The organism is Telluria mixta, from assembly GCF_029223865.1.
GTDB classification, from domain to species: Bacteria; Pseudomonadota; Gammaproteobacteria; order Burkholderiales; family Burkholderiaceae_D; genus Telluria; species Telluria mixta.
This window is the reverse complement of record NZ_CP119520.1, coordinates 6,627,142-6,684,812: the sequence shown is the minus strand read 5'-3', so window position 1 is coordinate 6,684,812 and position 57,671 is coordinate 6,627,142. Positions and strand designations below refer to the sequence as shown.

Sequence of the window (57,671 nt, the reverse complement as noted above, 5' to 3'; positions counted from 1 at the left end):
TCGAGTTCGCCGTGAACATGCCGGAGCAGGAACCGCAGGTGGGGCAGGCCGAACGCTCGACTTCCGCCACGTCGGCGTCGGAGATCTTGGCGTCGCCCGCCTGGATCATCGCGTCGACGAGGTCCAGCTTGATGATCTTCTTGTCGTTGTTGACGACCTTGACCACCTTGCCCGCTTCCATCGGGCCGCCCGACACGAACACGGTCGGGATGTTGATGCGCATGGCGGCCATCAGCATGCCCGGGGTGATCTTGTCGCAGTTCGAGATGCAGACCATCGCGTCGGCGCAGTGGGCATTGACCATGTACTCGACGGAGTCGGCGATCAGGTCGCGCGACGGCAGCGAATACAGCATGCCGCCGTGGCCCATCGCGATGCCGTCGTCGACGGCGATGGTATTGAATTCCTTGGCAACGCCGCCCGCCGCTTCGATTTCGCGCGCCACCAGCTGGCCCAGGTCCTTCAGGTGTACGTGGCCCGGCACGAACTGCGTGAACGAGTTGACGACGGCGATGATCGGTTTCTCGAAGTCGCCATCCTTCATGCCGGTCGCGCGCCACAGGGCGCGGGCGCCCGCCATGTTGCGGCCTTGGGTCGTGGTACGGGAACGGTAAGTGGGCATGGTGTCTCCTCGGGAAATCGCAAAACCCTTAGAGTGCCGTGGGTATGGCAAGTTGTCCAATATATGATTCGGTGGGCTGTGATTCGCATTTCATATCAGTTACACTAAGGCATGCTGATCCGAACCATCGTGAATGCCGGGCTGCGACGCGTCTTGAAGCCCTTGTGGAACGACATCCCGTCCGTCGGCCGTATGCGCGCGGCGTATCAACGCATCGACCGCCTGGGAACGCTCGGCAGGCGGCCCGTGCGCGTTCATGTCGCCGACGTCGGCGGCGTGGGCGTCGAATGGATCGGCCAGCCCGACGCGGCCCGCGACGGCGTCATCCTGTATCTCCACGGCGGCGGTTTCGCGGTGCGCGCCGCGGCGGCGGATCGCCGCTACTGTGCCGGCCTGGCGCGCCGTACCGGCCGCCCCGTCGTGTCGGTGCCGTACCGGCTCGCGCCCGAGTGTCCGTTTCCGGCCGGCCTGGACGACTGCTGCGCCGTCTACGCGGGCCTGCTGGCTGCCGGCATCCCGCCGCACAGGATCGTCGTGATCGGCCATTCCGCCGGCGCGAACCTGGCGCTCGTGCTGCTGATGCGGGCGCGCGACAACGGTTGGCCCCAGCCGGCGGGCTGCGTCCTGCTGTCGGCGCCGACCGACCTGACGGCCGGCAGTCCGTCCGCCATCGCCAACGCCGCGTGCGACAGCATGCAGGGACCGAACATCTGGCCATGGGTGAGGATGACTTACCTGGGCGCCGTCGCGCCGGATCATCCGGACGTGTCGCCGCTGTTCGGCGACTGGGCCGGTCTCGCACCGCTCCACTTCCACGTGTCCGACACCGAGATCATCCTCGACGACAGCAGGCGGGCGGTCGAGCGCGCGCGTCGGGCCGGCAACCGCGTGACGCTCTCCGTCTGGCACGACATGCCCCACAGCTTTTATTACATGAACGCGCTGCGCGAAGCGTGGCGCTGCCGCGCCGAGGTGGTCGCGTTCATCGGCGCGGCTTTGCGGGCATAAAAAAAGGCAGCCCGCAGGCTGCCTTTCCTTTAAGCGAGGTCGCTTACCACCACATGCCGTAGATGGTTGCCAGCACCACGCAGATGACGGCCGAGCCGAGGGCAAACGCGCCGTCGACCTTGAACAGCTTGGTGTCGACGATCAGCGCCTTGACCTTGCCGCGGGCGAACACGGTGCTGAGCAGGACCATGCCGGCGACGACCAGCCAGAACACGATGAACATGCGGTCCAGGAACGGGATCTCGTACACGCCGGAGCCATTGTCATGGGCGAAGCCGATCGGCGCGAGGAAGGACAGGTCCATCATCGTCGGCAGGAACTTCAGGATGATCGAGAACACGAGGCCGCCCACCGTCGCGAACATCGCGGCGCTGGACGTCGTCTTTTTCCAGAAGAAGCCCAGCAGGAACATGGCCAGGATGCCCGGCGAGACGAAGCCCGTGTATTCCTGGATGTACTGGAAGCCGCCCTTCTTGTCGATGCCCATCAGCGGGGCGATCACGACGGCCAGCAGCATCGACACGATGACGGTCATGCGGCCGATCCACACCATTTTCTTCTCGGTGACGTCCGGATGCAGGCGCTTCTGGTAGATGTCGAGGGTGAAGATCGTGGCGATCGAATTGGCCTTGCCGGCCAGCGACGCGACGACGGCGGCGGTCAGTGCCGCGAACGCGATGCCTTTCAGGCCCGACGGCAGCAGTGCCAGCAGGGTGGGGTAGGCGCGGTCCGGATTCAGCTCGCCGCCGACGCGCATCGCGTCGCCCAGCACGCCGGAACGGTCCAGCGCGAACGCGGCGATACCCGGCATGACGACGATGATCGGCATCAGCAGTTTCAGGAACGCGGCGAACAGCAGGCCTTTGCGGGCGGTCGGCAGGTCGGCGCCCAGCGCGCGCTGCGTGATGTACTGGTTGCAGCCCCAGTAGTTCAGGTTCACGATCCACATGCCGCCGATCAGGGTCGACAGGCCCGGCAGGTCCATGTAGTTCGGGTTGTCGCGGCCCAGCACCATTTCGAAGTGGTCGCGGGTCGAGGCGTACAGCGTGGAGAAGCCTTGCAGCGCGCCGTGGCCGTTGCCGAGTTTCGCGACCAGGTCCAGCGCCAGCCACGTGGTCACGAGGCCGCCGATGACGAGGCAGGTCACCTGGATGACGTCCGTGTAGCCGATGACCTTCATGCCGCCCAGGGTGATGATGGCGGCGAAGACGGCGAGGAACAGCATGCAGGGCAGCACGCCGATGCCGGTGACGCTGCCGATGGCCAGCGCGCCCAGGTACAGGATCGAGGTGAGATTCACGACGACGTACAGGCCGAGCCAGAACAGCGCCATCGTCGTGGCGACGGCCTTGCCGTAGCGCTGTTCGAGGAACTGCGGCATCGTGTAGATGTGGTTCTTCAGGTAGACCGGCATGAAGAACACGGCGACGATGACGAGCGTGGCGGCGGCCATCAGTTCGTACACGGCGATGGCCATGCCGATGCGGAAGCCCGACCCGCTCATGCCGATGAACTGCTCGGCGGAGATGTTGGATGCGATCAGCGACGCGCCGATGGCCCACCAGGTGAGGGAGCCTTCGGCCAGGAAGTAGTCGTGCGAGGCGGACGTGTTCGCGCTCTTCTTGCGGCGGTAGACCCACAGGCCGTAGCCGGCGACGACGACGAAGTAGAACAGGAAGACAATAGTGTCCAGGCGGGAGATCAGGTTCATGAGCGTTGTCTCGTATAACGGACGGTGCTCGAACGAGGCACCATCCGCTGGTTGTTATATCGTCCGCCGGAACCGGCGGCGCCGGCTCCGAACTTCCAATCTACAAGAGATTATCGGAAACGCTCAAGAAATGCTATTCCGAAAAGTGCTTTTTACACACTTTTATAACACAATTTGTTTGCGCAAACATTGCGCACGACGCCCGGAGGCGCCATGTCAGGGATAAAGATCAGCCGACGACCAGCGCCCGGCTGCCGGACGGACGGCGCGCCGCGTCTTCCAGCTTGAACACGCTGACCAGGTGGTCGAGCGCCTCGGCCTGTTCGTGCAGGCTCTGGGCCGCCGTCGCGGCCTCTTCGACGAGGCCGGCGTTCTGCTGGGTGACGGTATCCATCTGCGAGACGGCCTTGTTGACCTGCTCGATGCCGGCACGCTGTTCGCGGCCGGCGTGGCTGATCTCGACCATCAGCTCGTGCATCTGCTGCACGGTCTGCAGCACTTCGCGCATCGTGGCGCCGGCTTCCGAGACGAGACCCGCACCGGTTTCCACCTGCTGGACGGAGGCGCCGATCAGTTCCTTGATTTCCTTGGCGGCCGCGGCCGAACGCTGGGCCAGCGTACGCACTTCGCCCGCCACGACGGCGAAGCCGCGGCCCTGTTCGCCGGCGCGCGCCGCTTCCACGGCGGCGTTCAGCGCGAGGATGTTGGTCTGGAATGCGATGCCGTCGATGACGGCGATGATGTCGACGATCTTCTGCGACGATGCGTGGATCGAGCCCATCGTGTCGACGACGCGCGCGACGGCCGTGCTGCCCTGCTGGGCGACGCCGGCGGCCGTGTCGGCGAGGGCGTTGGCCTGGTTCGCGTGTTCGGCGTTGTTGCGTACGGTCGCCGTCAGTTCTTCCATCGAGGCGGCCGTCTGCTGCAGCGCGCTGGCCTGCTGCTCGGTGCGCGAGGACAGGTCCAGGTTGCCGGCGGCGATCTGCGTGGAGGCGCTGGAGATCGTGTCGGTGGCGGCGCGCACGTTGCCGACGATGTGGGCCAGGTTGCCCTGCATCGCCTTCATCGCGGCGAGCAGGCTGGATTGGTCGCCGGGGCGGGTCTGCACGTCCATCGACAGGTCGCCGGCCGCGATGTGCTTGACGATGTCGGTCGCGTAATCCGGCTCGCCGCCCAGGCGGCGCATCAGCCAGCGCGTGAGCAGCGTGGCGCCGGCGGCACCCACCAGCACGCAGCCGCAGACGAGCGTCATGATCAGCACGCGCGATGCCTCGTAGCGGTGCGAGCCCTCGAGGGCGGCGGCGCGGCCGCCTGCCGTGTAGTTGTCGACGGCCTTGTCGATGTTGGCGCGGATGGCGACGATCAGCTTGTTCGATTCGCCGCGGATCAGCGTCTTGGCCAGGACGTCATCGTTCTGGCGCGAGGCGGCGCGGATCTTGGCGTCTTCCGCCATGTAGCGTTGCCACATGTCGAGGAATTCCGCGTAGCTCTGCTTTTCTTCCGGCGATTCGAGCAGCTTGACGTAGTCGTCCTGCATCCGCTGCAGGTCTTCCAGGTCCTTTGCGATCACTTTGTCATACTTGTCCATCTCGGACGGGTCGCTGGAGATAATGTATTGCAGCTCGCGCGTACGGATGCGGGCGACCTGGGACTTGATGTCTTCGATGACGCGGATGCCCGGCATCCAGTGACTCGACAGGCGCAGCGAGGTTTCGTTGACTTTGGCCAGCTGGTGGATCGAGATGGCGCCGACCAGCACGGTGAGTGCGAGGACGGCGGCGAACGTAATGCCCAGCTTGCTCGCCAGGCGGAGGCGGTTGAACCAGTTCATCGGCACCTTTTCAAGGTAAAGTTTCCACAAACCAATGATGATAACCGACATTCAACGTTGATGTCATGCAATCTGGTTATACGTATATTCCACACTTCAATGACTTGTTGCAAATGCTTGCCGCCCAGCAGTGACGTTGCAATAAATTTCCGTGTGGAAAAATTCGCTACCGTGGGTTACAATGCCCGGTTACCGTCGTTCCGCTTCCACCCAATCCCGCCGTGTTGCCCCGAGATCCCAACACCCCCAGTCTGACCATCGACCGCCGCCGCGCCGAATTCGCGGACCGGACCAGCGAGGTGCGCTTCATCCGCCACTTCCTGCCCGAGCGGAACGCCCAGCTGAAGGCCAGCCTGCTGTTCGCGGCCGCGTTCTACGTCGCGTTCGGCGCCACCGACTTCGCCACCCTGGGCGATACGGCCATCGCGTGGATGCTCATGGGCCTGCGCGTCGCCGTGGCGTTCGTCGGCCTGGGCTGCTTCGCGGCCATCGTCCGCCGGCCGAAGTCCGTACGCGTGTCGATCCGCGCCGCGTGTACCTTGCTCGTCGCCGCGCTGGCCGTGTTCATGGTCGTGTGCTGGTTCCAGCCGCAGGTGCTGGCGTGGAATGCGATGTCGCAGGCGCTGATCCTGATGGCGGTCTACGTCAATTTCCCCAACCGTTTTATGTACGCGGTGGCGATCGGCGTCGGGTCCAGCATCGTGTTCGCCGCCATGCTGGCCGTCCAGGGCAACCTGCGGGCGGACGATCTGCTGACGCTCGTGCTGCTGCTCGTGATGGGCAATGCGCTCGGCTGCATCGCCGCGCGCCGCTTCCACGTCGCGCAACGCGAACAGTTCCGCGCCTCGATCCTGCTGCAGCAGCTGGCCGACCGCGATCCGCTGACGGGCTGCTACAACCGCCGCTTCCTGCAAAAGGGCCTGCTCAACGCGGAGCTGGAGCGCACGCGCCGCTACGGCACGCCGCTGTCGGTGGTCCTGTGCGACATCGATTACTTCAAGCGCATCAACGACACGTACGGCCATGCGGCCGGCGACCAGGTGCTCGCGGATTTCGCCGGCCTGCTGCTCACGCTCACGCGCGACACGGTCGACAGCGTGGTCCGCTACGGCGGCGAGGAATTCCTGCTCGTGCTGCCGCAGACGGACCTCGCGGGCGCGCAGGCGCTCGCGGAACGCATCCGCGCGGCCTTCGCCGACGCGCCCGGCGCGTCCATCAAGGCGACGGCCAGCTTCGGCATCGCGTCCGTGCCCGCGCAGACGGCGGCGCCGCCCGCATCGTCCGAGGCGCTGATCGGCGCCGCGGATGCGCAGCTGTATGCCGCCAAACGGGGCGGGCGCAACACCGTGTGCGCCACGATCGCCGGCCGCTGAATCAGCGGCCGCCGGCCGCGCGCAGACGGTACCAGGCCATCCCGATCAATTCATACGTCGCATACCACGAGCGGCGCATGCCTTCGGCGCTGGGGAACCACGTATGCACCGACAGCGGTTGCTGGCTGAAGAACATCGTCGGCGCGCTGACGACATCCAGTCCGGCGCGCTCGAACACGGCGCGGGCGCGCGGCATGTGCATGGCGTCGGTCACGAGCAGGATCCGATGGATGCCCTGCGCCCGCAGGATGGCGGCGCTGAACGCCGCGTTCTCGGCCGTATTGTTCGAGCGGCCCTCGAGCCATTGCACCGGCACGCCGAAATCCTCGCGCAGCGCGGCGGCCATGCACTCGGCTTCCGACGACGCGCGGTCCCCGGCGACGCCGCTGCTCACGTTGCCGCCGCTGGCGAGGATGGGCAATCCCGTTTTGCGCTGCAGGTGAGCCGCGTAGCGCAGACGCGCCAGGCCGGTGTAGTCCGGGATGTCGCGGTTCCCGTATTCGGGGGCATGCCGCAGGCGTCCTGCCGCCAGCACGACGATCGCCTGCGCGCCGGCGCGCTCGGGTTCCGTCAGCGGGGCGGTCATCCGCTCCAGCGGCGCGACGAGGAGCCGCGCGCCGCCTGTCGTCGACAGGAATGTCAGTAGGACGAACCCGGTGCCGGCGACCATGCGGCCGGCGCGCGGCCGGCGGCGCCACAGCAGCAGGCCGATGACGATGACGAGGAACAGGCTGGAGGGAGGCAGGATGAGGTCGCGCGGGATCTGGTTGACGACGTCGAGCAGCGGTGCAAAGGTCATGGATCGTGGGCGTAATGGTGGCGCCCGGAGTAGACCGCAGCCGGGCCGCCGCGTCAAGCGCCGCCGCTACGTTCACTTTTTGTCGCCGGGCAAGATGGTACTGAGCACCTGCTTCGCCACGCCGGCCAGCATCGAGCCTTCGCTCGGGTCGCCTTTTGCAATCGTGGTCATGAAATGTTTCGCCTGCTCCAGCGTGATATGGGAGGGCAGTGGCGGGACGTCCGGGTCCGTCTTGAATTCGAGCACGACGGGACGGTCGGCCGCCAGCGCCTCGCGCCACGCTTCGCCCACCTGGTCCGGATCGTTGCAGAAAATGCCTTTCAGGCCGATCAACTCCCCGAAGCGGTGGTAAGGAACGTCGGGGATCTGCTGCGTCGCCTCGAACTTTGGATTGCCTTCCATGACGCGCTGTTCCCACGTGACCTGGTTCAGGTCCTGGTTGTTGAAGACGCACACGATCCAGCGCGGGTCCTTCCACCGCTTCCAGTACTTGGCCACGGTGATCAGCTCGGCCATGTTATTCATCTGCATCGCGCCGTCGCCGACCAGGGCGATCACGGGGCGGTCCGGGTGCGCGAACTTGGCGGCGATCGCATACGGCACGGCGGCACCCATCGACGCAAGCCCGCCGGACAGCGAGTACATCTGGCCCCGCTGCACCTTGAGGTCGCGCGCATACCAGTTCGCGCAGGAGCCGGAATCGCTCGTGACGATGGCGTCGCGCGACAAGAGCGGCGACAGTTCGTGGCACACGCGCTGTGGATTGATGGGATTCGCGGACGCCAGCGCCCGTTCTTCCAGCGTCTTGTACGAGTCGCGCACTTCCTTCTCGATCTTCGCGCGCCAGTCGGTGTCGGTCTTTTCCTTCAGCAGCGGCAGCAGCAGGCGCAGGGTCTCGGCGCTGTCGCCGTGCAGGTTGACCTCGGCCGGAAAGCGTATGCTCAGCATCGTCGGGTCGATATCGATCTGCACCGCGCGCGCCTTGCCTTCCTTCGGCAGGAATTCCGCGTACGGGAAGCCCGTGCCGATCAGCAGCAAGGTGTCGCAATCGCTCATCAGCTCCCAGCTGGCCTTGGTGCCGAGGATGCCGATGGAGCCCGTCACCCACGGCAGGTGGTCGGGCAGGGCGGCCTTGCCCAGCAGGGCCTTCGCGCAGCCGGCCTTCAGGCGCTCGGCCACGGCGATGACTTCGTCGGTGGCGTTCAGCGCGCCCGCGCCGACGAGGATCGCCACCTTGCTGCCCGCGTTCAGCACATCGGCCGCGCGCTGCAGGTCCGCTTCGTACGGGACCACGCGCGGCTTCGTGTAGCCGATGCCGGAAAACACGGAGCCGTGCTTGCGCGGCGGGTCTTCGTAAGGCTTTTCCTGCAGGTCGTTCGGCAGCACGAGGACGCTGACGCCGTTGCGGCCCAGCGCCGTGCGCATGGCGCGGTCGAGCAGGTGGCGCACCTGCGACGGCTGGCTCGCCTCGTAGACATAGTCGGCCACGTCCTGGAACAGGCGGTCCAGGTTCAGCTCCTGCTGGTAATGCGCGCCGCGCGCCGTCGACGGCGCCTGGCCGCAGATCGCGAGCACCGGCACGTGGTCGCACCTGGCGTCGTACAGGCCCGTCACGAGGTGGGCCGCGCCGGGGCCGCCCGTCGACAGGCACACGCCCGGCTCGCCCGTGAACTTGGCGTGCGCGACGGCCATGAACGCGGCCATTTCCTCGTGCCGCACCTGGATGAACTGGATCTTGCCCTCCGCGCGGTCCAGCGCGCCCAGCACCCCGTTGATGCCGTCGCCGGGGTAGCCGAAGATGGTACGGACGCCCCATTCATACAGGCGTTCGACGAAGAAGTCGCCTACGGATTTGCTCATGTCGTGTCCTCGCTGGATGCAATGCGATGCACGGCAAGCTTAGCACCGGGCGTCGACGAGGCTCGTCACGTTATGTTCGTGAAAAAGTTCTTGAACAAATGCACGTTTCAATCGGCCGGCGGCTTGCTGCGCAAGGTCACGACCGCGCCCTTCAGCCCGGCGCCGTCGGCCCGCACGGTGATGGTGCCGCCCGCGCCGGAGCGGGTCCGCACGATGCCCAGCACGAGGCCGTTGAACGCGGCCCTGTCCTTGGCCTGGAACGATTCGAAGCTCGTCGCATCGCCGTTGTCGGTCGCGACGAGGTCCGCCGGCCCCTCGACGGTGAAGCGCACGCGGTCCTGCGCGCGAGGGGCGGGCTGGCCGTCCTGGTCGACGACGCGCACGGTGACGAACGCCAGGTCGCGTCCGTCGCTGGCGAGCGCGGTGCGGTCGGCCTGCGCGTGCAGCGCGGCCGGGGCGCCGGCCGTTTTCACGGTCTCCTTCGCCCATTCCTTCCCGTTCTTATACGCGACGACCGTGATCTCGCCCGGCTCGTACTTCACTTCATCCCAGCGCACGCGGTAGGTGAAGGGCGCCTTCTTCTGGCGGCCCTGCGACTTGCCGTTGACGAACAACTCGGCCTCGTCGCCCGACGTGAACACGTGCACGGGCGTGACCTGGCCGACGCGGTCCGGCCACGTCCAGTGCGGCAGCACGTGGACCATCGGCAGGTCCGGGCGCCAGCGCGACTGGTACAGGTAATAGCGGTCTTTCGGGAAGCCTGCCAGGTCGACGATGCCGGAGTACGCGCTGCGCGCGTCGTAATACGGCGTCGGCTCGCCCAGGTAGTCGAAGCCGGTCCAGACGAATTCGCCGGCCACGTACGGGTTGCGGTCGAGCGAGGCGAACACCTTGTCGGCGGATGCGCCGAAATCGACGGCGTACAGTTCGTAGCCGCTGACCTGCTTGCTGGCGGAGTCCCCACCCCGGCCGTCGCGCACGATCGAGCTGTTCGCCGGATGCACCGGGAACAGATAGACCCCGCGGCTGCTGAAGGCCGACGCGGATTCCGTGCTGAGGATCACCTTGTCCGGGAACCTGGCATGGAACAGCGGGTACTGCGGCGGCGTGCGGATCCGGTCGGTGCCTTCGAATTCCGGATCCTGGCGGATGCCTTCGCCCTGGTAGTTCAGGCCGATGACGTCGACCTCCGCCGGCAGCGGCATGTCCGACTTGGCGTAGTTCATGGCCGTCGTCGTCGGCCGGGTCGGGTCTTCCTCGCGGGCGATGCGGTGCAGCTCGCGCGCCACCGCGGCACCTGCCTTGTCGGTGTACTGCTCGCCCACCTCGTTTCCGATGCTCCAGATGATGATGGAAGGGTGGTTGCGGTCGCGCCGGATCATGGCGCGCAGGTCCTGCTCGTGCCAGTCGGGGAAGACCAGGTGGAAGTCCAGCGGCGTCTTCTTGCGCTCCCAGGAATCGAAGATCTCGTCCATCACGAGGAAGCCCATGCGGTCCGCGAGGTCCAGCAGCTGCGGGTCGGGCGGGTTGTGGCTCAGGCGCACGGCGTTCGCGCCCATCGCGCGCATGATCTCCAGCTGGCGCTCGGCCGCGCGGACGTTGAACGCGGCGCCCAGCGCACCCAGGTCGTGGTGGTTGTTTACGCCGCGCAGGGGGATGTGTTCGCCGTTGACGAGGAGTCCCCGGTCCGGGTCGAAGCGCACGGTGCGGATGCCGAACGGGGTCTCGGTGCGATCGACGATTCGGCCCGCCTGGCGCACGGTGGTCACAAGCGTGTAGCGGTGCGGCGTCTGCGTGGGCGGCGGACCCCACAGGCGCGGTTTGGCGATCGTCGTCGAGCCACCGACGGTGCCGCTCGCGTTTGCTGCGACCGTCGTCGGGGCCGACACCGTGGTCGCCACCGGCTTGCCGACGATCCGTCCGCGCGCGTCCAGCGCGTACACCTCGGTCGTCACCGTCGCGCTGGCCGGCGTGCCGCCTTCGTTGTCGACGGCGACCTGCCACGCGACGCGCGCGGATTCGGCGGATACCTCGGGCGTCGTCACCGTCACGCCCCACTGGCCCACGTGCACGGGCGCCGTCTTCGTCAGCCACACGTTGCGGTACAGGCCCGCGCCCGGATACCAGCGCGCGGATTCAGGCGGGTTGTCGAGCCGGATCGCGAGCTGGTTCGGGCCGCCCGGCTGCAGCCACGGCGTCAGGTCGATGCGGAAGGAGTTGTAGCCATAGGGCCAGCCGCCCGCAAGGTGGCCATTCACCCACACGCTCGCGTACGACATGGCGCCGTCGACGTCGAGGAAGATTTTCTTGCCGCGATCCGCGGCGGGAATGTCCAGCTTGCGCCGGTACCAGGCCGGGCCCCACGTCTTGAGGCGGCCCATGCCGCCGTACGGGCCCGTCGTCAGGAACGGACCTTCGATGGCCCAGTCGTGCGGCAGGGTAACGGGGCGCCAGGCGCTGTCGTCGAATGCCAGTCTGGCGAACGGTGCGTCGATGGCCGGCTCCGTCGCGGGACGCCGGTAGCGGCGCGCCGGATCGCGGATGAACGCATTGCCGCTCGGGAGGATCCAGGGTTTCAGCACGGGCGTGTCCGCGCGCGCGACCCTGGCCGCTTCCTCGGGCCTGGCGTCGGCCACCTTGCCGTCGGCGGACGCCGTCACTTCCGGCCGCACGTCGTACAGGTAGGGGGCAGAGCCGCCGTCCGGGTCGCCGGCGCGGAAGCGCCAGCCGTCGTCCAGCAGCAGGTGCTGGCGCGGCGCGAGGCGCTCGGCCGCCCGGGCCTGTACGGCGAGGGGTGAAAAGGCGGGAAGCAGGGTGGCGGCGAGCGCGACGGTAAGTGTGGATGCGAGCGTGGATGTGAGCCGGCGTGCGGCCTTGCGATGCGTGTCTTGCACAGTCTCCTCCTGGTAGGCAGCTGCGCATGTTGTTATAACATTTAAAATGGTAGCGCAACCATTGGCAGTGTATGCGTGAAGCCCCGGCTGGTCAAATGCAAATGATCAATTTTTTGATCGTTTCGCCGGCGGCGCCGCACTACCATGTGGGCCCATGCGCCGCCTCGTCCTTATCCTGGCCCTCACCGCCAGCCTCGTCCACGCCAAGCCGTTCGAGCTGGACGACGCCGTCATCGTCCACGCCGACCAGCCCACGATGCGGCTTGCGGCCGGCCTGCTGGCACGCGACGTCGAACGAGTGAGCGGCAGGGCGCCCGCGTCGGCAACGCGGCTGCAGGATTGCCCGCGCCGCTGCATTATCGTCGGCACGGCGGATTCGGCCCTCGTGAAGGCGGCGGCGCAGGCGCTGGGCGCGGACCTGAAGCCGCTGGCCGGCCAGTCCGAGCGCTACCTGCGCGTGGCCGGCGAGGCGGGCGGCCGCGCGCTGCTGCTCGTGGCGGGATCGGACCGGCGCGGCGCGGTGTACGGGGTCGTCGACATGTCGCGCGAACTGGGCGTGTCGGCCTGGGAATGGTGGGCCGACGTGGCACCGGCGCACGTGGACCGTCCGGCGGTGGATGGCGCGCCGCGGCTGTCGAACGCGCCGTCGGTGGCGTACCGCGGCATCTTCATCAACGACGAGGACTGGGGCCTGCAACCATGGGCCGCGAAGACGTTCGACCCGGCCGGCGACATCGGTCCGAAGACGTACGCGCGCGTGTTCGAGCTGCTGTGGCGCCTGAAGGCCAACCTCGTGTGGCCCGCGATGCACGAATCGACGCGGCCGTTCTACTCCATCCCCGGCAATGCGCGGACGGCGGACGATTACGCGATCATCGTCGGCACGTCGCACGCGGAGCCGATGATGCGCAATAACGTGGGCGAATGGAAAAGCGGTCCGTTCGACTGGTTCCGGAACCGCGACCGCCTCGTCGATTACTGGCGCACGCGCATCGAGGAGGTCAAGCACACGGAGACGATCACCTCGCTCGGCCTGCGCGGCGTGCACGATTCCGCGATGGAGGGCGCGGCCAGTCCCGAACAGGCGCGCGACACCTTGCAGGACGTGTTCCGCGTCCAGCGCGCCATGCTGGGCGAAGCGCAGGGCAAGCCGCCGGAACGCATCCCGCAAGCCTTCACGATGTACAAGGAGGTGCTGGATTACTGGAACCTCGGCCTCGCCGTGCCCGACGACGTGACGCTCGTGTGGCCGGACGATAACTACGGCTATCTCGCGCAGCTGGGCACGGACAAGGAAGGCCGCCGCGCGGGCGGGCAAGGCATCTATTACCACGTGTCGTATTGGGGCCGGCCGCACGATTACCTGTGGCTGGGCACGACGCATCCGTCCCTGATCCGCGACCAGCTGGAGCGCGCCTGGGCGACGGGCGCGCGCCGCCTGTGGGTGCTGAACGTGGGCGACATCAAGCCGGCCGAATACCTGACCCAGTACTTCCTCGACGCCGCGTTCGACGCGGACGTGCTGAAGCACGACCCCGCGCGCCACCTGGAAGCGTGGGCCGCCGCGCAGTTCGGACCCGGCAACGCCAGGGAAGCGGCCGCCATCCTGGGCGAGTACTACCGCCTCGCGTGGGAACGCCGTCCCGAATTCATGGGCTGGAGCCAGACGGAGCCCACGCGCCCCGTGCGCACGACCGCGTATGTGCGCACGGGCGGCGACGAAGCGGAGCGGCGCCTGGCCGACTACCGCGCGCTGACGGCTCGCGCGGAAAGCCTCGCCGCCCGTATCCCGGCGCCGCTGCGCGACGCGTACTTCGAACTGGTGCTGTACCCCGTGCGGTCGAGCGCGAACCTGAACACGCGTATATTAAAACTGGATCTCGCGGCGGAATACGCGCGCCAGCAGCGGCCGTCCAGCAACCTGTACGTGCGCCAGGCGCGGGCGGCGCACGCGGCGCTCGTCGCCGATGCGGCCGCGTACGAGGGCCTCGCGGGCGGCAAGTGGCGCGGCATCATGGACATCGTGCCGCGCCGCCTGCCCGTGTTCGCCGAACCGGCGTACCCGACGTGGAGCGCGTCGCGCCGGCGCGGCTGCGGCATCGTCTATCCCGATCCGTTCTCCGTGGATGGCGACCGGCTCGTGCTGCGCCGCGGCCGGCCGGCCACGCGCACCGTGACGCTGGTGAGCTACGGCGGGCAGGACGCGCGCTGGTCCGTGCGCGGCGGGGCACATGCCGTGCAGGCGAACGCCGATGGCGGTATGCTGGATGCCGCGAACGGCCACGAGCAGCGCATTACGCTGCGCTACGATGGCGGGGCGGATCCGGCCCTGTCGCTGCAATGCGGAGAAGACACGGTGAACGTCCGCTTCGGGGAAGGCGGCATCGTCGTGCTGCGTGCCGGCGCGGCCACGCCCACGCGCGACTGGACACCGCAGCCGGGGCTCGGCACGTCCGGCAGCGCGATGCGCGCGCGGCTCGACCTGCCGTCGCGCACCGTCGCCGACCTCGCCGATCTCGCCGCCAGCGCGCCGCTGGTGTATCGATTCGCGACGGCGGGCGATGGCGAGACGCAGCTTCGTCTCGTCGCCGTCCCCGAGCATCCGCTCACGGCAGCCAACCGCGTGCGCTTCGCCGTGAGCCTCGACGGCGGCGCGCCGGAAGTGGTTGACACGACGACGGCCGGGCGCAGCGAGCAATGGAAGGAAGACGTGCTGTCCAACATGGCGGTGCGCACGTGGCGCGTGGGGCGCCTGGCGCCGGGCATGCATACGTTGACGGTGCACGCGCTCGATCCGGGCATCGTGCTGGACCGGATCGACGTCGTGCCGGACGGCGCGCCCGACCACTACGGCATGCCGCCCGGCGATTGAATGATGCTTGGAATTTTAGGCAAGACTTTCGGAAAATCGCCTATGGAACCGTACCCGTCCAGCATCTAGAATCATCTTCCTGGAGGTCCTAAATTCTGGCACTCCGCACGCAGCAAGGAGGAACGATGTCGCAACCCACGCAACCCGTCTGGTTCATCGCCGACGCCACCACCGGCCTCGCGGCCGCGCTGGCGGAGGCCGTGCTGGCGTCCGGCCAGCATGCCGTCCTCGCGGCGCGCGCGCCGGCGCAGCTGCAGGCCCTCGTCGACCGCCATCCGGACCGCGCCCTGGCGCTCGCGCTGGACGTGACGGATGCCGCCAGCGTCGACATGGCGATCGTCGCCGCCGAGCGGCGTTTCGGGCGCATCGACGTGCTGGCGACGAGCGCAGCCCAACGGTATCCGGGCGCGATCGAGGAAGGCGAGGAGGGTGCCATGCGTGCCCTGTTCGAGGAAAACGTGTTCGGCCCGATCAACCTCGCCCGCCGCGTGCTGCCCGGCATGCGCGCGCGCCGCGCCGGCCATATCGTGATGCTGGCCCGTGCTTCCGTGCAGGCGCCCGCGTTCGAAGGCTTCAGCCATGCCGCGCGCTCCGCGCTGGAAGCGCTGGCGGAAGCGCTGTTCTATGAAGTGGAACCGCTCGGCATCGGCGTCACGCTCGTCGATCCGGGCAGCGGCGACGACGCGGAGTCTTCGGCGCCGCGCGCAGCCGGCATCGCGGACTATGACGGCATGGCGAGCCGGACCGCACTCGGCCGGGGCGCCGCCCAGGTCGACGCCGCGCGCGGCGCGCAGGCCATCATGCAGGCCGTCGCCGCCGGCCGCGGTCCGCTGCGCCTCGTGCTGGGGCGGGCCGCGCTGCAGCGCGCCTACGACCGCCTGCGCGTGCTGAAGGTGGGGTTCGATGCGTGGGCGGACCTGGCCGCGTCGGCCGATGTGCCCGCGCCCGTACGGCCGGCCCATCCGGTGCCGCCCGCCGGCGGTCGGCCGCGCCGCGCGGTGCGCTCACGCGCCTGACGTGACCGGCCGGCCCAGCAGGGCCGGCACGGCGGCGGCGTCCATCGGCCGCGCGAACAGGAAGCCCTGGTATTCGTCGCAGCCCAGCGCGCGCAGCAGCGCCAGCTGCTCCTCGGTTTCCACGCCTTCGGCCACGATGCGCATCGAGAGGCCGTGCCCCAGCGCGACGACAGAGCGGACGATGGCCGCGCTGTCGGCGTCGCGCCCCAGGTCGCGCACGAACGCCCGGTCGACTTTCAGGCGCTGCACCGGGAAGCGCTTCAGGTAGGCCAGGCTCGAATAGCCGGTGCCGAAATCGTCGATCGACAATTCCACGCCGAGGTCGCGGATGCCGCCCAGCAGGCGCTCGACGACGTCCACGCGGCTCATCGCGATACTTTCCGTGATCTCCAGTTCGAGCGCATGCGGCGCGAGGCCCGCGTCGGCCAGCGCGTCGGCGATCACCTTCAACAAGTCTTTCTGGTAGAACTGGCGGATCGACAGGTTGACGGCGATGCGGGTTGCGATGCCATGCTCGCGCGCCCAACGGCTCGCCTGTGCGCACGCGGTGCGCAGCACCCACGTCCCGATCGGAATGATGAGGCCCGTCTGCTCGGCGATGGGGATGAAGCGTGCGGGCGACACGGGGCCCAGCACCGGGCTGTTCCAGCGCAGCAGCACCTCGAACCCGGTGACCTGTCCCGTCGCGATGTCGACCTTCGGCTGGTAATGCGGCGTCAGCTCGCCGCGCGCCAGCGCATGCCGCAACTGCTCCTCGATGGTGAGCCGTTCGTCCAGCTGGATGTGCGTGGATTCGGAGTGGAAGTGCACCGGTTCGCCCGCCTCGCTGCGGGCGCGGTGCTTGGCGATGTCGGCGAGGCGCATCAATTCGTTGGCGGAGGCGGCGTCCTGCGGATACGTCGCGATGCCGATCACGGGCGCCAGGTGGAATTCGCGCCCGCCCACGCGCACGGGTTCCGACAGCAGCGCGTGCAGTTCGAGCGCGATGGCGTCCACGGGGCGGTGGCCCGGCCCCGCAGGCAACAGCACGGCGAATTCGTTGGCTTTGACGCGCGCCACGCAGAGGGCCGCGGGCGCCAGCGCGTCGAAGCGCGCGGCGACCTGGCGCACGGCGTCGTCGCCCGCTTCGATGCCGAGCAGGTCGGCCACTTCCTGCTGGCGCTCCAGCGCGATCAGCAGGAGGACAACCTGTTCGCCCTGCAGGGCGTCCGCCAGCACGCGGCGCAGGCGGTTCAGGTTCGGCAGGCCGGTCAGCGGGTCGTGGTCGGCCAGGTAGGCCAGGCGCAGCTCGACCTGCTTGCGTTCCGTGATGTCGGTGAGGCTGTTGACGATCTGGACGGCGTCGCCCTCGCTCCTGAGCTGCGCGGCGAGCTGGATGGCGGTGCGGGTGGCGCCACTGCCGTCGCGGATCTCCGCTTCGAGCGCATGGACGCCGTCACCCGCGCCGTCGGCCGTGCTGTCCGCATACAGCCGGGCGCGCGCGCCGGCGCCGGCCGGGTCGAGGACTTCCGCTTCGAGGTGCCCCGTCACGGCGTCTCCGGTCCGGCCCGTGAACTGCAGGAACGCGCGGTTGAACAGCACGATGCGCCGCTTCGCGTCGAGCACCCACAGCGGCGTGGCCAGCGAATCGAGGATGGCGTCCAGGTAGCGCGCACCGTCCGCGAGGCGGCGCTCGCTGGCCTGCAGGCGGGCGATCAGCGCGGCCTGGCGCGCCGCCTCGCGGCTCATGCGCCAGGCCAGCACGGCCAGCGTGACCGACAGCAGGACCCAGGCCAGCATGGCGATCCACAGCCAGCCGCGCCACACGGCCAGCGTGTCGGCCAGGTCGCGCCCTGCGACGATCAGCAGGGGATACCCGGCGACGGCGCTGTAGCCGTACAGGCGGCGCACGCCGTCGATGGGGCTCGTCGCCTCGAACGCGCCGACCGAGGCGCGCGGCAGGTGAGTCTGGAACAGCGGCGTGTGGATGAAGGAGTGGCCGATGGCCTTGGGAAGCGTCGGGCTGCGCACGAGCATCGTGCCGTCGCGCTGGTGCAACGTGACGGAGCCGCCGTGGCCCAGGTCGGCGGAATCGAAGATGCGCTGGAAGTAGGCGGCGTCAGCCTCGATGACGGCCGGACCGTCGGGCAGGACGCGGGCCAGTGTGATGGCGGCGGGGCCGCCGCCCGGCGGCAGGGCGATGCCGATCTTCGGCGCGCCGGAAGGCTGCGGGCGGCGCGGCGCGTCCGGCCCGAGCCGCCGCACGCGCGCCGGGATGGCCTCAGGCGCGCCGCCCGACAGGACGGCCGCCGTGTCCGTGCCGTCCTGCGGCGCGTGCTCCGCCGCGCGCGCGAGGGCCAGGTCCAGCGCGAGCGTGGCGTAATGGGTCTGGGCGGCGAAGGCTTCCGCCAGGTTGCGCAGATTCGTCTGTTCGCGTTCGATGGTGTCGTGGTAGCTCGACACCAGCAGGCCGGCGAGCGTCACCGTGATCGCGACGATCAGCATGGCCGCCGCCGCGAGCGGCCGCGTGTCGCGCGGGGTAGGGGTCGGAGTGGGCACGTTCGTCAATACATTGATGTCGAGCCTGAGTATAAACCGGCGGACGTCCGCCGGGGGCGCCGATCACCGCCCGGGCAGGCGGATTGCCACGCGCAGGCCGCGCGGCTGTGCATCCTGCAGGTCGACGGTGCCGCCGTGCTGCGCGACGATGTCGCGCACGATCGCCAGCCCGAGCCCGCAGCCTTCGCCCTGGTCCGTGGCGCGCACGAACCGTTCGAAGACGCGGGCACGGTCCGCCTCCGGGATGCCTGGACCGTTGTCGGTGACGGTCACCAGGACGTCGCCGCCGCTTGGGGCAACCCGGACCGTGATCTCGCCGCCGCGGCCCGTGTACTTGATGGCGTTGTCGATCACGTTGGCGAGCGCTTCGCGCAGCAGCAGCGCGTTGGCCTCGATCCGCAGCGGCGCGCCGGCGGCGGGCGGCGCGGCGTCGTCCATGCCGAGGTCGATCTGCGCCCGCAGCGCGCGCGGCACGTATTCGGCGACGATCTCCTGGACGAACGCGGGCACGTCCAGCGGTGCCTTGTCGGATGCCGCCGCGGCCTCGGGGTCCGCGCGCGCCAGCATCAGCAACTGGTTGATCAGGTGGGCGCCCCGCGTGGCGCTCTGGTCGACCAGTTTCAGCCGCGCGATCAGGGCCGGATCGTCGGTGGCCGCGATCGCCAGCGCCGTCTGGCTCTTCAATCCCGCCAGCGGCGTGCGCAACTGGTGGGCCGCGTCGGCGATGAAGCGCTTCTGCGCATTCACGTTCTGGCGCACGGACGCGAGCAGGGCGTTCAGCGCGCCGACGAGGGAGCGGACTTCCTGCGGCGCCGATTCGATCTGCAGCGGCGCCAGGTCGAGCGGCGAGCGGCCCTCGACCTCCTTGCGCAGGCGCAGCAGCGGCACCAGGCCGGCGCCGGTGCCGATCCAGACGATGAGCGTCAGCAGCGGAATCAGGGCGGACAACGGGAGGAGGGTGTCCATCAGGATCATCTTGAAGATGTCTTCGCGGTGCGCCATGTTGCGCGCCACCTGCACGAGCATCCACTGCTCCTTGCCTTCCGGCGCGGCGTAAGGGAGGTAGAGCGCCGCGATCCTGACCTTCATGGTCGCCCGGGGATCCCGCCGGCCGGCGGCCCCGGGGGAATGGAGCTCGCCGTCGTAGAAATAGGGGTCGTTCAGGCGCGGCTGCATGGACGGGGGCGGCATCGGGATGCTGTTGTTGCCGAGGATGAATTCGCCGGGCGGCGTGCTGACCATGTAGAACAGGCGGTCGTTGGGGTCCGTCTCGAGCACTTCCTGCGCCGCGCGGGGAAAATCGATCAGCAGACCGTTGCCGATGGGCTTGACGCGCCGCGCGAGCGCCCGGGTGGCCTGGGACAGGGTCGCATCCGCCGCCTGGTTGACGTAGCGGACCGCCAGGCGGTACGTGGCGAAACCGCCCGCGACCCACAGGACGAGCTGGGGCAGCAGCACCCAGATGACGAGCTGGCGGCGCAGGGAGAGTGTGCGTGTTCCCCGCTCAGGACGGTCGTCCATCGGTGCGCTCGACGGCCAGCAGGTAGCCGAGTCCACGAACGGTCCGGATCTCGAGGCCCGACCCTTCCAGCTTGCGGCGCAGCCGGTGGATGTGGACTTCCGCCGTGTTGCCCGCGCCGACTTCGGTGCCGTCGCCGGCCCAGGCGGTGGCGATCTGATCCTTGGTGACGACCTTGTCCGCATGGACCAGCAGCAGGTCGAGCAGCGTCGCTTCGCGCGGGCTGAGTTCGACCGGTTCGCCGTGGATGACGGCGCGCCGCGCGGCCCGGTCGAAATGCAGCCCGGACAGCGCGACGTCGCCGGGCGCGGCCGACGACGTTCGCGCGCGCCGCAGGATCGCCCGCAGGCGCGCTTCCAGTTCCGGGAACTCGAACGGTTTCGTCATGTAGTCGTCCGCACCGGCGTTCAGCCCCGCCACGCGGCTGTCGAGCCGGTCGAGGGCCGTGAGGACCAGCACCGGCACGTCGGGCCGCGTCGCGCGCAGGTTCTTCAGCACCGTGAGGCCGTCGACCATGGGCAGGCCGAGGTCGATGATGGCGATATCGAAGTTCTGCCGGGTGAGCAGGAATTCCGCCACCGGGCCATTGGGTGCATGCTCGACGGTGAAGCCCGCGGCATGCAGTTGCGCGGTCAATCCGTTTGCGAGGATGGGGTCGTCTTCGGCGAGTAAAAGTTGCATTCGTTAATATTAACGGATTTGTGACTGCGTTACCATCCGGCCACGTTCCCGCTCGCTTCCCTGTGCAGGCGAGTCGCGCTAAGATGCACGCCATGAAAGTCTTCGCCACGGCAATCGCACTCGTTACCGCCTGGTGCGCCTCTGCCGTACACGCGGGCGAACTCGAGGTGCTCCACTTCTGGGACGTGGGCGACGACGCACGGGCCGTCGACGTGCTGAAATCGACCGTGCGGCGCGAGGGCCATACCTGGAAGGACTTCGCCGTGTCGTCCGACGCGAACGGCGTGCCGCTCTTCCTGCTGCGCTCCCGTGTCCAGTCGGGCAATCCGCCGTCCGCGGCCCAGGTCAAGGCCCCCGTCATCCGGCAATGGGCACGCGAAGGCGCCCTCGCCAACCTGGATGCGACGGCCCGCGCCGGGCAATGGGACACCGTGCTGCCCCGCGTCGTCAGCGATGCCATGAAGTACAAGGGCAGCTATGTCGCCGTACCGGTCAACATCCACCGCATCAACTGGCTGTGGATTAACACGCGCATCCTGAAGCGCGCCAACGCGCAGGTGCCCGTCACGTGGGACGACTTCTTCGCCGCCGCCGACGCGATGAAGCGGGCAGGGTATATCGCCGTCACGCACGGCGGGCAGCCCTGGCAGGATTTTCTCCTGTTCGAAAACGTGGCGCTGGGCGTGGGCGGTCCCGACTTCTACCGCAAGGCGTTCGTGGCGCTGGATCCCGACACGCTGGCCAGCCCTCTCATGGAACAGGCGTTGCAGACGTTCCGGCGCATCAAGCCCTATACCGACGTGGCGGCGATGGGGCGCGACTGGAACGTGGCGGCGTCGCGGCTCGCGAACGGCGAGGCGGGCATGTTATTCATGGGCGACTGGGCCAAGCCCATGTTCCTGGCGGCGGCGCACGACAGCAGCCTGGAGTTTGCCTGCGTGCCCGCGCCCGGGACCGCGAAAGCGTATGCCTATACGGTCGACTCGTTCGCCCTGTTCAAGGTGAACAGCCCCGCCAGGATCAAGGCCCAGCAGGACTTCGCCGCCGACCTGCTGGCTCCTGGCGTGCAGGAGGAATTCAACCTCGTCAAAGGGTCGATTCCCGTGCGCCAGGGCGTCGATCTGGCCAAATTCGACCGCTGCGCGAAGCAGTCGGCCGCCGCCTTCGATGCCGCTACCCGCGGCGGCACACTCGTTCCCAGCATTGCCATGGCCTTGCCGCCCGCGGTCGAGGACGCCATGCGCGAAGCCGTCAGCGCGTACTGGCATGACGACCGCATCACCACGCGCGCGACGATGCAGCGCCTCCTCGCGGCCGCGCGCCGCCCGTAACTCCCCCCTGTTTTCTCCCCTGTCGTTCCTTGCACCGTTGCACGCCGGCCCGGTGTGTGAGTTTTCGCGTGTATCTGTACGTACACACTGGTGAACATTGTCACTATTTAATTTGACTAACAAAAACATTGCGGCGTAGACTTCATTAATGCGACATTAATTCAATAAGAATAGTCGTTAATAATGTTTCGCGCCGCGTCGACGGCGGATTACAAATTAAGGAGATGATGTGAACCAGTTCAGGAAAACGGCCATTGCCGTCGGCGTGTCCCAGGTCGTGCTGCTCGCCAGCGGCATGGCCTATGCACAAACCACTCCCGCCACCGACAATGGGGGGACCACGTCCGTCATCGTGGTCGGCCAGCGCGCCTCGTTGGAAAATGCCCAGAAGATCAAGCAGAACGCCGACGAGGTCGTCGACTCGATCGTCGCCGACGACATCGGCAAGCTGCCGGACCGTTCGGTCACCGAGGTGCTGCAGCGCGTGGTCGGCGTGACCATCGACCGCACCATGGCGAAGGGCGACCCGGAACACTATTCGGTGGAAGGTTCGGGCGTGATGGTCCGCGGCCTGAGCTACGTCCGTTCCGAGCTGAACGGCCGCGACTCGTTCTCGGCCAACGGCGGCCGCTCGCTGAATTTCGAAGACGTGCCGCCCGAGCTGATGGCCGGCATCGACGTCTACAAGAACCCGTCGGCGGAACAGATCGAAGGCGGCATCTCCGGCCTGATCAATCTGCGCACCGCGATGCCGTTCGACTTCAAGGGCCGCAAGATGTCGATCTCGGCCCAGGATACGTATTCCACGCTGAAGAAGGGCAAGCCCCAGCCGTCGTACTCGATGATGTTCTCCGACCGCTGGAAGACGCGGTTCGGCGAATTCGGCGCCCTGTTCGACCTGGCCACGTCACAGAGCGGCACCCGCACCGACGCGTTCCAGGTGTCACCGTACTACCCGCGTACCGACGTCGTGCCCGGCCAGACCGTCTGGGTGCCGAACGCCGCGAGCTTCCGTTCGCTCGAGTTCGACCGCAAGCGCGACGGCGCCTACGCCGCGTTCCAGTGGAAGCCGAACAGCGCCGTCCAGTCGTCGCTCACCTGGTTCAAGTCGCGCTACAAGATGAAGTGGGACGAGCAGGCGATCTTCGGCCAGTCCAGCCCGTACAACCTGCAGGTCGCGAACGGCAAGTTCGATCCGAAGGGCGCCATGATCAGCGGCGTGCTCACCGATCCGGCCGATGGCGGCGTCAACTTCAACGACGATACCCGTACCTCGACGCGCAAGTCGGCCACGACCGACATCTCGTGGAACCTGCGCTGGCGCCTGAACAGCCAGTGGAGCGTCACCACCGACCTGCAGAAGGTGCGCGCCACCACCGGCAGTTTCGACTCGACGGTCGCGACCGGCCTGCAGATTCCGCAGATGGGCATGGACATGAGCGCGACGCCGGCCCGCCTGATCTTCGACGACGCCACCAAGGCGTACATGGCGAATCCGAACAATTACTACTGGGGCTTCACGATGGAGCACCAGGATGCGAGCGTCGCCAACGAGAAGGCCTGGAAGACCGACGTCAAGTACGAGTTCGACCACCCCGTGCTGCGCGACCTGCGCATGGGCGTGCGCCTGACCGATCGCGACGCGACGACGATCAACTCCGTGCCGGGCTATAACTGGGCGGCGATCACGCAGCCGTGGCAGGTCGGCCCGGTCGGTTCGTGGCAGCCGTTGAGCTCCCTGGCTTACCTGGGCGATCCGCGCTTCTCCGCCGGCACGCACCTGAACACGTTCCCGAACTTCTTCAACGGCAAGGCGTCGGTGCCGGCCGTCGTATTCCCGAACACGTCGCTGGCCGACGGCTATCCGGGCACGTATGCGCAGCTGCACCAGTACTACAACGTGCTGTGCGCCGAGCGCAGCGGTAAAGCGCCGGACACCTGCGGCGCCTGGAAACCCGCGACGTTCGGCACCGACCCGTCGGGCACCAACGACCAGCAGGAGCGCAGCAAGGCCATCTATACGCAGCTGCGTTTCGGCTTCGACGACCTGAAGTATCCGATCGACGGCAACATCGGCGTGCGCTACGTGAAGACCAACATGGTCGCGCACGGCTACACGGTGTTCAGCTTCACGGCCCCGAACATCCCGGCCGGCGCCACGGTGACCGGCACGCCGATCCCGAACATCCCGAACTTCCAGCAGAAGCAGGACTTCGACAATTCGTACAGCAACGTGCTGCCGACGCTGAACCTGCGCCTGAAGGCGTCGGACAAGCTGCAGTTCCGCTTCGCCTACGGCAAGGCGATGTCGCGTCCGGACTTCTCGCAACTGCAGGCTTATACGAGCCTGTCGGAAGCGACCACGACGACCACCAACACCGCGACCAACGTCGTCAACGTCAGCAACGTCAGCCTCACCGGCACGGGCAGCGGCAATCCGATGCTGCGCCCGACGATGGCCAAGCAGGCCGACGTCACGGCCGAGTGGTACTTCGCACCGACGGGGTCGTTCACGGCCGCCGTGTTCCACAAGAAACTCAGCGACGTCATCATCAACCAGAGCTACAACTTCGCGCTGCCGGACGTGAACGGCACGATGCATGACTTCGTGACGACGGGGCCGGTGAACGGCGCGAACGGCACGGCCAAGGGCATCGAGCTGGCTTACCAGCAGTACTTCGACATGCTGCCGGGCTGGCTGGCGGGCTTCGGCGTGCAGGCGAACTACACGTACGTGAAGAGCAGCCAGGACCTGTACCACCCGGTGTACCAGGCGTACTGCTCGGGCGGTAGCGGTGCGGACAACCTGAACCTGAACCTGAACGGTTGCGACGTGGACGGCAAGACCTTCGGCAACCTGCCGCTCAACGGGCTGTCGAAGAACTCGTACAACCTGGCGCTGCTGTTCGACCGGGGCCCGATCTCGGCACGCGTGGCCTACAGCTGGCGTTCGAAGTCGCTGCAGGCGATCAACGCCAACGGCACGAACGGCGGCGACGGCACGGACACCAATCCGAACAGCCCGACGTTCGGCCAGCACAATGTGCAGTACGCGCTGCCGACGTGGTCCGACGCCTACGGCCAGGTGGATGCGTCGATCTTCTACAAGATCACCGAGAACCTGTCGTTCGGCCTCGAGGCGCAGAACCTGAACAACGCCATGTACAAGCAGTTGATGCAGCAGGGCGTCGGCTTCAAGGTCCGCGGCGCGTACGTGACGGGCCCGCGCTACACGGCGCAGATGCGTTACTCGTTCTGACGCGGACCAGGTTTCTCTCCTCTGCTGACTGCAGATGTTTAGGCGGCTTCGGCCGCCTTTTTTCTACGCCACCAACAACAAGATCTTGAGGTAAAGCAATTTCATTTCTCGTTACATCCCCTGTAACCGTGAGTTTTGTTGACAGTCGAAAAAAGCGGGCATTAAACTCCTTAAGGTTTGTTAATAAAAACGACTCGACACATTAATGTGTTCCGATCGGGGATGTCCAAGGGAGCAAGACAGTTGCAACCATAACAGCACCGGCACACGTATGCCGGGGCAGCCAGGCAGCGGAGCTACATCCCAAGCCAATCTATAGAGGAGATCTCATGTATCGGAAGCACAGCATCATCATCTCGGCGGCGCTCGCGGCACTCGTCGCCGGTTGCAGTGGCGGCGACCGCACCGCCGGCCCGTCGGCCACGGCGCAAGCCCCCGCCGTCGCGGCCACCGTCGGCTCGGCCACGTCCTACACGAGCGTGAAGTGGGGCGGCGGCGGCTACGTCACCGGCCTCATCTACCATCCGACCAGCTACAACGTCATGTACGCCCGCACCGACGTCGGCGGCGCCTACCGCTGGAACGGCGGCGGCTCGTGGACGCCCATCACCGACGGCATCGGGTTCGGCGGGGGCGACGGTGCCTTCCACGGCGTCGAAAGCATTGCCGTCGATCCGACCAACGACAACAAGGTGTACCTGGTCACGGGCATCGTTTCGCACGACTGGCAAGGCACCCCGATCAACGGCCGCATCTATGTCTCGGGCGACCGCGGTGCCAGCTGGACGCACTACGACCTGCCGTTCCCGGTGGGCGGCAACGAGAATGCCCGCGCCATCGGCGAACGCCTGAAGGCCGACCCCACCAACCCGTCGACGCTGTTCTACGCCTCGCGCACGGCCGGCCTGTGGAAGAGCACGAACTCGGGCCAGACCTGGACCCAGACCGGTTTATCGAGCAAGGTGCTGTCGGCCAGCGAGATCCAGGGGCTCGGTAGTTCTCCGGTGGGCGTCGAGCAGATCATGTTCGACAACTCGAACGTGGGCGGCGGGGCGACGACGTGGATCATGTACGCCGCCATCGCGCCGGACTACGTTCAGAAGGCGGGCCTGACCTCGACCATGTACAAGTCCGTCAACGGCGGCGCCTCGTGGACGCCGGTGTCGGTGCCGTCCAGCGTGTCCGGCTACTACGTCCCGCACATGGTGCGCACCAGCGACGGCAACTACTACGTGGTGTTCAACAAGAACGCCGGGCAGGGCGCCGGCGGTCCCGGTTACCTCTACCGGTTCGGCGGCGTGAACTTCAACGAGTCCTGGACCCAGCTCGCCACCACCACGCAGGGTGGCTACGGCGGCGTGTCCGTCTTCGGCACCGGCTCGACGGCGCGCATCGCGCTGGCCGTGACCGGTACCTGGAGCGCCGGCCAGCCGGTCGTCCAGCTGTCCGACGCCGGCGGCGCCCCCGGCAGCTGGCGCGAAATCGCGGACGGCATGCAGCATTGGGGCGGAGGCTTCCGGGGCTGGGTGGACGACATCGAAATCGATCCGACCAACAAGGATCACATCCTGCACATTCACGGCGGCGGTGTCTGGGAAACCTGGAACGCGTCGGCGGCCAGCCCGAGCTGGGACGCTCCGGTCAACAACCTCGAGGAAACCGCGACCCTGGCGCTCGTCACGCCGCCGGCGGGCGCGTCGTACAAGTTCGTCAACAGCGCGGGCGATATCGGCAACTGGGTCCAGACGGACCTCGCGGCGACGCCGACCAGGACGCCCAACAGCGCATGGGGCAATGGCGACGCCGCCGACGTGTTGTGGTCCGATCCGAACTACATCGTCGCTGCCGGCATCATCTCCGGCGGGTCGACGGTCGCCTACGGCTCATGGTCCGGCGACAGCGGCAATTCGTGGTCGAACTTCGCATCGCTCCCCGCCGGTGCCTCCACCAACTTCGCCGACACGGTGAGCATCGTGACGACGTCGCGCAACAACATCGTCTGGGCACCCGCCAACTCGATCCCGTCGTGGACCTCGAACAACGGTGCCAGCTGGACCCAGGTCAGCGGCCTGCCCACGCCCAACGGCGGCCTGAACAACGCCTATCGCCTGGTCGTCGACCGCCAGAGCCCGAACAAGGTCTACGCCTTCGATGGCGGCGGCGCGTGGTGGAACAGCACGACGGGCAAGGTCTACCAGTCGACCGATGGCGGCCATTCGTTTGCGCTGGTCCAGGGTTCGGTCGCGGCGAACTTCGCCCCGAATGATTTCGGGCTCACGACGATGGTGGGCAATCCCAACGCCTCGGGCGACCTCTGGGTGACCGACGGCAACGCCGTGTACCACTCGACCAACTCGGGTGCAAGCTGGACCAAGCTCTCCGGCTTCGCGACGGTCGCCGCCAGCGGCTCGACGGGGCCGCTGCCAGGCGCCGCCAGGATCGCGCTGGGCAAGGCGCAGGCAGGCGCGTCGTACTCGGCCGCGGTCTACGTCGTGGGCACGCGGGGCGGCGTGTGGGGCATCTGGCACTCCGACGATGGCGGCGCAACCTGGGCGCGCTTCAACGACGACGCCCACCAGTACGCCGGCATCGGCGTGATCGCGGCGGACTGGAGCACGTACGGACGCATCTACTTCAGCGGCAACGGACGTGGCGTGATCTATACCAACTGAGTCATGCGGACCTGACGTAGCCAATGACCGCCGCGCCGGCACATCACCGTGCCGGCGCGGCGGCGCTACGTCATTCCATCCTTTTCGAGGAGACACCATGCATCGGAAGCACAATATCGTCATCCCGGCGCTGCTTGCGGCCCTGCTCGCGTCGCTACTTGCGGGCTGCAGCGGCGGCGGCACGACCCCGGGCGCGTCGGGCACCGCGCCCGTCCTCGCCGCCACCACCGGCTCGGCCACCAGCTATGCGAGCGTGAAGTGGGGCGGCGGCGGCTACGTCACCGGCCTGGTCTACCATCCGACCACCGCGAACGTCGAATACGCACGCACGGACATCGGCGGCGCCTACCGCTGGAATGCCGCCACGTCGTCGTGGACGCCCATCACCGATGGCCAGGGCTTCGGTGGCGGCGAGAGCCGGTTCCACGGCGTCGAAAGCATCGCCCTCGATCCGAACAACGACCAGCTGGTCTACATGGTCACCGGCATGTACACCTTCGAAGGCAACGGCCGCATCTATGTGTCCAATGACCGCGGCACCACGTGGACGCATTACGACCTGCCGTTCCCGGTCGGGGGCAACAATCCCGCCCGCGCGATCGGCGAACGCCTGGCGGTCGACCCCAACAATCCGTCGACGCTGTTTTACGGCTCGCGCACGGCCGGCCTGTGGAAGAGCACGGACGCCGGCCGCACGTGGGCCCAGGTCACGTCGCTGGCGACCCTGCAGCTGACGAACGACCAGGTCAACACGATGGGCGGCTGGGTGACGGGCGTCGAATCGCTCATGTTCGATACGTCGACCAGGGGCACCGGCACGCCGACGCCGACGCTGTATGCCGCCATCGCCCAGGACTACGCCAGCGCGGCGGGCCTGACCTCGACCCTGTACAAGTCCGTGAACGGCGGTGCGTCGTGGACGCCGGTGGCGGTGCCGTCGGCCGTATCCGGCTACTACATCCCGCACGCGGTACGTGCAGCGGACGGCACGTTCTATGTCGCGTTCAGTGCGGGCGCCGGCCCGGGTGTCGCGGGTCCCGGCTATCTCTACAAGTTCAGCGGCGGTACGTGGACCCCGCTCGCCAGCAATGCCAACGCCGGCTACGGCGGCCTGTCCGTGTACGGCAGCGGCCCGACCGCCCGCATCGCGCTGGGCGTCTCGAACACCTGGGGCTCCGGCCAGATCGTCCAACTGTCGGTCGACGGCGGCAACACCTGGCGCGAGATCGAGCAGGGCATGCCGCATACGCCGGCGGGCAGCGGCGTCGGGGGCTGGGTGGACGACATCGAGATCGACCCGTCCAATCCCGACCACATCTCGCACGTCCATGGCGGCGGCGTCGTGGAAACCCGGAACGCGTCGGCGAACACGCCGGGCTGGAACGGCGCGGTCACCAATCTCGAGGAGACCGCCACCCAGGCGCTCGTCACGCCGCCGGCCGGCGCGTCGTACAAGTTCGTCAACAGCGCCGGCGACATCGGCACGTGGCTGCAGACGGATCTCGCGACGGCGCCGACCAGGGGGCCCTCCGCCACCTGGAGCAACGGCAACTACGCCGACGTGCTGTGGTCCGATCCGACGTTCCTCGTCGGCGCCGGCGTCCAGAACTCGTCCGGCACCGCCTTCGGCTTCTGGTCCGGCGACGGCGGCAACACGTGGTCGAACTTCGCGAAGCTGCCGACCGGCGCGTCCACCAACAAAGGCAGCACGGGCAGCATCGTGGCCACGTCGCGCAGCAACGTGGTCTGGGCGCCCGCCAACTCGGTGCCGTCTTATTCCACGAACAACGGCTCGCGCTGGACGTCGACCAACCTGCCGGCACTTGCCAGCCTCGGCTGGGATCGCGGCTACCGCCTGGTGGCCGACCGGAAGAATGCGAACAAGGTCTATGCCTACGATTCGGGCGGCGCATTCTGGGGCACGGCGGGCAAGGTCTATGTCTCGACGAACGGCGGCCATACGTTCACGCTGAGCCAGGGCTCGGTGTCGGCCAACCTGGCCCCCAACGCGTACTGGATCACGGCTATGGTGGCCAATCCGAACGCCGAGGGCGACCTCTGGCTGGCCGACGGCAACGCCGTGTACCACTCGCTGGATTCGGGTGGGACCTGGACGAAGCTGAACGGCTTCGCGTCGGTCGCGGCCAGCGGTTCGACGGCCCAGTTGCAGGGCGCCAGCGCGATCGCACTGGGCAAGGCGCAGGCCGGATCCCCGTACTCGGCCGCGATCTACGTCGTCGGCACGATGAATGGCGTGTGGGGCATCTGGCACTCGGACGATGGCGGTGCGACCTGGGCGCGCTACAACGATGACGCGCACCAGTACGGCGGCATCGGCGCGATCGCGGCCGACTGGAACACGTACGGGCGCATCTACTTCAGCGGCACCGGCCGTGGCCTGATCTATACTAACTGAGCAGTGTGGACCACCGCGGCGCCGGCCGCGGTGGTTTTTTTTGCATCGAGAACGACACATCATGAAGCAGACCTTCCTGTTACTCGCACTTGGCGCCGCCTTCGCGCCGGCCCAGGCGGCCGACCTCGGCCTCGCGCGCATCTTTTCCGACCACGCCGTGCTGCAGCGCGAGCAACCCATCGCCGTGTGGGGCACGGCCGGCGCGGGCAGCAAGGTGACCGTGACCCTGGGCAGCCGGACGGCGAGCGGCAGCGCGGATGCCCAGGGCAAGTGGAAGGTGCAACTGCCGGCGCAAGCGGCGGGCGGGCCGTACGGATTGACCGTGACGTCGAACGGCCAGACGGTCAGCCGCGCCGACATCCTCGTCGGCGACGTCTACCTGTGCTCGGGCCAGTCGAACATGGAATTCGCGCAGCGCGCGTCGACGAATGCGATCGGCGCCACGTATACCGCGCAGAACGACAACCTCCGCTACCTGAACGTCCCGCGCCACAGCGCGATGGCGCCGCAGGACGACCTCCTCGCGCCGGCCGCGTGGACGCGCGCGACGGCGGACAGCATCGGTGACGCGTCGGCCGTCTGCTACTACATGGCCCGTTCGCTGCAGGCGGACTACAAGGTGCCGGTCGGCTTCATCCAGGCCAGCTGGGGCGGCAGCACGGTCCAGGGCTGGATCGGCGCGGAGTCGCTGCGCACGTTCGGCGACTACAAGACCGGCATCGACCTCGTGGCGCAATACGGCAAGGACCCGGCCGCCGCGATGCGCGCCCAGGACGCGCGCACGGAAGCATGGTGGCGCGCGCACGACCCGGCCACGGCCGCGCAGCGGGCCTGGGTCGCACCCGGCTTCGACGACAGCGCCTGGCCCGCCGCCACGCCCGCCGCCTTCAAGGATTTCGACGGCGTGACGTGGTACCGCACGGCCGTCACGTTGACGGACGCGCAGGCGCGGGCGGCGAACGCGCTGCACCTTGGTCCCGTCGACACGTACGACACCACCTGGGTCAACGGCCAGCGCGTGGGCGGCGCCGGCCTGGCCTGGCTGGCGCGCGACTACGCGGTGCCGGCGGGCGTGTTCAAGCCGGGCCGCAACGTGATCGTCATGCGCGTACTGGGCGGCGCGGGACCGACGGGCGCACCGGCCAACCGCACCATCGGCCTGAGCGACGGCCAGGCGATCCCGCTGCCGGCCGCGTGGAAGGTCCGGCGCGGCAGCGCACTGAAGGGCCTCGCCGTCCCGCCGGCACCCTGGGACATGTTGACGAGCTACACGACGCTGTACAACGGCATGATCGCGCCGCTGGTCGGCTACAAATTCAGGCTGGCGGCGTGGTACCAGGGCGAAGCGAATGCCAACCAGGACGCGGGCAATCCGGGAGGACCGGAGGAATACCGCAGCCTGCTGCCGCTGCTGATGCGCGACTGGCGCCAGCGCTTCGGCCAGCCGGCACTGCCTTTCCTCGTCGTGCAACTGACCTCGTACGGATCGACGGCAACGGCGCCGGGCGATTCCAGCTGGGCGGAGCTGCGCGCCGCGCAGGCCGACACCGTCGCGCGCGATCCGCATGCGGGGCTGGCCGTCACACTCGACGTGGGCGACCGCTTCGACATCCACCCGACCCAGAAGACGGTCGTCGGCGAGCGCCTCGCGCGGGCGGCACGCGCCGTCGCATACGGCGAGAAGACGGCGCCCGGCAGCCCGACGGCCGTCGCGGCGGCGCGCAGCGGTGCCGACATCGTCGTGACGTTCAAGGATACGGGCGGCGGCCTGAAGACCTATTCGGCCGACCGCGCCATCGGCTTCGAAGTGTGCGCGGACAAGGCGTGCCGTTATGCCGACGCGCGCGTGGCGGGCGACACCGTGATCCTGCCCGGCGCGGCCACGGCCGGCGTCACGCGCGTGCGCTATGCGTGGGCCGATGCGCCGTTCGTGAACCTGTTCGGCGGCGATGGCCTGCCGGCCGCGCCGTTCGGGCTGGACGTTCGCTGATCCTTTGCGCTGATCACATCTGCCGGAACAGGTGCGCGAACAACGGGCTGACACGCAGGGTGTCGGTCCGGTCGCGCAGGTGCAGCGTCAGCTTGCCGGTTTCGTCGCGGCTGGCGCTCGTCACGTGCCGCATGTTGACGATGGCGCCGCGGCTGATCTGGCGGAACTGGTCGGCGTCGAGCTGCGGCAGCAGGTCTTTCAGACTCAGGCGGATCAGCGCATCGCCCGAGGGGCTGGCCACGTTGACGTATTTGTCGAGCGCCTGGAAATAGGCCACGTCCTGCACGGGAATCATGCGGATGATGTTGCCGACCGCGGCGCGGATCACGGTCAGGCGCTCGGCCGGCGCGGCGGCCGCGGGCAGCAGGGCGCGCATCTGCTCGACGAGGTGCGCGAGGCCGTCGTCGGCTGGTTTTTCCGTCGCGGGCGCCAGCCGCGCCTTGAGGCGCTCGACGGTGCGGGACAGGCGCGTGTCGTTCACCGGCTTCATCACGTAGTCGACGGCGGCCTGTTCGAATGCCTGCACGGCGTAGTCGTCGTACGCGGTCACGAACACGATCTGCGGGAACGGACGCGGACCTTCCCAGCGCTCCGCCAGTTCCTGCGCCGCTTCCAGGCCGGTCTGGCCCGGCATCTTGATGTCCAAAAACAGGATGTCCGGCTGCAGTTCCAGCGCCTGCTGGACGGCCGCGACGCCGTTCGGCGCGGTGCCGGCGATCTCGAGTTCGGGCCACAGGCGGCGCAGCGTGGCGGCGAGCGTGGCGGCGAGGATCGGTTCGTCCTCGGCGATCAGGGCGCGGATGGTCGTGTCTGTGGTGCTCATGCGGTCTCCAGGGGAAGCGTCAGGCGGGCCAGCACGCCGTGCGGCTGGGCGGGAATGAGGGTCAGGGCGGCGCGCTCGCCGTACAGCACCTGCAGGCGTTCGCGGGTCGTCGTCACGCCGACCCCGGTACCCTTGGCGGCCGTCTGCGTGTCGTCCAGGCCGAGGCCCGTGTCGCTGACGCAGATCTCGAGCAGGCCGGCGCGCGCGCTTGCCTCCACGGTCACGGTGCCGCCCTCGATCTTCGGTTCGAGGCCGTGGATGATGGCGTTTTCGACCAGGGGCTGCAGCAGCATGGCGGGCAGCCGCGCGCTGCGCAGTTCGGCGGGCAGGATGCAGTGGTACGCGAGGCGCGGGCCCATGCGCACGGCCATCAGGCCGAGATAGGCTTCGGCGGCCTCGAATTCCTGGGCCAGCGTCGTCGTCTCGGCGCGGGTGGCGGACAGGGTGGCGCGCAGGTACTGGATCAGGTGGTCCAGCATCCGGCTGGCCTGCTGCGGGTCGATCGCGATCAGGCCCTGCAGGTTGGCCAGCGTATTGAACAGCATGTGCGGCTCGATCTGGGCTTGCAGCAGGCGCAGCTGCGCCTGCAGGGCCTGGCGCTCGATCGTCTCGGCGCGCGCCTTGGCCTCGGTGCGTTCCAGCTTGATGCGCTCGACCCGTTCGCGGTTCAGGATCAGCAGGGCCATCGCGCTGATGGCCAGGAAGGTGAGCCCGATCATGCCTTTCTGGCCATGGTCGTTCGGGTACTCGGCGAAATTGGGCAGCGGCCGGCCCAGGATCAGGCTGCCCAGCGAGATGCCGGACAAATGCGCGAGGGGGGCCATCGCGACGAGCGCCACGAGGCACGGCACGAGCCAGCGGCGCCGCCGCACCGGATCGTCGAGGAGGGTGAAGCGCAGGCCGTCGAGGACGACCAGCCCCACCAGGCCCACGCAGATGGAGTACACCATCTGATCGTACAGTTCCCACGTCCTGCCGTTGACGAGCGTGATCAGGACGGCGATCAGGATGCACACGATGACGGTCAGGCCGATGTCGTCGGCCAGGCGGCGCAGCAGCGGCCGGTGAGGGCCCGGCGTGGCGGGCAGGAAGCGGGCGAGGGTGTTCATGCCGGAATTGTGCCGCCGCGGCCCGGGCGGCGGCAACCCCGCCGCGACGAAACCGCGTTCCGGCCGACCGAAACGGGGCATAATCGGACCGAAACCACCCTCGGCCCGTCAAACCATGGAATTCCAGTTCCTCGGCACTTCGTCCGGCACCCCGAGCAAGACCCGCAACGTGAGCGGCCTGGCGCTGCGCGGCCCGGGCGGCGGCTGGTCGCTCGTCGACTGCGGCGAAGGCACGCAGCACCGCATCCTGCACACGACCCTGTCGCTGCACGACCTGCGCGCCATCTTCATCACGCACCTGCACGGCGACCACTGCTACGGCCTGCCCGGCCTGCTGGCCAGCGCGGGCATGCTGAACCGCACGGCGCCGCTGGCCCTCGTCGGCCCGCCCGCGCTGCGCACCTTCATCGACGGCGTGATGGCGACGAGCGAACTGGGTCTGCCGTATCCGCTCGACTTCATTGCCGTCGACGACCTGGCCATACGCCCGATCTTCCCATCCTGCCCGACCTGGCCGTGGACGCCATCGCGCTGTCGCACCGCATGCCCTCCTGGGCCTACCGCTTCACGGAACGCACGGTGGAGCGCAAGCTGGACGCCGCCCGCCTGCGCGCGGCCGGCATCGCACCGGGCCCGGCCTGGGGCGCACTGCAGCACGGCCTCGATGCCGTGCTGGACGACGGCCGCGTACTGCATGCCGCCGACTGGCTGCTGGCGCCGCGCAAGGCGCGCACGGTCATCGTGGGCGGCGACAACGACACGCCCGGCCTGCTGCTGGAGGCGGCGCGCACGGCCGACGTGCTGATCCACGAGGCGACCTATACGGAAGAGGTGCTTCTGAAAGTGGGGCCGGGGCCGATGCACAGTTCCGCGCTGCGCGTGGCGCGCATGGCGGCACAGGCCGGGCTGCCGAACCTCGTGCTGACCCATTTCAGTCCCCGTTACCAGGACGGGGAGGGGCCGCTCTCGATGGCAGCGGTGGAGGCGGAGGCGCGCAGCGTGTATGACGGCCAGCTGTATCTGGCGCGCGATTTGGACCGGTACGTCCTGGACCGGAACGGCACGCTCGGCGCAAAAAATTTTTTGTAACACGCAAAAAAATCTGCGATATCTTTTTTTGTTTTCGAATCGATTCCATTCCCAAAAAAGTTATCGCGGATTACCTCATCGATATCCATATTTTTTATTTGAGCGGCATTAATCAATTTTTTGGAATCGCAGCCGTTTCCATAATGAAATCTGTAAATTTTCCGGTCGAATCAGTGACTTAGAGTCGTCCGTGGCCCTGTTGCAAAGCGTTTGAAAATGCCGCATTCTCCGCTCCTGAGCAATACCCATAATTATTAGACGGAGACTACAGTGAACAAACCCTTATCCCTGGCGGGACTGGGCGCGCTATTTGCGTCCTGCTTCATTGCCGCCAATGCGCACGCCCAGGCCGGCGCGACCCTGCCCACTTTCCAGAACGCGTCCGTGCACGATCCGTCCATCATCAAGGCCGGCGACACGTTCTACGTGTTCGGCTCGCACCTGGCGTCGGCCAAGTCGAAGGACCTCATGAAGTGGACGCAGATGACGGACGGCGTCAGCGCCACCAATCCGCTGTTCCTGAACGGTTCGAAGAACGTCTACACGGAACTGGCCGAGACCTTCGCGTGGGCGAACACGACCACCCTGTGGGCACCGGACGTGCGCCAGCTCGCGGACGGCAAGTACTACATGTACTACGACGCCTGCCAGGGCGACGCGCCGCGGTCCGCGCTGGGCATCGCCGTCGCGAACAGCCCCGAAGGCCCGTACGTCAACAAGGGCGTGATCCTGAAGTCCGGCATGTGGGGCCAGGCGAGCTACGACGGCACCGTCTACGATGCGCTGAAGCACCCGAACACGGTCGACCCGAACGTCTTCTTCGACAACGCGGGCAAGCTGTGGATGGTCTACGGCTCGTACTCGGGCGGCATCTTCATCATGCAGATGAACCCCGCCACCGGCTTCCCGTATCCGAACCAGGGCTACGGCAAGCGCCTCATCGGCGGCAACCACTCCCGCATCGAAGCCGCGTACATCCTGTACAGCCCCGTCACGTCGTACTACTACCTGTTCACGTCGTTCGGCGGCCTGGATGCCAACGGCGGCTACAACATGCGCGTCGCGCGCTCGACCAATCCGGACGGTCCGTACGTCGACGCCCAGGGCAATGCGATGGCGAACGTGAAGTCCGATCCTGCGAAACCGCTGTTCGACGACGCGTCGATCGCGCCGTACGGCGTCAAGATGATGGGTAACTTCCTGTTCGACCGCAAGCTGGGCGAGGCGGGCACCGGCATCGGCACGGGCTATGTCTCGGCGGGCCACAACTCGGCCTGGTACGACCCGGCGACCGGCAAGCACTTCCTGATCTTCCACACGCGCTTCCCGGAACGCGGCGAGCAGCACGAGGTGCGCGTGCACCAGATGTTCATGAACGCGGACGGCTGGCCCGTCGTGGCGCCGTACCGCTACGCCAACGAGACGGCGACGACCGTCCGTCCGGAATTCGTGTTCGGCGACTACCTGTACGTCAACCACGGCAAGGACATCACGGCCGCCATCAGGAAGTCGCAGCTGATCACGTTGAACGCCAACGGCAGCATCACCGGGGGCGTGTCCGGCACGTGGCGCAGGATGGGCGCCAACCAGATCGAGATCAACCTGCCGGGCGCGTCGACCTATAAAGGCGTGCTGCTGACGCAGTGGGACGAGACGTCGAAGTCGTACGTGACGACGTTCACGGCGTCGTCGCGCGAAGGCATCGCCATCTTCGGCAGCCGCCTGATCCCGCGCACCGACATGCAGGTGGCCACCGCCATCTACAATGAGCTGAGCCTCGGCGCCACGACGGCCGTGACGGGCAATCTCACGCTGCCGACGACCGCCGCGCGCAACGCCGTCATCAGCTGGACGTCGTCGAATCCCGCCGTCGTCAGCAACACGGGCATCGTGACGACGCCGGCCAGCGGGTCCGTGAACGTCACGCTGACCGCGCGCATCACGAAGGGCACGGCCACGCTGACGAAGACCTTTACCGTCACCGTGCGCAAGCTGGGCGGCCTCGTCGCGTACTACGCCTTCGACGGCAACCTGGCCGACTCGAACGGCGCCTTCGCGGCCGGTTCGGTCAGCGGCGGCAAGATCGACGTGGCGGGCGGCAGCCTGACGTACGGCGCCGGCATGCGCGGCAACGCGGCCGTGTTCGACGGCGCGACCGGCGTGCGCCTGCCGAACGGCCTGATCTCGTCGAACACGTACACCGTCGCCATGTGGCTGAAACCCGCGCAGCTGACGGCGTTCACCACGACGTTCTTCGGCGCGCGCACGACGGATTCCTGGGTCAGCTTCCTGCCGATGGGGCATGGCGGCGTGGGCGGCGCGTCGATGCTGTGGTCGGGGGCCGCCTGGTATGACGCGGGCCTCGGCATGAACATCCCCGTCAACCAGTGGTCGCACGTCGCGTTCACCGTCAACAACGGTGCCGTCAACGTGTATGTGAATGGCGTCAAGCGCTTCTCCGGCACGAACTTCCCGAACGTGTTCACGACGACGACCGGTACCTTCGCGCTGGGCGTGAATTACTGGGATACGCCGTACAAGGGCGCGATCGACGAGCTGCGCATCTATAACGCGGCCCTGAGCGATTCCGAAGTCGCCGGCATCGCACACTGAAAGGGATGACCATGAAAAAGACGATCATCGGCCTGCTGGCCGCAGCGATGTGCACGATGGCCAATGCGACCATCGTCCATTTCGACGACCTGTCGGGCGACGAGACGCTCCCGATCGACGCCGGCTACGCGGGCTTCAACTGGGACAATATGGGGACCGTGAGCGCCGGCGCCTATCCCGGCAGCGGCTTCGAGGCGGGCGCCGTGTCGGCGTCGAACGTGGCGTACAACTGGTACGGCATGCCCGCGACGATCTCGAAGGCGGACGGCAACGCGTGGGAATACACGGGCGCGTACTTCACGTCGGCCTGGGTCGACCAGGAGATCTCGTTCGAAGGCTGGCGCAACGGCCAGCTGCTGTTCACCTCCAGCGCGTTCACGCTGGACACGACGACGCCGCGCTGGATCCAGCTCGACTGGGCCGGCATCGATACGCTCGTCGTGTACAACAGCAGCCCGACGGCGTGGGCGATGGACGAGTTCACGGTGCCGGAGCCGGGGTCGCTGGCGTTGATGGGTGTGTCGTTGGCCGGGTTGATGACGGCACGGCGCAGGCGTAAAGCCTGACGTCATCAGTCGAGGTTCTCGTGGTGTTCGGCCACGCCTTGCTTCCAGTACGCCGACACCCGTGTCGCCTCGCGCGGCACGCCTTTCCCGTTCAGCACCTGGCGCACCCGCGCCATCATCGACGCTTCGCCGCCGCCCCACGCGAATCCGCGGCCGGGCGGCAGCGCCCATGCTTCCAGGTCCGCCACCAGTGCGTCCGGCGTATCGAACCAGCGCAGATCCACATCCGCCGCACCGGCAAACACGCGCCGGTCCGCCGGCGCCGCGTGCACGAATACGATCGCCCGGCTCCCGCCCGGCAGCTCTTCCAGTCGCCGCGCGATGGCGGGCAGGGCGGTCGCGTCGCCCGCCAGCAGGTGCCAGTCGAGTTCCAACGGGACGATCATCGAGCCGCGCGGCCCGCCGACGAGGGCTCGCCGGCCCACGACGGCGTTGCGTGCCCAGTCGGACGCCTTGCCGTCGCCGTGCAGCGCGAACTCGATCGTGAGCTCGAGGGCTTCGCGGCTGAAGCGCCGTGGGGTATAGTCGCGCCTCACCTGTTCTCCCTGTGCGTCCGGATCCGGGAACATGAACTTGACGTGGTCGTCGAACGACAATGACGTGAAATCGGCCAGCGCCTCGCCCGTGAAGGTGATGGCGACGAAGCCGTCGCCCAGGCGTTCGATGCGCGATACCGTCAGTTCGCGCAGCTTGAGTTCGTGGCGTACGCGGCGTACGAGCTGGTTTGCAGATTGCTCCATCGTTGCTCCGAATTAGTTGATAATATCCCCCATTATGCGAAACATAGTTGATGAAGTCAACCAAAATCCTCCATCGCCCGCGCTGGAGGTGCTGGAGCGTGTCCACGCGATCATGCACCTGTACCGGTCGGCCCAGCAGCGCAGCCTGCGCGCCGGCCCGCACGACCTGGCGCACATGGAGATCAAGGTGCTGGGATTCTTTGCGCGCCGGCCCGGTGCGACGCAGAGCGACCTCGCCGCGCATTCGGGACGCGACAAGGCGCAGCTGGCGCGCCTGATCCGCGGGCTGCGCGACCGCGGGCTGCTGGACGCGACGGCCGACGAGACGGACAAGCGCAGCACGCGGCTGTCGCTGTCGGAGGCGGGCAAGGCGATGTTCGCGGCGCTGCACCGCCACGACGGCGCGCTGGCCGAGACGGCGCTGGAGGGGATTGCGGAGGCGGAGCGCGCGACCCTGCTCGACTTGCTGGAGCGGGTGCGCGCGAACCTGGAGGCGGGGCAGGGCTGACGTTTTACGCTGCGATTTCGGACAGCAGCACTTCACGCCGTTCCGCCGCGCTGAGGCGGCCGGCGTCCAGCAGGCGCATGACGGTCAGCGCCTGCTGCGCCGGCACGGGGTTCGGCGCCTTGCCGAGCAGCGCGTCGCGGATGCCCGCATAGTACGACGGGTACGCGCCGTTCTCGGTCGGCAGCGGAGATGGCGTCACTTTACCGTCGCGCTGCACGGCCAGCACGCCCGTTTCCGCGTCGACGCCCCACGCGGCCGCATCGCCCGTGGGCATGCGGCCCGCGATCAGGTCTGCTTCCTGCGGGTCGAGACTCTGCTTGACCCAGCTGCCGTTCAAGCCATGCAGCGCCACGCGCGGGCGCGCGACGGCGGCCAGCATGCTGGCACCGAGGTCCACGCGCAGGCCGTCCGCATAGCGCAGGCGCGCCTGGAACTGGTCTTCGCAGCGGCCGCCGGGACGCAGGACCGGCAGGTCGGCTTCGATGGCGAGCGGCTCGCCGAAATACAGCAGCGCTTCGTCGATCAGGTGCGGGCCCAGGTCCATCCAGATGCCGCCGCCGGCTTCCACCTCTTCCTTCCAGCGCGCCTGCGGCTGCGGGCGGAAGCGGTCGAAGTGCATCGCGGCGTGGCGGACTTGTCCAAGCGTGCCGTCGGCCAGCAGGCGCAGCGCGGTGCGCGTCGTGCTGTCCCAGCGGCGGTTGTGGTAGACGCTCAGCAGCAAACCTTTGTCCTCCGCCAGGCGCACGAGTTCCGCGGCCTGGGCGGCGGTGTCGGTGAACGGCTTGTCGACGACGACGTGCTTGCCCGCTTCGAGCGCCGCCTTCGCGAGCGGATAGTGCGTTGCATTCGGGCTGGCCAGCACGACGAGGGCGACGTCCGGATCGGCGAAGAGGGCGGCCGGCTCGGCATGGACGGCGACGTCGCCGACGCCTGCCCGCACCTTGTCCGGATTGCGGCTGGAGACGGCGGCGATGGCGAGACCCGGGGTCGTGCGCAGCAGCGGCGCGTGGAAGACCTGGCCGGCGAAGCCGTAGCCGACGAGTCCGACGTTGATCGTGGTGTCCTTCATTGTGTTCCTTGATGGTGTTGCGGTCAGTGAGACATTACCATCCCAGCCGGGCGGGTAGCCGCGCCGCGGCCGGTCTCGCGCTCGATGCGCAGCATGTCGAGCGGACGCGTGACGCGGTAGCGCGCCAGCGCGGCGGCACCCACGGCGACGGCCTGGGCGCCGAAGTGCGAGGTGCGGATGTCGGGCGGCGCCAGCATGGCGGCGTGCGCGTACGCGGCCAGCACGTGCCGTGCGGGTTCGATGAAGGCGTCGCCCAGCTGCAGCGCGGGACCGCCGATGACGATCGCCATCGGGTCGAAGCCGGCCCACAGGTTGTTCAGCAGGATGCCGAGCTGGCGGCCGGCCGCGTCCACGGCGGCGCAGGTCGCCGGGTCGCCGTCGGCCACGCGCCGGAACAGGTTTTCCAGCGCGGGATGGCTGGGGCGTTCGCGGCCCAGCAGCGAGCCGAGGCCGATCAGCGCGTCGGCGCAGCCGCGCCGGCCGCACTGGCACAGCGGCCCGCCGGCCTGCAGGATCGCGTGGCCCACTTCGCCGGCATAGCCGTGCAGGCCCGTCAGCAGGCGGTCGTTGACGATCACGCCGGCACCCACGCCGTACCCGATCGACAGATAGATCAGCGGATCGGTGCCCGACTGGTCGGCGAACTCGAATTCCCCCAGCGCCGCCACGTTCGCCTCGTTCTGCATGTACAGCGGCAGCCCGTCCAGCGGCGAGCCGGCGACGTGGGTCTGCACGATGCCCGCCACGTCGACGTCGCGCCAGCCCAGGTGCGGGGCGTGGCGCAGCAGGCCGAGGGCTTCGTCGACGGCGCCGTGCAGCCCGATGCCCACGCCGAGCACGCGCCGCGGCTTGCCCTGGCCGGCGGGGCGCGCGAGCCGCTTCGCCAGCTTCACGAGCGCGAGCGCCACGAGGCGGATGCAGGAGACGGGATCGGTCGGGTCTTCGTATGTGAGGATGCGCGTGTCGAGCACTTCGCCCAGCAGGTTCGTCGCGACGACGCGCGCCTCGTCCACGCCCAGGTCGGCGCCCAGCAGGGCGAGGCGCGATGGATCCAGGTGCAGGGGCGTGGCGCGCCGGCCGACTTCGCCCGTCACGAGCAGTTCGCTTTCCGTGAGCCAGCCTTCGTCGACCAGTTCGCGCACGAGCAGGCTGATCGTGGATTTGGTCAGGCCAAGCACGTCGGCGAGGGCCGCGCGCGACAGTCCGGGCTGGATGCTGACCTGGCGTACCAGTGCCATGCGGTTCAGTTGCTTGAGGAGTTGCTGGTCACCGGTAACGGGCATGAGCGGGAAAAATCAAGTGGGTTGTGATGATTATGCAACAGATTGGAAAATTTTGTGCGTCATGCGTTATGCATAAATATGACGTCCGCCCCGTCGGCTGGTGAAAAGTATAACGGTATGGCCCGTGTAGCGGTTCCGGACGAAGTGATTGATTTATTTATGAAATCGATTTCTTGAACAAATTTCGCAACGTTCGTACGTACGTTACGTAATGGATCATTCTCACGAATAACCACCGTCCAAACCGGTGCGCGGACGCCTCCGAAGCGTGCACGCAGTTGGTTCGACCGATTGACCAATGCAAGTAATGTTCTTAATCTTAAACAAATGATGACCGCTACCAGTGACCAGAGAGTCCATGCATGAAGCGGGAACGCCAGGAGTAGTACCACCACCACGGACGTCGCCGCCCGGCGGGCGCGGCGTTTTTTTCGAGAGACGAGAGGAGACACAGTGCTGCACACCAAGAGGGTCTTTACCCACCACCTGAACACCAGGCACCGCCTGATCAGCCTCGCCGTTGCGAGCGCCTGCGCCGCCCTGGTCGCACCGGCATTCGCACAGGACGCGAGCAATGGTGCTTCCAATGGCATCGCATCGCCCAACGACCCGGCGGTCACCGCGCCGGTTCAGGGCGTCGCGGCGAACACCGTCGTCGTGAAGGGTATCCGCGCCAGCATGCAGTCCACGCTGAACCTGAAGCGTAACTCCGATGGTATCGTCGACGGCATCGTCGCCGACGACATCGGCAAATTCCCCGACACCAACCTCGCCGAATCGCTGCAGCGCATTTCCGGCGTGTCCATCGACCGTTCGCGCGGCGAGGGCGCCAACGTCACCGTGCGCGGCGTCGGCCCCGACCTGAACGTCGTGCTGCTGAACGGCCGCCAGATGCCGACCGCCAGCCTGGCCGACCAGGCCGGCCGCGCATTCGACTTTTCGAACCTGGCTTCGGAAGCCGTGTCGCAGATCCAGGTGTACAAGAGCGCACGCGCCGACACACCGCCGGGCGGCATCGGCGCGACGCTGAACATCATGACGGGCCGTCCGCTCGACCTGGGCAACCAGGCCAGCATCGGCGTCAAGGGTGTGTACGACAAGTCGAACAACAACCTGCCGTCGATCGACGCCGGCAAGAAGGTCACGCCGGAAGTCTCGGGCCTGTACAGCACCACGTGGAACGACGGCATGTTCGGCCTCGCCGTCACGGGCAGCTACCAGTCGCGTAATCTGGGCGTGAACCAGGCGGCCATTACCAACGGCTGGCTCGGCCCGTTCACGGGCAACACCGTCAGCGACGATCCGGGTCCGATCCCCGTCTCGGGCGCCGGCGTGACGAATCCGCCGAAGCCTTCTGACATCTACCTGACGCCGCAGAACCTGTCGTACTTCGTGCGCGGCTCGCAGCGCCAGCGGACCAACGGCCAGCTGACGTTCCAGTTCCGCCCGGTCAAGGAACTGACGACGACCCTGGACTACACGTACGCGCAGAACAAGATCCAGACCAAGTACCACGAGCTGTCGGTCTGGTTCAACCACCCGCTGAACGCCCAGAGCAGCAACTGGACCAACGGTCCGCTCGCCTCGCCGATCTACTATGAAGAGCAGGTCAAGAACCAGGACTTGGCGATGAATGGCGGTAACTTCGCCACCAAGTCGACCCTGGACTCGATCGGCTTCAACACGCAGTGGCGCGTTTCGCCGGCCCTGCGCCTGTCGCTGGACATGCACCATTCGCAGGCCAAGGCCGAGAAGGACAGCCCGTTCGGCTCGAACAACGACCTCGCGACCGCCACGTTCTCGCGCAACACCACCGGCGTCGACTTCACCCAGGAGATGCCGATCCTCGTCATCCCGGGCGGTGCCAACTACCAGGCGTCGCCGAACCAGGTGACGGGTTCGTGGTTCCAGGATGGCCTGAACAAGATGAAGATCGACCAGATCCAGGCCGGCGGCAGCCTGAAGCTGTTCGAATCGTCGAACCTGAACTTCGGCCTGTCGCACACGAAGGTCAACAACCACTCGGTGTTCCAGCAGGTGCAGCGCGACTCGTGGGCCGGCGGCACGTCGAACAACGCGGGCGTCGACTATGACCAGAGCCTGTGGCATGCCGACACCATCAGCCAGTACTTCAGCAAGCTGGGTGGTTCGGGCGATCCGCGCCTGTACAACCAGTTCATGCTGTTCGACTTCGCCAAGGTGCGCGACAACGCGATCAAGGTCACGGGCGACCAGGCCGGCTACACCCCGAGCCTCGCGAGCCCCAGCTTCGACCGCACGACGATCGAGAAGACCAAGGCGCTGTACCTGCAGTTCAACACCGACTGGGATACGGCGCTGCCGATGCACACCGGTATCGGCTTCCGCTACGAGAAGACCGACGTCGCCTCGACCGGTCTCGCGAAGCTGCCGGTGGCCGTGCGCTGGATCTCGCAGAACGAACTGCCGATCACGTTCGGCAACCAGGTCTTCCAGACCCAGCACGGCAAGTACAGCAACTTCCTGCCGACCGTGGACTGGGACATGGACGTGCGTGACGACCTGAAGGTGCGCGCGAGCTACGGCGTGTCGATCGGCCGTCCGCGCTACGACCAGATCCAGGGCGGTACCACGTACAGCTCGACGGCGGGCGTGACGGGCGTGACGGGCAGCAGCGGCAACCCGGCGCTGACGCCGGTGAAGTCGAAGAACCTGGACCTGTCGGCCGAGTGGTACTACACGAAACAGAGCATGGTGTCGGTGGGCGCGTTCCACAAGGACCTGTCGGACTACGCCGGCCAGACCGTCGTGACGTCGCCGTCGCCGACGGCACTGACCCCGGTGGGCGGCGGCTACTGGAAGGCGGCGATCGCGTCGGGCTGCGTGGCGACCGACACGCTCTGCATGCGCGACTACATCCTGAAGAACTACAACGGCCAGCCGGGCGTGACGTCGACGGGCATCAACGGCGAAGGTCACTACACCGGTACGATCACCGGCGTGCAGGGCGACCCGGCGCTGCCGTACCAGATCACGACGTACATCAACCAGAAGAAGGCCTCGCTGAAGGGTGCGGAGATCAACTGGCAGCACATGTTCAGCAACGGCCTCGGCTTCCAGGCGAACTACACGTACGTGAAGTCGGACCTCAAGTACGACAACCTGGGCACGGGTAACCAGTTCGCGCTCGTCGGCCTGTCGAACTCCGCCAACCTGGTCGGTATCTACGAGGACGACAAGTGGTCGGTCCGCCTGGCGTACAACTGGCGCGGCGAGTTCCTGGCGAACGTGGCCGACAACGGCAAGCCGAACCCGCAGTACGTCGAGCCGTACGGCCAGACCGACCTGTCGATCGGCTACAACGTCAACAAGAACCTGTCCGTGTCGCTCGAGGCGATCAACCTGACCGACTCGACCCAGCGCACGCACGGCCGCAGCGACCAGCAGGTGCTGCAGGTCACGACCGGCGGCCCGCGCTACATGCTGGGCGCGCGCTACAAGTTCTGATGATGTGCTGACGCGGCGTCTCCGTGCGCCGCGTGTGATGACGGGCCGTCCTGCGGGACGGCCTTTTTTTTGCCTGGCTGGGGCAGGGCAATGCCTGATATTCTGTCGGTGCCATTCCACTCATCGACAGGGACGACATGAAACGCGCGCACTGGTTACTGGTTTTCTCCTCGCTCGGCAGCGCCATCCCGCTGGCACATGGCGCCGACCTGACGCCGCCGCAGAAGCAGCTGCGCGGGATCTACCAGGAACTGGTCGAGACCAACACGACGAATTCCAGCGGCTCGTGCACGGTGGCGGCGACGAAGATGGCCAGGCACCTGAAGGCCGCGGGCTATCGCGATGCGGACGTCCGCATCATCGTGCCGCCGGGCGGTCCGACCAAGGGCAACCTGGTGGCGCGCCTGAAGGGCGACGGCAGCAGGACGCCGCTGCTGATGCTGGCCCATATCGACGTGGTCGAAGCCAACCGGGCGGACTGGACGCGCGATCCGTTCAAGCTCGTCGAGGAAAACGGCGTGTTCTACGCGCGCGGCGCGTCGGACGACAAGGCGATGGCGTCCGTGTTCGTCGCCAACATGATCCGCTACAAGAACGAAAAGCTGCCGCTCAAGCGCGACGTCATCCTCGCGCTCACGTGCGATGAAGAGATGGTGCCGTCCAAATTCGACGGTGCCGAATACCTGGTCAAGTACCATCGCGACCTGATCGACGCCGAGATCGCGCTCAACGAAGGCGGCGGCGGATTCCTCGACAAGGACGGCAAGCCGGTCCGCCACGGCATCCAGGCCGGCGAGAAGATCTACCAGAGCTTCCAGCTGGAAGTGACCAACCCGGGCGGCCACAGCTCGCTGCCGATGCGCGACAACGCCATCTACCGGCTCGCGGAAGGTTTGTCCCGCCTGGGCAAGTTCGAGTTCCCGTTCAAGCTCTCGAGCGTCACGCGCCAGTTTTACGAGAAGTCGGCGCAGGTCGAACGGGGGCAGGTCGCCGCCGACATGAAAGCCATCCTTGCCGATCCTCCCGATCGGGCGGCGCTCGACCGCCTGTATGCGGTTCACCCGATGCACAATGCGACCGTCCGCACGACGTGCGTGGCGACGAAGGTCGAGGCGGGACATGCCGACAATGCCTTGCCGCAGCGCGCCCGCGCCACCGTCAACTGCCGCATCCTGCCCGACGAATCCATAGCCGACGTGCAGCGCACGCTGGAACGCGTCGTGGCGGACGACACGATCAAGGTGTCCCGCATCGGCGAGGGTGTGGCCAGCCCCATGCCGCCGCTGACGCCGACGCTCATGAACGCGGTGAACGACATCAGCAACGACCTGTGGCCCGGGGTGCCGGTCATCCCGACGCTGCTGGCCGGCGGGACGGACGGCCGTTTCCTGAACAATGCCGGCATCCCGACCTACGGCATCAGCGGCATGTTCAGCGGCTCCGAACCCTCCGGTGCGCATGGCCTGAACGAGCATCTGCGCGTCAAGTCGCTCTACGATGGCCAGGAGTTTTTGTACCGGCTCGGCAAGCGTCTCGCGACGGAATAGGGGTCCGGCGCCGCCCGGTGCGATGGTAGCGTATAGCAAGGTGAATTCGGCAATATTTTCCTTGCCTTGGCTGTTTTAGCGATTGCGTATGTGACCGCTAACAGCGACAATAACAGTTCAACTATAACGCGCACGCCGCCGTATCGGCAGGTATCGTGCCAGGGAGACGCCATCATCCGTCCGCCGCGTGCGGCCGCGGGCCATACGGCCCGTAAAGACAGTCTCCCCGGCCTGCCGCCGCCGCGCGCACCGCGTCGCCCGATTCACCCCCTGCGATAGAGGACTGGATGAGACTTACCCTGCACCGCACGCTGATTGCGCTAACATCGGCGCTTGCCTTCGTACCCGCGGCCTTCGCCGCTCCGCTGACTACCCTGGACCGCAACGGCGCCTGGGTGTCGGTGGAAGCGTACGGCCCGAACATCGTCCACGTGACGATCGCCGTCGACAAGGACGAAGTCCTCAAGGGCCCGGGCTACGGCATCCTGAAGAAGAATGCCGACAACGGCGCGTTCCGCCACGCCGCGGGCAACGACGGCGACACCTTCACGTCGAACGGCATGACCGTGCACGTGAACGCGGCACCGCCGGCGCGCACGCCGAGCCAGCCGGAGAAGTACTTCGCGCCGTCGCTCGCGTCGGTGGGCCTGCAGGTCAAGAACGCCAAGGGCGAGCAGATCCTCGAGATGCAGGGTTGGGAGATGTCGCCGCAGACCGTCTCCGGCGAGAAGACCTACCAGGTCGGCGCCACGTTCGCGGCCGGCCGCGACGAGCATTACTACGGCATGGGCCAGAACCAGGAATCGACGGGTCCGCTGGACCTGCGCGGCCGCACGCTCGACTGCAAGCACTGGTACGACGCGCCGACCGGCGAATCCGTGTGCGTGCCGTTCATGGTGTCGTCGAAGGGCTACGGCATCGTGTGGGACAACCCGTCGGCCACGCGCTTCAACGCCGCCATCCACGGCCGCACGAGCTTCCAGTCGAACGTGGGCGAGCGCGTGTCGTTCTTCGTCATCACGGGTAAGACCACCGACGAGATCTACTCGGGCTACGCGCGCCTGACCGGCAAGACGCCGATCCCGCCGAAGGCCGCGTTCGGCCTGATCCAGTCGAAGGCGCGCTACGACAGCCAGCAGGAAGTGCTGCGCGTCGCGAACACCTATCGCCAGAAAAAATACCCGCTCGACGTGATGGTCGTCGACTGGTTCTACTGGACCCGCATGGGCCAGATGGACATCAACCCGGCCGAGTTTCCGGACCCGGACGGCATGAACAAGCAGCTGCACGACATGGGCATGCAGTCGATCATCTCGATCTGGCCGCGCTATGAAACGGCGGGCCGCTACTTCAACGAGCTGGATGCGAAGGGCTATCTGCTGAAGGACAAGGACGGCAAGACCGTCGACGGCCTGCCGTTCCGTTCCGACCGCACGGGCGGCCTGATCGACGCGACCAATCCGAAGGCACGCCAGTGGTTCTGGGAGAAATCGCGCGACAACGTCCTGTCGCACGGCTTCGACTACCCGTGGCTGGACGAGACGGAACCGGACCTGGTCCCGGACGGCTACTTCTATTCGATCGGCTCGGGCGACCGTTACCACAATTTGTTCCCGCTGCTGCACGTGGAAGGCTTCGCCGACAACATGCGCAGCTGGAAGCCGAACAAGCGCGTGCTGATCCTGTCGCGCGCCGCCTACCTCGGCTCGCAGCGCACCGGCGCGCTGTTCTGGTCGTCGGACGTGAACGCGACGTGGGAAGCGCTGCAGCGCCAGATCCCGACGGGTCTGAACATGACGGCGTCCGGCATTGCGCTGTGGGGCAACGACATCGGCGGCTGGCAGGGCATTCCGGGCACGAGCGACGGCACCAAAACGCCGCTGGTCGATCCGTCCGACGCGCGCGACGTCGTCGGCCAGAACAACGACTATCCGGAACTGCTGACCCGCTGGTTCCAGTACGGTACGTTCCTGCCGACCTTGCGCCTGCACGGCCAGCACAAGCACACCGACATCTGGTCCTTCGGCAAGCAGGCGGAATCCATCATGGCCCGCTACGACACGCTGCGTTACCAGCTGATCCCGTACATCTACAGCCAGGCCAAGTTCACGTACGACACGGGCGCACCGTTCATGCGCGGCCTGTGGATGGACTTCCCGAACGACCCGAACGTGGCCAACATCGGCACGCAGTACATGTTCGGCCCGGCGTTCCTCGTGGCGCCGGTGACGGAGCAGGGCCAGACGGAGAAGAACGTCTACCTGCCGGCCGGTACCGACTGGTACAACTTCTGGACCGACGAGAAGCTCGCGGGCGGCCAGTGGGTCAAGGTCGCCGCACCGATCGACCAGATTCCGGTGTTCGTGAAGGCCGGCTCGATCGTCCCGTTCGGCGCCGAGATCCAGTCGACCGCGACGAAGCAGGGCATCGCTTCGGTCAAGGTCTACCCGGGCCGCGACGCGTCCTTCGACCTGTATGACGACGACGGCGTGTCGTACGACTACGAGAAGGGCAAGGGCACGACGACCCGTCTGCACTGGAACGACGGTGCAGGCAAGCTGACGGCCAGCGGTGGCGATGCCAGCCTGGCGAAGAACCTGTCGAGCATCGTGAAGGTCGCAGGCAAGTAATCGCATCAAGCATGGTGGGCACGGCGTGCCCACCATGTTCCTCCCACCCGGTCCAGCGACCATTTCCCGCCTCCCTTCGCCACCAGCGGCAACAGCAGCGCCGCCCAGCTCAGGTGCGTCGGCCACGCATCCGGATACACGAAGATCTCGATCACGGCCGTCATCCCCAGCAAACCGAGCGCCGCGCCCCGCGTGCACAGCCCCAGCACGAGCAGCAGCGGGAACACGTGTTCCGCCGTCGCCGCCATCTGCGCGGCCAGTTCGGGCGGAATCAGCGGCAGCGCATACTCGGACCGGAACAATTCGTACGTCGACTCCTTGATCGTGAAGAGGCCTTGCACCTTCGTGCGGCCGGACAGGAAAAAGATCGCGGCGATGGCGACGCGGTCGAGCGCCAGCAACGCGGCGTCGGGCAGCAGGCGGGCAGTATGCAACATGATGGTTCCTTTCAAGGTTGACGGATGCCGCTCACGCGCGTGAGCAGTTCGTTGCCGATCCAGTCGGCGAGCAGGGCGCCTGCCCTGGCGACGCCGTCGTCCGCGCCGAGGCGGTCGACGAGCCGCGCGCACAATGCACCGAAGCTCCCTTCGGCACGCGCGAGCTGCAGCGCTTCGAACTCGGCTGCCGGCAGCACGCGCAGGCGCGCGACGTGGCCGCGGCGCCAGACGATCGCGCCCGCTGGCGCGGGCAGCATCGCCGCCTCGGGCACGTCGTCGCCGTCCTGCAGCGCGGACCAGATGTCGGCCGCGTTGGTCGTCAGCCGCGCCATGTGCAGCGAGGGGGCGAAGTGCAGACGCGCGCGGTCCCAGTCGACGTGCGCGAGGCGGGCCGGGTCCAGCGGTTCGGCGTCACGCGCGACGAAGGCCGTCGCCAGCGACCACTCGATCCACGCCAGTTCGTGCAGGTCCGGGTTGTCCGGGAAGAGGGCGCGCAACGTCGTTTCGAAGCCGGCGCCGTAGGCATCCAGTGTCCAGGCGCGCGGCGGGTTGCGCTGGATGTGGACGGCGGCCGCGTGGCGGAACGCGGCGTCGCCGACGAACGTGCGCAGGTGCGGATACGTCGCTTCCAGGCAGCCCATCAGCTGGACGCGGTAGTTGTTCTGGTAGACGTCGAGACCCGACCCGCCATCGGCCAGGCGGTGCGCGGCGCCGGCGTCGGCCGTCGTCAGCCAGCGGCGGAAATCGCGCTGCATCATGTTCAGGTTCATGCGGCCTCCTTGAGTCCGAGCCGCCTCGCCAGCGCCAGTTCGGCCAGCAGCTCGGACAGCGGCGGAATGTCGGCATCGCGCTCGATCATCGTCGCTACCGGGCCGCAGCGTGTGATGGCGTGCGCGTACAGCGACCACACGCCGTCCGGTACCGGCTGGTCGTGCGTGTCGATCAGCAGGCCGTCGCCCTGGCTGTGGCCCGCGAGGTGGATCTGGCGCACGTGCCGTGCCGGGATGCCATCGAGGAAGGCAAACGGATCGAAACCGTGGTTGGCGGCGCTGACGAACACGTTGTTCACGTCCAGCAGCAGCCCGCAGCCCGTGCGCTCGCACATGCGCGCGAGGAAGTCCCATTCCGTCATGGCCGCGCCGGCAAAGGCGAGGTAGCTGGACGGATTCTCGAACAGCATCGCGCGGCCCAGCGCGTCCTGGGCGCGGTCGATGTTTGTGCAGACCACGTCGAGCGCTTCCTCCGTGTACGGCAGCGGCAGCAGGTCGTGCGAGTTGAAGCGGCCGATGCGCGACCACGACAGGTGATCCGACACGTACAGTGGATCGACGGCGGCAACGAGCGCCTTCAGGCGCACGAGGTAGTCGCGGCGCAGGCCGTCGGCGGAACCGATCGACATCGACACGCCGTGCAGTGCCACCGGATGCCGTTCGCGTACGCGGCGCAGGATGTCGAGCGGCTGGCCGCCGGCCACCATGAAGTTTTCGGAGATGACTTCGACGAAGTCGACGGGGACGTGCGTCTCGAGGAAGTCGCGGTAGTGCTCGCGCCGCAGGCCGAGGCCGAAGCCGGCGAACGTCGGAGGAGAGGGAAGGGCTGGCATGGCTCGGTCCTGTGGTGGGTGGATGGCCCGTCCGCGGACGGGCCGGCGCGGTTATTCCTTCTCGGTCAACGTGCCGCCGAGCGCCTTGCACTCGGCCGGCGTCTTGACGATCACGCCCTGGCCCTTGCACTGGTTCAGGCCCTTGCAATCGTTCTTCGCCGTGGCGCACAGGCTCTCGCCCTTGCAGCCGTTGACGCCGTAGCAGCGGCCCGGCTGTTCCTTGCCGTTGTCCGCTGCATGCGACGGGTTGGCGATGCCGAGCGTGGCGATGGCGAGGAGGGCGGCGGCGCCGGCCAGGCCGACGCGGTTCGTACGTTGTGCTTTCATGGTGTGCTCCTTGTGGTGAATGGTTGATTACAGGGTGTCGCGGGCGGCCCGTTCGATGACCTGGGCCACGTCTTCCGGACGCGACATGTGGACGGCGTGGCTGCCCTTGATCTCGACGATTTGAGAATGGGCGCGGCGGTACATCATGCGTTGCGCGTCCGGGGCGAGGATGCGGTCTTCCGTCGCGACGACGGCGTAGCTGGGCTTCGTGTGCCACAGGGCCGCATAGCTGGGCGTCCCGAGGAACGCGAGGCCGACGGGTGTCTGCGACGCGGCGAGGAAGTTGGCGCGGTTGGGCGTCAGGTCGGCCGCGAAGTCGTCGTGGAAGCGCGCACGGTCGGCCCAGTGGTACCCGGCGAAATCGGCCCGGATCGCGGCCGGCATGCCGCCCGTCCCGTGCAGCAGCTGGAGCGGACTCTCGCCCACTTCCGGCGCGATGGCCGCGACGTACACGAGCGCTTTGACTTTCGCGCCGCTGCCGACGTTGCCGATCACGGCGCCGCCGATGCCGTTCCCGACGAGGACCACGTTGCCGAACTGCTGCATCAGCACGCGGCGGGCATGGGCGACGTCGTCCTCGAACGTCGCGTGCGCGGCCGGCACGACGGTCACGTGGTAACCCTTCTGGCTCAGGATGTCGTGGACGACGTGCCAGCCGGAGGCATCGACGAATTCGCCGGGCACGATCACGATGTTCTTCGTGGCTGCCGCCGCCGGATCGGCGGCCAGTGCGGGCGCGGTGAACGTGCAGGCGGCCAGCAGCAATGCGAGCGTCTTCATGGTCGCGTTCATCGCTTACTTGCGGGGCGTGAGGGAGCCGTAGCCTTTCGGCGTCTTGATGCTCGTGCAGGTGCCTTTCTCGACGAGGATCCAGGCATCGTCCTGGTAATCCTTCTTCGCCGTGCCGGCGCACGAGGTGCCCGCGCCGGCCGCGCATTCGTTCTGGCCGGCCAGCGCCACGCCATAGCATTTCTCGGTCGGCTTCTTCGCCTCGGCGGCGTGGGCGCCGGCGCACAGGGTCAGGGCCAGCGTGGCGGCCAGCGCGGTGTGGGTCGTCTTCATCGGTCTCTCCTTCGGTTGGGTCGACGCGGCGCGTCGATGAACGTCATGAGACCAGCCCGGTGTGTCGGGGGATTGTCCGTTGCATGTCCGGAAACGCCGGCAATGTGTCGGCGGGGCATTACGACACAATCGGACATAAAAGCAGGGGGTGCATGCAGCCTGAATAAGGTCAGACATCCTATGTGTTGTTATCGTATAACACCCCTAACAGCGATTTTGTGGTAGCGGATAGCAAATGCCAGAGGGAGCGGACTTGTCTATGAAGCGTGTGATACGGATTCGGGTATCGGTGATGAAAAAAATTTTATTGGTTCGATGATATTTACTCAAGTATGGTTACCAACATGTCTGACGTCATACTAGAAATACAGCTTTGACGGCATGTTTTCACTGGCAGTCCGACAAAGCTCGCACCGCGGCCAAAAATGTTAGCGTTTAACATTTCGTGTTAGGGCGAGCGCTCACTCGTAAGACCAAAAAGGCCACAAGGCCATCCGATAAGAAGAGAGAGGAGACAAATGAAGCAATACTGGAATGGCGCCGCACGGCGCCGGGCACCGAATCGCCGCAACGTTTACGCGTTGACCATCCTGGCCGGTCTCGTGTCCAGCGCCTGGGCGCAGGACAACACCGAACTGAGGACGCAGGGCAGCGGCCCGACCGTCACCGTGACGGGCTACCGCAGCTCGCTGGCGTTGTCCGCGCTGGAGAAGCGCGAGAACAACGGCCTCACCGACACCGTGTTCTCCGAGGACATGGGCAAGTTCCCCGACCCGAACATCGCCGACGCCCTGTCGCGCGTGCCGGGCGTCACCGTGACCCGCGCGTCCATCGACGGCGAGGGCATGAACATCTCGATCCGCGGCATGGGGCCGGCGTTCACCCGCGTGCTGCTGAACGGCGCGCCGATGGCCTCCGCCTCGGCCGGCAGCTGGGGCGGCAACATCAGCGCGAACCGCGAAGTGGACATGGACTTCCTGCCGTCCGAACTGTTCCGCAGCGCGACCGTCTACAAGAGCCAGCAGGCGGACATCAGCGAAGGCGGCGTGGCCGGTACGGTCACCATGCGCAGCGTGCGCCCGTTCGACAAGAACGGCTTCCGTTCGGCCTTCACGGCCAGCGGCAACTACCGCGACAAGGACGGCAAGTGGGGCAACACGGGTTCGGCCCTCGTCAGCAACACGTGGAACACACGCTTCGGCAAGGTGGGCGCGCTGTTCGGCTTCGCCTGGGGTAACACGAAATACCACACCGACGTGTTCCAGACCGTCGACATGCGCACGTTCCGCCTGAACGCGAACCAGCGCGACGCGTCCGACCCGGCCTCGAAGGGCGGCGACTACTTCAACAGCCCGGCGACGGTCCCGAGCGGCATGGACCTGTCGGCGCTGCCGGCCTACGCGCAGGCCGTGCTGAAGCCGGGCGCGCCGATCGACCGCGCGATGCTGCTGGCGCTGAACCCGGGCGCCACGATCCAGCAGATCGACAACGGCCTGATGGGCCGCCTGCCGCGCTACCTGGTGTACGACGGCGAGCGCCGCCGCCGCGGCGAGACGCTGAGCTTCCAGTGGCAGCCGAACGAAGACTGGATGGTCTACACGGACCTGATCTTCGCCCAGAAGGGCAACAAGATGCAGCAGGAAGACATGGCCGCCGGCATGCGCGCGAACACGCCGATCCCGATCGGCCTGACGTTCGACCGCAGCGACTGCTCGAACTACTGCACGATCACGGGCGGCACGCTGGCCAACACCTTCTGGGGCCTGGAATTCCGTCCGATGAAGGAAAACACGCACTTCCGCAGCATCAACCCGGGCTTCGAGTGGCACGCGTCCGACCGCCTCACCATCGACGGCCACGTCAACTATACGGACAGCGAGTTCTATCGCGACATGCCGACCGTGCTGGTGGCCACGCAGTCGGCACCGACCGTCGTCAAGTACGACAACACGACGCCCGGCCAGATCCCGGTCATGTCCAGTAATATCGACATCAACGACCCGACCAAGTTCGGCTGGTACCAGCCGGGCCAGGGCCTGTCCGGCCTGCGCGGCGACATCTACCAGCGCCGCAACACGACCAAGGGCACGCGCCTGAACCTGAACTGGGGCGACGACACGTTCGCGATCAAGGTGGGCGGCTCGTTCGACGACATCACGCGCCGCTACACGGACTACGGCAACGCCGACGCGTGGATGAACTACACCTGCGGCAACCAGACCAGCTACCAGTTCATCCAGCCGGACCGCGCGCTGCAGGGCCAGTGCGACGGCCGCTTCGCGCCCGGTCCGATCCCTGCCGGCACCTACCCGGGCTATGGCACCGGCTACACGCAGGGTCAGACGGCGCCGCTGACCTACCTGGGCTCCGCGGTCACGAACGGCGACCTGGCGAAATACGTCCACAAGAGCGATCACGGCTTCATCACGGTCGACTGGGACAAGTTTGCCAAGGACACCAACTACCAGCACTACCGCGAGCTGTTCTTCGCCGCGCCGACGTCCAACGGCGGCTACCTGCGCGAGAAGGTGTCAGCGTTCTACGTCTCGACCAACGGCCGCATCCCCGTGTTCGGCCACACGCTGCGCTACAACGCCGGCGTGCGCTACGCGACGACGGAGCAGACGATCGGCGCCCCGGTCAACACGCCCGACCCGCGCAACGCCCAGCAGGGCCTGCAGCAAGGCGGCCGCTACCCGGACATGCAGACCTGGGTGTACGAATCGACCAAGTACCACAACATCCTGCCGTCGTTCAACCTGTCGTACAACATCACGAAGGACGTGATTGCCCGCCTGTCCGGCTCCAAGTCGCTCACGCGCGCCAACCCGGCGGACCTGCACCAGACCCAGCTCTCGATCGGCGACCAGGGCGTCAACCAGGGCAACGTGACGAACCCGAACCTGAAGCCGTTCAAGGCCAACAACCTGGATGCGGGCGTGGAATGGTATTTCAGCCGCGAAGGCTATGTCGCGCTGTCCGGCTTTGCGAAGGACATCGTGAGCCGCCCGGGTTCGCGCCAGATCGACTACACGCTGTCCGACCTGGACAAGATCTACGGCACGGTGGGCCTGACGGACGCGCAGCAGGCGGCCGTGGACGCCGCCGGCGGTCGCGACAAGAAGCACGTGATCATCACCGAGCCGTACATGATCGACTCCAAGCTGAAGGTGCGCGGCCTCGAATTCACGTGGCAGCAGCCGCTGGACATGCTGCCGGTGAAAGGCTTCGGCTTCACGGGCAACTTCACGTACACGAAGCAGAAGGATGAAGCCGCGGGCGCGCCGCCGGTGGCCGGCGTGCCGCCGCGGACTAACAACCTGACCGTGTACTACGAGAAGGACGGCCTGAACCTGCGTGTGTCGCGCCAGTACCAGGCGAGCCTGATCAGCAACACGAACACTGGCCTGGGCAACGGCTTCTACGCGTATTCGACGGGGCGCTCGCAGGTCGACATGTCGGCCGGCATGAACCTGCAGAAGGTGTTCGGCTTCGGCGGCAACACGGACCTGACGGTCAGCGTCTGGAACCTGAACAACGCGAAGAGCCAGAACTACACGGCGTTCAACAACGCGATCTTCGACGAGAACAAGCCGGGCCGCAGCTACACCATGTCCCTGCGCACGGCGTTCTGATGATCTAGTTGCGTCTCCCCGGGCCGTTTGCTGGCGGTCCGGTATTCATGGAGCGGCCGTGTCTCTGGCCGCTCCTTTTTTATGGTTGTGTTGGCGCGGTCGATCTTGACTGCCTCCGCTCGGGGCAGGAACCGGATCTGGACGTGTTTCCACTGCCGACCCGAACCGGACGGTCGCCGTGCTTCAGGCAGAACCCAGCCGACTTGGACGGATTCCCAGTATCCGCCTGAGCCGTGGTACGTCTTTGCGTGAAGGCGAAACGATTGTCCGCACATTTGGCATTAGAAGCCAAAACAACGTGGGCAAGACATACGTCGTGCTGCACGTCCAGTTAGCTTGCCGCGTTCGCGTTACCATGAAACCCGTCTATACAGACGCAGCGCGAGATGCTATCCGCTTGACGTGCTGCGGTTGTCGATGCGGTAGATCTTGCCACTGGACCCGATGAGATAGAGCTCGCCGCTGCCGTCTCGTCCGAACGAGAGCACGCCGCCCACCTTCGCGACGTCCCATGTCGTGACGGTCGGCACACCGCCGCCCGCGTAACGCAGCGACTTCAAGTAACCACCGCAATAGTCCGAAAACACATAGCTGCCGCTGAGATGGGCGATCTTCGCGCCGCGGTACACGTAGCCACCGGTGATCGAGCAGCCGTTGGCGTTGTTCGCGCCATGGTCGTATTCGTGGACGGGCAGTGTCAGGCCGGCCGTGTCGCAGGACCCGCCGTTGTAGCACGCGCCACCCTCCAGGAT

Annotated in this window: 39 protein-coding genes and 1 pseudogene (2 of these 40 only partly in view); 18 read left to right on the top strand and 22 right to left on the bottom strand. The window is 67.2% G+C overall.

Annotated features, from left to right (window positions below; translation table 11 throughout):
- Positions 1-622: the beginning of a dihydroxy-acid dehydratase gene (gene ilvD, locus P0M04_RS29430; RefSeq protein WP_259450094.1), read on the bottom strand. Its footprint begins 1,241 nt before the window's first position; only the first 622 of its 1,863 coding nucleotides appear in the window; the start codon lies at positions 620-622; its stop codon lies beyond the left edge, outside the window.
- 111 nt (positions 623-733) lie between these two features.
- Between ilvD and P0M04_RS29425 the strand changes: the two genes are divergently transcribed.
- Positions 734-1,630 carry an alpha/beta hydrolase gene (locus P0M04_RS29425; RefSeq protein ID WP_259450093.1) on the top strand — a complete coding sequence of 299 codons (897 nt, stop codon included), beginning with the start codon at positions 734-736 and terminating at the stop codon, positions 1,628-1,630.
- Positions 1,631-1,673: 43 nt separating this feature from the next.
- Here P0M04_RS29425 and P0M04_RS29420 read toward each other — a convergent pair whose 3' ends face one another.
- Entirely contained in the window at positions 1,674-3,341 is a 1,668-nt protein-coding gene (locus P0M04_RS29420) for a sodium:solute symporter family transporter (protein WP_281042155.1), read from the bottom strand.
- 229 nt (positions 3,342-3,570) lie between these two features.
- Positions 3,571-5,172, bottom strand: coding sequence for a methyl-accepting chemotaxis protein (locus tag P0M04_RS29415; RefSeq protein ID WP_281042154.1), 1,602 nt, complete (start codon positions 5,170-5,172; stop codon positions 3,571-3,573).
- A 221-nt stretch (positions 5,173-5,393) separates the two neighbouring features.
- On the opposite strand from P0M04_RS29415, the gene P0M04_RS29410 reads away from it, so the two are divergent.
- Positions 5,394-6,545, top strand: coding sequence for a GGDEF domain-containing protein (locus P0M04_RS29410; protein WP_259452873.1), 1,152 nt, complete (start codon positions 5,394-5,396; stop codon positions 6,543-6,545).
- A gap of 1 nt (position 6,546) precedes the next feature.
- Here the strand turns inward: P0M04_RS29410 and P0M04_RS29405 are convergent, their stop codons facing one another.
- From P0M04_RS29405 to galB, 3 genes are all read right to left on the bottom strand, one after another.
- The gene (locus P0M04_RS29405) at positions 6,547-7,344 is read right to left on the bottom strand and encodes a YdcF family protein (RefSeq protein WP_259452872.1); all 798 of its coding nucleotides are present in this window, start codon (positions 7,342-7,344) and stop codon (positions 6,547-6,549) included.
- Positions 7,345-7,416: 72 nt separating this feature from the next.
- Positions 7,417-9,204: a thiamine pyrophosphate-requiring protein gene (locus P0M04_RS29400; RefSeq protein WP_259452871.1), complete on the bottom strand. Its 1,788-nt coding sequence runs from the start codon at positions 9,202-9,204 to the stop codon at positions 7,417-7,419.
- 107 nt (positions 9,205-9,311) lie between these two features.
- The gene (gene galB, locus P0M04_RS29395; RefSeq protein WP_259452870.1) at positions 9,312-12,098 is read right to left on the bottom strand and encodes a beta-galactosidase GalB; all 2,787 of its coding nucleotides are present in this window, start codon (positions 12,096-12,098) and stop codon (positions 9,312-9,314) included.
- A gap of 154 nt (positions 12,099-12,252) precedes the next feature.
- Between galB and P0M04_RS29390 the strand changes: the two genes are divergently transcribed.
- Together P0M04_RS29390 and P0M04_RS29385 are read left to right on the top strand one after the other, a co-directional pair.
- Positions 12,253-14,970: a glycosyl hydrolase 115 family protein gene (locus P0M04_RS29390; protein ID WP_259452869.1), complete on the top strand. Its 2,718-nt coding sequence runs from the start codon at positions 12,253-12,255 to the stop codon at positions 14,968-14,970.
- A gap of 125 nt (positions 14,971-15,095) precedes the next feature.
- Positions 15,096-15,986 (top strand): SDR family NAD(P)-dependent oxidoreductase, encoded by an 891-nt coding sequence (locus P0M04_RS29385; RefSeq protein ID WP_259452868.1) that lies wholly within the window; start codon positions 15,096-15,098, stop codon positions 15,984-15,986.
- On the opposite strand, the gene P0M04_RS29380 is transcribed toward P0M04_RS29385, so the two are convergent.
- The 3 genes from P0M04_RS29380 to P0M04_RS29370 form a co-directional block, all read right to left on the bottom strand.
- A complete protein-coding gene (locus P0M04_RS29380) occupies positions 15,975-18,524 on the bottom strand; it encodes a bifunctional diguanylate cyclase/phosphodiesterase (RefSeq protein WP_259452867.1) in 2,550 nt (849 codons plus the stop codon). The two genes, P0M04_RS29385 and P0M04_RS29380, sit on opposite strands and share 12 nt — an antisense overlap.
- 63 nt (positions 18,525-18,587) lie before the next feature.
- Positions 18,588-20,045: a sensor histidine kinase gene (locus tag P0M04_RS29375; protein ID WP_259452866.1), complete on the bottom strand. Its 1,458-nt coding sequence runs from the start codon at positions 20,043-20,045 to the stop codon at positions 18,588-18,590.
- On the bottom strand, positions 20,029-20,724 hold the full coding sequence (locus tag P0M04_RS29370) for a response regulator transcription factor (RefSeq protein ID WP_259452865.1): 696 nt from the start codon (positions 20,722-20,724) through the stop codon (positions 20,029-20,031). Before P0M04_RS29370 ends, P0M04_RS29375 begins: the two co-directional genes overlap by 17 nt.
- A gap of 92 nt (positions 20,725-20,816) precedes the next feature.
- On the opposite strand from P0M04_RS29370, the gene P0M04_RS29365 reads away from it, so the two are divergent.
- From P0M04_RS29365 to P0M04_RS29345, 5 genes are all read left to right on the top strand, one after another.
- The gene (locus P0M04_RS29365) at positions 20,817-22,055 is read left to right on the top strand and encodes an ABC transporter substrate-binding protein (RefSeq protein WP_259452864.1); all 1,239 of its coding nucleotides are present in this window, start codon (positions 20,817-20,819) and stop codon (positions 22,053-22,055) included.
- A 229-nt stretch (positions 22,056-22,284) separates the two neighbouring features.
- Complete coding sequence (locus tag P0M04_RS29360; RefSeq protein ID WP_259452863.1) at positions 22,285-25,314, top strand: TonB-dependent receptor; 3,030 nt, start codon at positions 22,285-22,287, stop codon at positions 25,312-25,314.
- Positions 25,315-25,643: 329 nt separating this feature from the next.
- On the top strand, positions 25,644-27,986 hold the full coding sequence (locus P0M04_RS29355) for a dockerin (RefSeq protein WP_259452862.1): 2,343 nt from the start codon (positions 25,644-25,646) through the stop codon (positions 27,984-27,986).
- 97 nt (positions 27,987-28,083) lie between these two features.
- The gene (locus P0M04_RS29350) at positions 28,084-30,402 is read left to right on the top strand and encodes a dockerin (protein WP_259452861.1); all 2,319 of its coding nucleotides are present in this window, start codon (positions 28,084-28,086) and stop codon (positions 30,400-30,402) included.
- A 61-nt stretch (positions 30,403-30,463) separates the two neighbouring features.
- Entirely contained in the window at positions 30,464-32,392 is a 1,929-nt protein-coding gene (locus P0M04_RS29345) for a sialate O-acetylesterase (RefSeq protein ID WP_259452860.1), read from the top strand.
- 13 nt (positions 32,393-32,405) lie between these two features.
- Here P0M04_RS29345 and P0M04_RS29340 read toward each other — a convergent pair whose 3' ends face one another.
- Together P0M04_RS29340 and P0M04_RS29335 are read right to left on the bottom strand one after the other, a co-directional pair.
- A complete protein-coding gene (locus P0M04_RS29340; RefSeq protein WP_259452859.1) occupies positions 32,406-33,215 on the bottom strand; it encodes a LytR/AlgR family response regulator transcription factor in 810 nt (269 codons plus the stop codon).
- Complete coding sequence (locus tag P0M04_RS29335; protein ID WP_259452858.1) at positions 33,212-34,324, bottom strand: sensor histidine kinase; 1,113 nt, start codon at positions 34,322-34,324, stop codon at positions 33,212-33,214. The genes P0M04_RS29340 and P0M04_RS29335 overlap by 4 nt, the downstream gene beginning before the upstream one ends.
- Here P0M04_RS29335 and P0M04_RS32830 point away from each other — a divergent pair.
- Positions 34,323-34,613: pseudogene (locus P0M04_RS32830) on the top strand (hypothetical protein); the annotation flags it as partial. The gene P0M04_RS29335 and the pseudogene P0M04_RS32830 sit on opposite strands and share 2 nt — an antisense overlap.
- Positions 34,614-34,639: 26 nt before the next feature.
- On the opposite strand, the gene P0M04_RS29325 reads toward P0M04_RS32830, so the two are convergent.
- Positions 34,640-34,864, bottom strand: a complete 225-nt coding sequence (locus tag P0M04_RS29325) for a hypothetical protein (protein ID WP_259452877.1) — start codon at positions 34,862-34,864, stop codon at positions 34,640-34,642.
- Here P0M04_RS29325 and P0M04_RS29320 point away from each other — a divergent pair.
- The 3 genes from P0M04_RS29320 to P0M04_RS29310 all read left to right on the top strand — a co-directional run bounded on the left by P0M04_RS29320 (position 34,841) and on the right by P0M04_RS29310 (position 38,592).
- Positions 34,841-35,413 (top strand): MBL fold metallo-hydrolase, encoded by a 573-nt coding sequence (locus P0M04_RS29320; RefSeq protein ID WP_259452876.1) that lies wholly within the window; start codon positions 34,841-34,843, stop codon positions 35,411-35,413. The genes P0M04_RS29325 and P0M04_RS29320 overlap by 24 nt on opposite strands.
- A gap of 270 nt (positions 35,414-35,683) precedes the next feature.
- Positions 35,684-38,026, top strand: a complete 2,343-nt coding sequence (locus P0M04_RS29315) for a family 43 glycosylhydrolase (RefSeq protein WP_281042152.1) — start codon at positions 35,684-35,686, stop codon at positions 38,024-38,026.
- Positions 38,027-38,037: 11 nt separating this feature from the next.
- Complete coding sequence (locus tag P0M04_RS29310) at positions 38,038-38,592, top strand: PEP-CTERM sorting domain-containing protein (RefSeq protein ID WP_259452857.1); 555 nt, start codon at positions 38,038-38,040, stop codon at positions 38,590-38,592.
- Between the two features lie 5 nt (positions 38,593-38,597).
- Here the strand turns inward: P0M04_RS29310 and P0M04_RS29305 are convergent, their stop codons facing one another.
- Positions 38,598-39,332 (bottom strand): siderophore-interacting protein, encoded by a 735-nt coding sequence (locus P0M04_RS29305; RefSeq protein ID WP_259452856.1) that lies wholly within the window; start codon positions 39,330-39,332, stop codon positions 38,598-38,600.
- Between the two features lie 88 nt (positions 39,333-39,420).
- On the opposite strand from P0M04_RS29305, the gene P0M04_RS29300 reads away from it, so the two are divergent.
- Positions 39,421-39,840 (top strand): MarR family winged helix-turn-helix transcriptional regulator, encoded by a 420-nt coding sequence (locus P0M04_RS29300; protein ID WP_259452855.1) that lies wholly within the window; start codon positions 39,421-39,423, stop codon positions 39,838-39,840.
- Positions 39,841-39,844: 4 nt separating this feature from the next.
- Here the strand turns inward: P0M04_RS29300 and P0M04_RS29295 are convergent, their stop codons facing one another.
- Together P0M04_RS29295 and P0M04_RS29290 are read right to left on the bottom strand one after the other, a co-directional pair.
- Positions 39,845-40,909, bottom strand: a complete 1,065-nt coding sequence (locus P0M04_RS29295; protein ID WP_259452854.1) for an oxidoreductase — start codon at positions 40,907-40,909, stop codon at positions 39,845-39,847.
- Between the two features lie 23 nt (positions 40,910-40,932).
- Positions 40,933-42,192 carry an ROK family transcriptional regulator gene (locus tag P0M04_RS29290; protein WP_259452853.1) on the bottom strand — a complete coding sequence of 420 codons (1,260 nt, stop codon included), beginning with the start codon at positions 42,190-42,192 and terminating at the stop codon, positions 40,933-40,935.
- 453 nt (positions 42,193-42,645) lie between these two features.
- Between P0M04_RS29290 and P0M04_RS29285 the strand changes: the two genes are divergently transcribed.
- The 3 genes from P0M04_RS29285 to P0M04_RS29275 all read left to right on the top strand — a co-directional run bounded on the left by P0M04_RS29285 (position 42,646) and on the right by P0M04_RS29275 (position 49,855).
- On the top strand, positions 42,646-45,678 hold the full coding sequence (locus P0M04_RS29285; protein ID WP_259452852.1) for a TonB-dependent receptor: 3,033 nt from the start codon (positions 42,646-42,648) through the stop codon (positions 45,676-45,678).
- Positions 45,679-45,815: 137 nt separating this feature from the next.
- On the top strand, positions 45,816-47,225 hold the full coding sequence (locus tag P0M04_RS29280; protein WP_259452851.1) for a M20/M25/M40 family metallo-hydrolase: 1,410 nt from the start codon (positions 45,816-45,818) through the stop codon (positions 47,223-47,225).
- A gap of 287 nt (positions 47,226-47,512) precedes the next feature.
- On the top strand, positions 47,513-49,855 hold the full coding sequence (locus tag P0M04_RS29275) for a glycoside hydrolase family 31 protein (RefSeq protein ID WP_259452850.1): 2,343 nt from the start codon (positions 47,513-47,515) through the stop codon (positions 49,853-49,855).
- A 5-nt stretch (positions 49,856-49,860) separates the two neighbouring features.
- On the opposite strand, the gene P0M04_RS29270 is transcribed toward P0M04_RS29275, so the two are convergent.
- The 6 genes from P0M04_RS29270 to P0M04_RS29245 are packed head-to-tail and all read right to left on the bottom strand — an operon-like array spanning position 49,861 to position 53,284.
- The gene (locus tag P0M04_RS29270) at positions 49,861-50,292 is read right to left on the bottom strand and encodes a DoxX family protein (RefSeq protein ID WP_259452849.1); all 432 of its coding nucleotides are present in this window, start codon (positions 50,290-50,292) and stop codon (positions 49,861-49,863) included.
- An 11-nt stretch (positions 50,293-50,303) separates the two neighbouring features.
- Positions 50,304-51,062 carry an HvfC/BufC N-terminal domain-containing protein gene (locus P0M04_RS29265; RefSeq protein WP_259452848.1) on the bottom strand — a complete coding sequence of 253 codons (759 nt, stop codon included), beginning with the start codon at positions 51,060-51,062 and terminating at the stop codon, positions 50,304-50,306.
- Positions 51,059-51,895 carry an MNIO family bufferin maturase gene (gene bufB, locus P0M04_RS29260; RefSeq protein ID WP_259452847.1) on the bottom strand — a complete coding sequence of 279 codons (837 nt, stop codon included), beginning with the start codon at positions 51,893-51,895 and terminating at the stop codon, positions 51,059-51,061. Before bufB ends, P0M04_RS29265 begins: the two co-directional genes overlap by 4 nt.
- A 51-nt stretch (positions 51,896-51,946) precedes the next feature.
- Entirely contained in the window at positions 51,947-52,222 is a 276-nt protein-coding gene (bufA2, locus tag P0M04_RS29255) for a BufA2 family periplasmic bufferin-type metallophore (protein WP_259452846.1), read from the bottom strand.
- A 27-nt stretch (positions 52,223-52,249) separates the two neighbouring features.
- Positions 52,250-53,014 (bottom strand): alpha/beta hydrolase, encoded by a 765-nt coding sequence (locus P0M04_RS29250; protein WP_259452845.1) that lies wholly within the window; start codon positions 53,012-53,014, stop codon positions 52,250-52,252.
- 3 nt (positions 53,015-53,017) lie between these two features.
- Positions 53,018-53,284, bottom strand: a complete 267-nt coding sequence (locus P0M04_RS29245; RefSeq protein ID WP_259452844.1) for a BufA1 family periplasmic bufferin-type metallophore — start codon at positions 53,282-53,284, stop codon at positions 53,018-53,020.
- A gap of 518 nt (positions 53,285-53,802) precedes the next feature.
- Here P0M04_RS29245 and P0M04_RS29240 point away from each other — a divergent pair.
- Positions 53,803-56,919 carry a TonB-dependent receptor gene (locus P0M04_RS29240; RefSeq protein WP_259452843.1) on the top strand — a complete coding sequence of 1,039 codons (3,117 nt, stop codon included), beginning with the start codon at positions 53,803-53,805 and terminating at the stop codon, positions 56,917-56,919.
- Between the two features lie 389 nt (positions 56,920-57,308).
- On the opposite strand, the gene P0M04_RS29235 is transcribed toward P0M04_RS29240, so the two are convergent.
- Positions 57,309-57,671 carry the 3' portion of a PQQ-dependent sugar dehydrogenase gene (locus P0M04_RS29235; RefSeq protein ID WP_259452842.1) on the bottom strand. The gene runs 870 nt beyond the window's last position, so 363 of the gene's 1,233 nt are visible here — the last part of the coding sequence; its start codon lies off the right edge, out of view — the gene reads right to left on this strand; the stop codon is at positions 57,309-57,311.

Coding starts and splice junctions, on each gene's coding strand:
- P0M04_RS29370 (WP_259452865.1), bottom strand. CDS start 20,724: ATGCAACTTTTACTCGCCGAAGACGACCCCATCCTCGCAAACGGATTG.
- bufA2 (WP_259452846.1), bottom strand. CDS start 52,222: ATGAAAGCACAACGTACGAACCGCGTCGGCCTGGCCGGCGCCGCCGCC.
- P0M04_RS29385 (WP_259452868.1), top strand. CDS start 15,096: ATGTCGCAACCCACGCAACCCGTCTGGTTCATCGCCGACGCCACCACC.
- P0M04_RS29335 (WP_259452858.1), bottom strand. CDS start 34,324: ATGAACACCCTCGCCCGCTTCCTGCCCGCCACGCCGGGCCCTCACCGG.
- P0M04_RS29265 (WP_259452848.1), bottom strand. CDS start 51,062: ATGAACCTGAACATGATGCAGCGCGATTTCCGCCGCTGGCTGACGACG.
- P0M04_RS29340 (WP_259452859.1), bottom strand. CDS start 33,215: ATGAGCACCACAGACACGACCATCCGCGCCCTGATCGCCGAGGACGAA.
- P0M04_RS29390 (WP_259452869.1), top strand. CDS start 12,253: ATGCGCCGCCTCGTCCTTATCCTGGCCCTCACCGCCAGCCTCGTCCAC.
- P0M04_RS29295 (WP_259452854.1), bottom strand. CDS start 40,909: ATGAAGGACACCACGATCAACGTCGGACTCGTCGGCTACGGCTTCGCC.
- P0M04_RS29310 (WP_259452857.1), top strand. CDS start 38,038: ATGAAAAAGACGATCATCGGCCTGCTGGCCGCAGCGATGTGCACGATG.
- P0M04_RS29305 (WP_259452856.1), bottom strand. CDS start 39,332: ATGGAGCAATCTGCAAACCAGCTCGTACGCCGCGTACGCCACGAACTC.
- P0M04_RS29270 (WP_259452849.1), bottom strand. CDS start 50,292: ATGTTGCATACTGCCCGCCTGCTGCCCGACGCCGCGTTGCTGGCGCTC.
- P0M04_RS29405 (WP_259452872.1), bottom strand. CDS start 7,344: ATGACCTTTGCACCGCTGCTCGACGTCGTCAACCAGATCCCGCGCGAC.
- P0M04_RS29365 (WP_259452864.1), top strand. CDS start 20,817: ATGAAAGTCTTCGCCACGGCAATCGCACTCGTTACCGCCTGGTGCGCC.
- P0M04_RS29375 (WP_259452866.1), bottom strand. CDS start 20,045: ATGGACGACCGTCCTGAGCGGGGAACACGCACACTCTCCCTGCGCCGC.
- P0M04_RS29250 (WP_259452845.1), bottom strand. CDS start 53,014: ATGAACGCGACCATGAAGACGCTCGCATTGCTGCTGGCCGCCTGCACG.
- P0M04_RS29420 (WP_281042155.1), bottom strand. CDS start 3,341: ATGAACCTGATCTCCCGCCTGGACACTATTGTCTTCCTGTTCTACTTC.
- P0M04_RS29345 (WP_259452860.1), top strand. CDS start 30,464: ATGAAGCAGACCTTCCTGTTACTCGCACTTGGCGCCGCCTTCGCGCCG.
- P0M04_RS29290 (WP_259452853.1), bottom strand. CDS start 42,192: ATGCCCGTTACCGGTGACCAGCAACTCCTCAAGCAACTGAACCGCATG.
- bufB (WP_259452847.1), bottom strand. CDS start 51,895: ATGCCAGCCCTTCCCTCTCCTCCGACGTTCGCCGGCTTCGGCCTCGGC.
- P0M04_RS29425 (WP_259450093.1), top strand. CDS start 734: ATGCTGATCCGAACCATCGTGAATGCCGGGCTGCGACGCGTCTTGAAG.
- P0M04_RS29415 (WP_281042154.1), bottom strand. CDS start 5,172: ATGAACTGGTTCAACCGCCTCCGCCTGGCGAGCAAGCTGGGCATTACG.
- P0M04_RS29240 (WP_259452843.1), top strand. CDS start 53,803: ATGAAGCAATACTGGAATGGCGCCGCACGGCGCCGGGCACCGAATCGC.
- P0M04_RS29355 (WP_259452862.1), top strand. CDS start 25,644: ATGTATCGGAAGCACAGCATCATCATCTCGGCGGCGCTCGCGGCACTC.
- P0M04_RS29400 (WP_259452871.1), bottom strand. CDS start 9,204: ATGAGCAAATCCGTAGGCGACTTCTTCGTCGAACGCCTGTATGAATGG.
- P0M04_RS29245 (WP_259452844.1), bottom strand. CDS start 53,284: ATGAAGACGACCCACACCGCGCTGGCCGCCACGCTGGCCCTGACCCTG.
- P0M04_RS29350 (WP_259452861.1), top strand. CDS start 28,084: ATGCATCGGAAGCACAATATCGTCATCCCGGCGCTGCTTGCGGCCCTG.
- P0M04_RS29275 (WP_259452850.1), top strand. CDS start 47,513: ATGAGACTTACCCTGCACCGCACGCTGATTGCGCTAACATCGGCGCTT.
- P0M04_RS29280 (WP_259452851.1), top strand. CDS start 45,816: ATGAAACGCGCGCACTGGTTACTGGTTTTCTCCTCGCTCGGCAGCGCC.